This is a genomic window from Vibrio pacinii DSM 19139 (assembly GCF_000711795.1).
In the GTDB taxonomy this organism is placed as follows: domain Bacteria; phylum Pseudomonadota; class Gammaproteobacteria; order Enterobacterales; family Vibrionaceae; genus Vibrio; species Vibrio pacinii.
Map to the genome: position 1 here is coordinate 1 of NZ_JONH01000011.1, position 57,671 is coordinate 57,671.

General features: G+C 46.1%; 50 protein-coding genes and 1 pseudogene (1 of these 51 running past the window's edge). 22 read left to right on the plus strand and 29 right to left on the minus strand.

Going from position 1 to position 57,671, the window contains the following annotated elements:
- Positions 1–1,289: Ig-like domain-containing protein (locus BS19_RS07095; RefSeq protein WP_038174299.1), on the minus strand; the 1,289-nt coding region annotated here is incomplete at its 3' end.
- A 418-nt stretch (positions 1,290–1,707) separates the two neighbouring features.
- Here BS19_RS07095 and BS19_RS07100 point away from each other — a divergent pair.
- The 3 genes from BS19_RS07100 to BS19_RS07110 all read left to right on the plus strand — a co-directional run bounded on the left by BS19_RS07100 (position 1,708) and on the right by BS19_RS07110 (position 4,082).
- Positions 1,708–3,012, plus strand: a complete 1,305-nt coding sequence (locus BS19_RS07100; protein WP_038174300.1) for a TolC family outer membrane protein — start codon at positions 1,708–1,710, stop codon at positions 3,010–3,012.
- A 1-nt stretch (position 3,013) separates the two neighbouring features.
- On the plus strand, positions 3,014–3,625 hold the full coding sequence (locus BS19_RS07105) for an OmpA family protein (RefSeq protein ID WP_038174301.1): 612 nt from the start codon (positions 3,014–3,016) through the stop codon (positions 3,623–3,625).
- A gap of 100 nt (positions 3,626–3,725) precedes the next feature.
- The gene (locus tag BS19_RS07110) at positions 3,726–4,082 is read left to right on the plus strand and encodes a DUF2750 domain-containing protein (RefSeq protein WP_038174302.1); all 357 of its coding nucleotides are present in this window, start codon (positions 3,726–3,728) and stop codon (positions 4,080–4,082) included.
- 55 nt (positions 4,083–4,137) lie between these two features.
- On the opposite strand, the gene queC is transcribed toward BS19_RS07110, so the two are convergent.
- On the minus strand, positions 4,138–4,830 hold the full coding sequence (queC, locus tag BS19_RS07115) for a 7-cyano-7-deazaguanine synthase QueC (protein WP_038174303.1): 693 nt from the start codon (positions 4,828–4,830) through the stop codon (positions 4,138–4,140).
- Positions 4,831–4,841: 11 nt separating this feature from the next.
- Positions 4,842–5,492, minus strand: coding sequence for a 7-carboxy-7-deazaguanine synthase QueE (gene queE, locus BS19_RS07120; RefSeq protein WP_038174304.1), 651 nt, complete (start codon positions 5,490–5,492; stop codon positions 4,842–4,844).
- A gap of 174 nt (positions 5,493–5,666) precedes the next feature.
- Here queE and BS19_RS07125 point away from each other — a divergent pair, with 174 nt between their 5' ends.
- Positions 5,667–6,479: a Cof-type HAD-IIB family hydrolase gene (locus tag BS19_RS07125; RefSeq protein ID WP_038174305.1), complete on the plus strand. Its 813-nt coding sequence runs from the start codon at positions 5,667–5,669 to the stop codon at positions 6,477–6,479.
- A gap of 20 nt (positions 6,480–6,499) precedes the next feature.
- Here BS19_RS07125 and BS19_RS07130 read toward each other — a convergent pair whose 3' ends face one another.
- From BS19_RS07130 to BS19_RS07165, 8 genes and pseudogenes are all read right to left on the minus strand, one after another.
- Entirely contained in the window at positions 6,500–7,927 is a 1,428-nt protein-coding gene (locus tag BS19_RS07130; protein ID WP_038174306.1) for an NUDIX hydrolase, read from the minus strand.
- A 7-nt stretch (positions 7,928–7,934) separates the two neighbouring features.
- Complete coding sequence (locus BS19_RS07135; protein WP_038174307.1) at positions 7,935–8,417, minus strand: GNAT family N-acetyltransferase; 483 nt, start codon at positions 8,415–8,417, stop codon at positions 7,935–7,937.
- Positions 8,418–8,522: 105 nt separating this feature from the next.
- Positions 8,523–10,421, minus strand: a pseudogene (locus tag BS19_RS07140) (propionyl-CoA synthetase); the annotation flags it as partial.
- A 23-nt stretch (positions 10,422–10,444) separates the two neighbouring features.
- Positions 10,445–11,623 (minus strand): 2-methylaconitate cis-trans isomerase PrpF, encoded by a 1,179-nt coding sequence (prpF, locus tag BS19_RS07145; RefSeq protein WP_038174309.1) that lies wholly within the window; start codon positions 11,621–11,623, stop codon positions 10,445–10,447.
- 9 nt (positions 11,624–11,632) lie between these two features.
- Positions 11,633–14,224, minus strand: a complete 2,592-nt coding sequence (acnD, locus tag BS19_RS07150) for a Fe/S-dependent 2-methylisocitrate dehydratase AcnD (RefSeq protein WP_038174310.1) — start codon at positions 14,222–14,224, stop codon at positions 11,633–11,635.
- Between the two features lie 68 nt (positions 14,225–14,292).
- Positions 14,293–15,435: a bifunctional 2-methylcitrate synthase/citrate synthase gene (gene prpC / locus BS19_RS07155; RefSeq protein ID WP_038174311.1), complete on the minus strand. Its 1,143-nt coding sequence runs from the start codon at positions 15,433–15,435 to the stop codon at positions 14,293–14,295.
- A gap of 109 nt (positions 15,436–15,544) precedes the next feature.
- A complete protein-coding gene (prpB, locus tag BS19_RS07160) occupies positions 15,545–16,441 on the minus strand; it encodes a methylisocitrate lyase (RefSeq protein WP_038174313.1) in 897 nt (298 codons plus the stop codon).
- An 11-nt stretch (positions 16,442–16,452) separates the two neighbouring features.
- Positions 16,453–17,148, minus strand: coding sequence for a GntR family transcriptional regulator (locus BS19_RS07165; protein ID WP_038174554.1), 696 nt, complete (start codon positions 17,146–17,148; stop codon positions 16,453–16,455).
- Between the two features lie 271 nt (positions 17,149–17,419).
- Here BS19_RS07165 and BS19_RS07170 point away from each other — a divergent pair, with 271 nt between their 5' ends.
- From BS19_RS07170 to BS19_RS07210, 9 genes are all read left to right on the plus strand, one after another.
- Positions 17,420–18,217, plus strand: a complete 798-nt coding sequence (locus tag BS19_RS07170) for a hypothetical protein (protein WP_038174314.1) — start codon at positions 17,420–17,422, stop codon at positions 18,215–18,217.
- Between the two features lie 236 nt (positions 18,218–18,453).
- On the plus strand, positions 18,454–20,241 hold the full coding sequence (locus BS19_RS07175; protein WP_038174315.1) for a M28 family metallopeptidase: 1,788 nt from the start codon (positions 18,454–18,456) through the stop codon (positions 20,239–20,241).
- 262 nt (positions 20,242–20,503) lie between these two features.
- Entirely contained in the window at positions 20,504–21,475 is a 972-nt protein-coding gene (locus BS19_RS07180) for a tripartite tricarboxylate transporter substrate binding protein (protein WP_038174316.1), read from the plus strand.
- A 205-nt stretch (positions 21,476–21,680) separates the two neighbouring features.
- Positions 21,681–22,199: a tripartite tricarboxylate transporter TctB family protein gene (locus BS19_RS07185; protein WP_038174317.1), complete on the plus strand. Its 519-nt coding sequence runs from the start codon at positions 21,681–21,683 to the stop codon at positions 22,197–22,199.
- 20 nt (positions 22,200–22,219) lie between these two features.
- Positions 22,220–23,746 (plus strand): tripartite tricarboxylate transporter permease, encoded by a 1,527-nt coding sequence (locus BS19_RS07190; RefSeq protein WP_038174318.1) that lies wholly within the window; start codon positions 22,220–22,222, stop codon positions 23,744–23,746.
- 136 nt (positions 23,747–23,882) lie between these two features.
- The gene (locus BS19_RS07195; protein ID WP_038174319.1) at positions 23,883–25,283 is read left to right on the plus strand and encodes a TolC family protein; all 1,401 of its coding nucleotides are present in this window, start codon (positions 23,883–23,885) and stop codon (positions 25,281–25,283) included.
- 9 nt (positions 25,284–25,292) lie between these two features.
- Positions 25,293–26,270 carry an HlyD family secretion protein gene (locus BS19_RS07200; RefSeq protein WP_038174320.1) on the plus strand — a complete coding sequence of 326 codons (978 nt, stop codon included), beginning with the start codon at positions 25,293–25,295 and terminating at the stop codon, positions 26,268–26,270.
- A gap of 13 nt (positions 26,271–26,283) precedes the next feature.
- A complete protein-coding gene (locus BS19_RS07205) occupies positions 26,284–27,447 on the plus strand; it encodes an ABC transporter permease (protein WP_038174322.1) in 1,164 nt (387 codons plus the stop codon).
- Entirely contained in the window at positions 27,444–28,589 is a 1,146-nt protein-coding gene (locus BS19_RS07210) for an ABC transporter permease (protein WP_038174323.1), read from the plus strand. Before BS19_RS07205 ends, BS19_RS07210 begins: the two co-directional genes overlap by 4 nt.
- A gap of 64 nt (positions 28,590–28,653) precedes the next feature.
- Here BS19_RS07210 and BS19_RS07215 read toward each other — a convergent pair whose 3' ends face one another.
- Together BS19_RS07215 and BS19_RS07220 are read right to left on the minus strand one after the other, a co-directional pair.
- Complete coding sequence (locus tag BS19_RS07215; protein WP_038174324.1) at positions 28,654–31,383, minus strand: bifunctional diguanylate cyclase/phosphodiesterase; 2,730 nt, start codon at positions 31,381–31,383, stop codon at positions 28,654–28,656.
- A gap of 131 nt (positions 31,384–31,514) precedes the next feature.
- Positions 31,515–31,910, minus strand: a complete 396-nt coding sequence (locus BS19_RS07220; protein WP_038174325.1) for an ATP-binding protein — start codon at positions 31,908–31,910, stop codon at positions 31,515–31,517.
- Positions 31,911–32,040: 130 nt separating this feature from the next.
- On the opposite strand from BS19_RS07220, the gene metA reads away from it, so the two are divergent.
- On the plus strand, positions 32,041–32,982 hold the full coding sequence (metA, locus tag BS19_RS07225; RefSeq protein ID WP_038174327.1) for a homoserine O-acetyltransferase MetA: 942 nt from the start codon (positions 32,041–32,043) through the stop codon (positions 32,980–32,982).
- A 210-nt stretch (positions 32,983–33,192) separates the two neighbouring features.
- A complete protein-coding gene (locus BS19_RS07230; protein WP_038174328.1) occupies positions 33,193–33,846 on the plus strand; it encodes a tetratricopeptide repeat protein in 654 nt (217 codons plus the stop codon).
- A 32-nt stretch (positions 33,847–33,878) separates the two neighbouring features.
- Here BS19_RS07230 and BS19_RS07235 read toward each other — a convergent pair whose 3' ends face one another.
- From BS19_RS07235 to BS19_RS07245, 3 genes are read right to left on the minus strand one after another with little or no spacing between them, the layout of a single operon-like run.
- On the minus strand, positions 33,879–34,067 hold the full coding sequence (locus BS19_RS07235; RefSeq protein WP_038174329.1) for a hypothetical protein: 189 nt from the start codon (positions 34,065–34,067) through the stop codon (positions 33,879–33,881).
- 22 nt (positions 34,068–34,089) lie between these two features.
- The gene (gene rlmF, locus BS19_RS07240; protein ID WP_038174330.1) at positions 34,090–35,139 is read right to left on the minus strand and encodes a 23S rRNA (adenine(1618)-N(6))-methyltransferase RlmF; all 1,050 of its coding nucleotides are present in this window, start codon (positions 35,137–35,139) and stop codon (positions 34,090–34,092) included.
- A 2-nt stretch (positions 35,140–35,141) separates the two neighbouring features.
- Entirely contained in the window at positions 35,142–35,645 is a 504-nt protein-coding gene (locus tag BS19_RS07245) for a M48 metallopeptidase family protein (RefSeq protein WP_038174332.1), read from the minus strand.
- 113 nt (positions 35,646–35,758) lie between these two features.
- Between BS19_RS07245 and BS19_RS07250 the strand changes: the two genes are divergently transcribed.
- Entirely contained in the window at positions 35,759–35,989 is a 231-nt protein-coding gene (locus BS19_RS07250; RefSeq protein ID WP_038174333.1) for a glutaredoxin family protein, read from the plus strand.
- A 5-nt stretch (positions 35,990–35,994) separates the two neighbouring features.
- Here BS19_RS07250 and BS19_RS07255 read toward each other — a convergent pair whose 3' ends face one another.
- The 4 genes from BS19_RS07255 to BS19_RS07270 all read right to left on the minus strand — a co-directional run bounded on the left by BS19_RS07255 (position 35,995) and on the right by BS19_RS07270 (position 42,237).
- Positions 35,995–38,415, minus strand: a complete 2,421-nt coding sequence (locus BS19_RS07255) for an ATP-binding protein (protein WP_245609260.1) — start codon at positions 38,413–38,415, stop codon at positions 35,995–35,997.
- 36 nt (positions 38,416–38,451) lie between these two features.
- Positions 38,452–39,672 carry an ABC transporter substrate-binding protein gene (locus BS19_RS07260; RefSeq protein ID WP_038174335.1) on the minus strand — a complete coding sequence of 407 codons (1,221 nt, stop codon included), beginning with the start codon at positions 39,670–39,672 and terminating at the stop codon, positions 38,452–38,454.
- A gap of 119 nt (positions 39,673–39,791) precedes the next feature.
- Positions 39,792–41,252, minus strand: a complete 1,461-nt coding sequence (modF, locus tag BS19_RS07265; protein ID WP_038174336.1) for a molybdate ABC transporter ATP-binding protein ModF — start codon at positions 41,250–41,252, stop codon at positions 39,792–39,794.
- Positions 41,253–41,367: 115 nt separating this feature from the next.
- Positions 41,368–42,237 carry a LysR family transcriptional regulator gene (locus BS19_RS07270; RefSeq protein WP_038174337.1) on the minus strand — a complete coding sequence of 290 codons (870 nt, stop codon included), beginning with the start codon at positions 42,235–42,237 and terminating at the stop codon, positions 41,368–41,370.
- 103 nt (positions 42,238–42,340) lie between these two features.
- Here BS19_RS07270 and BS19_RS07275 point away from each other — a divergent pair, with 103 nt between their 5' ends.
- From BS19_RS07275 to BS19_RS07285, 3 genes are all read left to right on the plus strand, one after another.
- Positions 42,341–43,585, plus strand: coding sequence for an MFS transporter (locus BS19_RS07275; protein ID WP_038174338.1), 1,245 nt, complete (start codon positions 42,341–42,343; stop codon positions 43,583–43,585).
- A complete protein-coding gene (locus BS19_RS07280) occupies positions 43,582–44,154 on the plus strand; it encodes a DUF1415 domain-containing protein (RefSeq protein WP_038174339.1) in 573 nt (190 codons plus the stop codon). Before BS19_RS07275 ends, BS19_RS07280 begins: the two co-directional genes overlap by 4 nt.
- Positions 44,155–44,235: 81 nt before the next feature.
- Positions 44,236–44,811, plus strand: coding sequence for a nucleoside triphosphate pyrophosphohydrolase family protein (locus BS19_RS07285; protein WP_038174340.1), 576 nt, complete (start codon positions 44,236–44,238; stop codon positions 44,809–44,811).
- Between the two features lie 345 nt (positions 44,812–45,156).
- Here the strand turns inward: BS19_RS07285 and btuD are convergent, their stop codons facing one another.
- From btuD to BS19_RS07330, 9 genes are all read right to left on the minus strand, one after another.
- Positions 45,157–45,912: a vitamin B12 ABC transporter ATP-binding protein BtuD gene (gene btuD, locus BS19_RS07290; protein WP_038174341.1), complete on the minus strand. Its 756-nt coding sequence runs from the start codon at positions 45,910–45,912 to the stop codon at positions 45,157–45,159.
- Positions 45,905–46,894, minus strand: a complete 990-nt coding sequence (gene btuC, locus BS19_RS07295; protein WP_038174342.1) for a vitamin B12 ABC transporter permease BtuC — start codon at positions 46,892–46,894, stop codon at positions 45,905–45,907. The genes btuD and btuC overlap by 8 nt, the downstream gene beginning before the upstream one ends.
- Positions 46,895–46,985: 91 nt before the next feature.
- Positions 46,986–48,014 (minus strand): succinylglutamate desuccinylase, encoded by a 1,029-nt coding sequence (locus BS19_RS07300; protein WP_038174343.1) that lies wholly within the window; start codon positions 48,012–48,014, stop codon positions 46,986–46,988.
- A gap of 205 nt (positions 48,015–48,219) precedes the next feature.
- On the minus strand, positions 48,220–50,013 hold the full coding sequence (locus BS19_RS07305) for a M3 family oligoendopeptidase (protein WP_038174345.1): 1,794 nt from the start codon (positions 50,011–50,013) through the stop codon (positions 48,220–48,222).
- Positions 50,014–50,023: 10 nt separating this feature from the next.
- A complete protein-coding gene (locus BS19_RS07310) occupies positions 50,024–50,650 on the minus strand; it encodes a histidine phosphatase family protein (RefSeq protein ID WP_038174346.1) in 627 nt (208 codons plus the stop codon).
- Positions 50,651–50,659: 9 nt separating this feature from the next.
- A complete protein-coding gene (cobU, locus tag BS19_RS07315) occupies positions 50,660–51,190 on the minus strand; it encodes a bifunctional adenosylcobinamide kinase/adenosylcobinamide-phosphate guanylyltransferase (RefSeq protein WP_038174348.1) in 531 nt (176 codons plus the stop codon).
- Positions 51,187–51,963 (minus strand): adenosylcobinamide-GDP ribazoletransferase, encoded by a 777-nt coding sequence (locus BS19_RS07320; RefSeq protein ID WP_038174349.1) that lies wholly within the window; start codon positions 51,961–51,963, stop codon positions 51,187–51,189. Before BS19_RS07320 ends, cobU begins: the two co-directional genes overlap by 4 nt.
- Positions 51,963–52,994 (minus strand): nicotinate-nucleotide--dimethylbenzimidazole phosphoribosyltransferase, encoded by a 1,032-nt coding sequence (cobT, locus tag BS19_RS07325; protein WP_038174350.1) that lies wholly within the window; start codon positions 52,992–52,994, stop codon positions 51,963–51,965. Before cobT ends, BS19_RS07320 begins: the two co-directional genes overlap by 1 nt.
- Positions 52,995–52,997: 3 nt before the next feature.
- Positions 52,998–53,609, minus strand: coding sequence for a flavin reductase family protein (locus BS19_RS07330; RefSeq protein ID WP_038174352.1), 612 nt, complete (start codon positions 53,607–53,609; stop codon positions 52,998–53,000).
- A gap of 536 nt (positions 53,610–54,145) precedes the next feature.
- Between BS19_RS07330 and BS19_RS07335 the strand changes: the two genes are divergently transcribed.
- From BS19_RS07335 to sbcB, 3 genes are all read left to right on the plus strand, one after another.
- The gene (locus tag BS19_RS07335; RefSeq protein WP_038174353.1) at positions 54,146–54,832 is read left to right on the plus strand and encodes a Rossmann-fold NAD(P)-binding domain-containing protein; all 687 of its coding nucleotides are present in this window, start codon (positions 54,146–54,148) and stop codon (positions 54,830–54,832) included.
- A 185-nt stretch (positions 54,833–55,017) separates the two neighbouring features.
- Positions 55,018–56,391, plus strand: coding sequence for an L-cystine transporter (locus tag BS19_RS07340; RefSeq protein WP_038174354.1), 1,374 nt, complete (start codon positions 55,018–55,020; stop codon positions 56,389–56,391).
- Positions 56,392–56,531: 140 nt separating this feature from the next.
- A protein-coding gene (gene sbcB, locus BS19_RS07345) for an exodeoxyribonuclease I (RefSeq protein WP_038174355.1) crosses the window boundary here: on the plus strand, positions 56,532–57,671 show its 5' portion. It continues 285 nt past the right edge of the window; the window shows 1,140 of its 1,425 coding nt (coding positions 1–1,140); it begins with the start codon at positions 56,532–56,534; the stop codon falls past the right edge of the window.

Below are 57,671 nucleotides of genomic sequence, written 5' to 3' on the forward strand. Positions count from 1 at the left end.
TCATCACTCATCGTGTACGTCACCACCACTTGCTCTGTCACCCCGTCTGCCAGGTGATCAAAGTCCGTACCTGTTGCTTCGAACACTAGTTTGTTGTCGACGATGGTGACCAAGCCTTTCTCTGACGCCACTTTATCCAATGTAAACTGAGCATCGTCATCCAAGTCCGTGTCGTTCGCCAACACATCCACCGTTACGCTGCTGTTTTCATTCACTGCGCCAGTGTCCACTTTAGCGACTGGAAGGTCGTTGGTGCCCGTGACTGTAATCGTCAAGGTTGTAGTATCCGTCGCACCCAGATCGTCAGTAACAGTAATAGGCACTTCTAGAATAAGCTCTTCGCCTTCGGCTAAGCGGTCATAAGACGATGCATCGAAGGTATAACTGCCGTCTGGGTTAAGCGTTAACCCCTCTACTTCAGAAGTGGTTGTGAACACCAAAGATTCACCTTCCGGAAGATCGACGTCTGTCGCAGTAAGGCTTCCTGTGATTACTTGATCTTCTAATAGCGTGCGTTCTTCAGGCTCGGCCACAGGTGCGTCATTCACTGGCGTAACATCAACATTTACAACCAGCGTATCTGTTCCACCATTGCCATCATCAACGATGACCGTAAAGCTGTCTGGGCCGTTGTAGTTTTCATTCGGCGTATATGTCCAAGTACCGTCTGGGTTTACGACAGCAGTACCGTTGGAAGGCGTTGATGATTGAGAAAAGGTTAGGATGTCTTGAACGTTTTGGTCAGTCGCGGTGAGTGTGCCGCTGATTGGTGTGTCTTCGTCTGTAATAACAGCAAGGCTTTCACCAAGAGGATCATCGTTAAGGTCTATAAATACAGGTTCGAACAAACGGAACTGTTCTAGCAGGCCAAGGCTTTGGGTTTGCGAAAGACCTAACGCTTCGAAGCCTGACGTATCAAAATTGGTATTGGCGATAGTTTCTACACCATCACGGGTAACGGAACCCGATGCTGTCAAGCTTGAGCCAGTTTGTCCACCGGCGGCGGTCGCGAACTCTTCGCCTAGCTGAGTTGGGTCTTGGCCTTCTTCTAAAGCAGCAAAAATGTCTTCTAGCTCGGCGGTAATATCTTGATTTTCACCGTCTTCGGCTACTCGTTCGACTTGTAAAGGCAACGACTGTGATGAAACCTGATCATTACCTTGAACGATAAGTTCACCAGGTTTAGGAAGCTCGCCCTCCGCGAGTACACGCACGTTACCGTTTAAATCGATCACGATAACTTGGTTGGCTGCAAGATTACCCATTGCTACGTAAGTACCAAAACCCATATTTTAAGCCCTTTATCCTTGACTACTTTCTAATTCAAATAGGTCACCGACAAATATTTGGCAACCTAAAGATTCATATACCCTATAAATTAGCATTATTAACAATTCTGCCAAACTCATTTTTTGCATAAATGCCGCGTTAAACACGACACAAGTTGCATTTCTCAACAATGAGAACATGAATCAAGATCTCATTTTTCAGCCACCATTAACAACATGGCGTTTCTTTAATCGCAATTAATTAACATTTGTGGAAACCCTCGACATTTATCATTTTCACACTCAATTTTGCTGTTTTTAATTCGTTATTAACTATTAATGGTGTTATTTTATTGGCGTCGATGATGGATTTATCTCACTAATGAGACAGTAAAGTTGAGTAATATCCTCAATTGAAAGCACTTCGAGGAGAGTCAGAGTGAATTGGAATAAGTTGAAAGTATTAAGTTGCGCGGTCGCACTTAGCTTTCCAGCACACAGTCAAACATTAGAGCAAGCCGTCGCACTTACGATTACGACAAACCCTGAAATCAAAGCATCTTACAATGAGTTTAGAAGTAAATATTTTGATGCTCAAGCTTCAACAGGCGCTTATATGCCTAAGTTAGATTTAGATGCTGGTGTTGGTTACGAAGCTGTGGATCTCGCCTCTGGTACAGAAAACGAGTTAACCCGTAAAGAGGCAACGCTTTCTCTGACACAATTAATCTGGGACGGTTCTGCGACCTTAAATGATATAGATCGTACTGCTGCAGATGCCGAGTCAGTGCGCTTTCAGCTACTATCAGCGGCCCAAGACATCGCGCTTGAAGTGACTAAGATTTATCTCGATGCAACCAAGGCTTACGAAATTCTTGCCCTGTCTGAGAGTAATTTAGCGGTACACAAAGACATCTACCGTGATATTAAAAAACGTGTCGATTCCGGCATTGGTTCAACGGCTGATTTATCACAAGTTGAGGCCCGCTTGGCCAAAGCGCACGGCAACCTGCTCGCTGCACAAAACAACTTATTTGATGTACATACCCAGTTTAAACGTTTTGTCGGCCAATCACCGCAAGGGCTTACCTTCCCACGTGCCGATCAAACCGCAATTCCGTATACTATAGATGAAGCGTTGAATGAGGCATTTAACGCCCATCCGGTGATCAAAATTGCTCAGGCTGATGTCGATTCAGCTCGATTCCAATATGATCAAAGTAAAGGGGTTAACTACCCAACCCTATCTATCGAAGCGAATCAAACCTGGCGCGATGATGCTGGCGGTATCGAAGGCAGTAGCGATGAGTTTTCGGCAATGCTGCGTATGCGATACAACCTCTACAATGGTGGATCTGACTCCGATCGCAGCGAGAGTGCCGCTTACCAACTGAATAAAGCCAAAGATTTCCGCGACCGCACTTTCAGAAGTGTTGAAGAAGGTTTGCGTCTTTCTTGGAGCGCACTGGATTTAACCGTTCAGCAGAAAGAATTTTTGGCTGACCACGTGGATTCTGCCTCAGACACGGTTGTGGCCTATGGTAAGCAATATCGATTAGGTAAACGTACCTTGCTTGACGTACTCAATACCGAAAATGAACTTTTCGAAGCTCGTAAAGGGTATCTCGATGCTAAGTACGATGAGCAATATGCTAAATATCGTGTCATGAATGCGACTGGTAACCTGTTAGCAGCATTAAGAGTAGACACACCTGAAGAGTGGAATGAGGAAGTAGAGTACTAATATGAATAACACACTATTATCACTGCTTATCACAACTGCTTTGATCGCTAGCCCGGTGATGGCTGAAGACTCGTATGACTACATTGAAACTCCGACTCCAAATCAGATTGATGACTTGCTGGATGAAGATAAAGATGGCGTGATCAACGCGCGTGACCTATGCCCTCAGACTCCAACTATGGCTGAAATCGATAATGATGGTTGTGGCACTTACATCAAAACTGAAGAGCAAATGAACCTGCATATTCTGTTTGCCAATGACTCTTCAGATATTCAACCTGCTTTCTTAGCGCAAATACGTGAAATGTCGGCGTTTCTTGATTCTTATCCCTCAACATCGATTGAGTTAAGAGGTTATGCAAGTAAAGTAGGCAATACTCAATATAATCTGGCCCTATCGGAGCGCCGCGCTCAAGCGGTTGAAGACGCTTTATTATCCAATGGCGTGGCTTCAGAGCGAGTACGCATTGTTGGCTTTGGTGATACCGCGCTTGAAGCTTATGGTAATGACGAAGTCAGCCACGCTCGTAACCGTAAGGTGGTTGCTACGGTCGTCGGCCATAAAGGTAACGTTAAAGAAGAGTGGACAATCTTTACCAAGATAGAAAAGTAACTAGATACAAAGATTAAGGGAGCTAATGCTCCCTTTTTTATTGTGGCTTACAGTGTATGAGTGCTACCCTAGCAGCGATTCAATCTAAGAGAGCTATCAAATGAGCAAATTAACTTCTGATATTCAAGCAAACCTAGAACTATTCGTTGCAGAAACCAAGCAAAATAACTTGGTTTGGGGTATGCGCAATGAAGAAGGCTGGCTATCGTGCGATTCTACTGAATTTGAAAACAGTGAAGTAATGCCGTTTTGGTCTTCAAAAGAAGATGCTAAAACGCACAATGTAGAAGAGTGGGCCGATTTTGAAGTCCTTGAAATTCCGCTCGATATCTTTGTTGAGGATTGGTTACTCACACTTGCAGAAGATGGCGTTCTTATCGGTACTAACTGGAACGCTCAGCTAGAAGGTAAAGAAATGGAACCTTCAGATTTAGCCAAGCTGTACATCGCTGAATAAAATATCAGTCGTAAAAAAAGCGTCTTTTCAGACGCTTTTTTTGTCACGGTGCGTATTAATTAATACTTTGCTTATGCTTTAATTGCGCCATGATAGCTTCTCGATTATCAAGGTAGTCGCTCAGACCCGCTTTACGCAAATCACACGACGGGCAATCGCCGCAGCCATCACCAATAATACCGTTATAGCATGTTAGCGTCTTTTCGCGCACCAAGTCTAATGCCTGATATTGATCGGCTAACGCCCACGTTTCGGCTTTATTGAGCCACATCAACGGCGTTGAGATTATCAGCTTTCGATCCATTCCCTGAACCAAAGCATTGTTCATCGCTTTTACAAACTCATCTCGGCAATCTGGATAACCGGAAAAATCCGTTTCACATACACCAGTAATGATCGCCTCTGCACCAATCTGATATGCATAAATGCCCGCTAAGGTCAGAAAGAGAATATTGCGACCAGGAACAAATGAGTTAGGCAAGCCGTTTTCTTGGAGTTCATGTGAAACAGGAATATCGTCGCGCGTTAACGAACTGATCGCGAGCTCGTTTAACAGACCAACATCCATCACTTTATGCGCTTTCACACCAAGTTCATTTGCCAAGCTTTGCGCAACTTCAATTTCCAATTTATGGCGCTGCCCATAGTCAAACGTGATGGCATGGACTTGATCGTACTCTTTCAGCGCTTGCACTAAACAGGTGGTTGAGTCTTGACCACCACTAAATACAACAACGGCTTTTTTCATCTTAGTTTCCTTTACGCAATGCTGAGATATTTGTGAGTCTGAATAGATAAACGCCAGTTCCGTGCGATACACACGTCAATACATAACTGAGTTGCTCGCGGCTTTTGACTGATAGGCTGAAGTGCAATAGTCGTACTGGCACCGACCTCTGCCTGGTTAAGTAACGCATCAAGTTGATCGATATCTTTTTGTGTCGCCACCGGGTGCTTAATTTCGTTTGCGCGCTGCAGAGCCGAATCAATAACTGGCAATTTGCCTTTCATTGCCACTTTAGGTGACACTGTCACCCAAGTATTATCTGAGGCTAACACTGGCGATGTCCCGCTCGTTTCAATTTGACACTGGCAGCCAATCGACTCAAATGCCAATGTCAGCGGAGTTAAGTCGTAAATACAGGGTTCACCACCTGTAATCACGATATGTTTGGCGGAGTAACCTTGTCGATTGTACTCATTAACAATATCTTGCGCCGAGACACTACACCAGGTTGGAGAATCTTCCGTTTTCGCCAAAATATCTTTTAAAGGACGCTCATCTTGAGGAGTCGCATCCCACGTCTGTTTGGTATCACACCAAGCGCAGCCAACTGGGCACTCTTGCAGACGGACAAAAACAGCAGGCACGCCGGTAAACACACCCTCGCCCTGAATTGTCTCGAACATTTCGTTAATCTTGTACAACGTTATCTCAGCCTAAATCATGATCATTTTTTTGCAGGAACGAGACATTAAAGGAGACGCCTTAGAAGGTCAACTAATTCATAAATTGATCATTGTGACGACAGCCTTTATGCTGAGTTGTTTTGTTATTTTTGCAGCCAACTATTTAGGTAAGTTATGTATAAATTAATCGCTCTTGATATGGATGGAACACTCCTCACCAGTGATAAGACCATCAGCGAACCAACCAAAAACGCGATTGCTAAAGCTCGGCAGATGGGAGTTAAGGTAGTACTCGCCTCAGGACGTCCACTCGATGGTATGCAAGCTAAACTAGACGAACTAGGCATCGCTGGCGATAACGAGTTCGTGGTTTACTTTAACGGGTCAATGGTGAAAGAACTTGGCAGCGGAAAGCTTATCCACACCGCGATCATCGATGGTGCTAAAGCAAAGCAAGTTGCTGAATTGGCGCAGCAGCTCGGCTTGGATTGTCATGCTTTTAGCCACCAGCATGGTTTAATTACACCAAAATTGAACGAATATACGCACATTGAAGCGACCATTAATCAGATCCCAGTGACTGAGATGAGCTTTAACCAACTTGAAGACGACCATCCGATCATTAAAGCCATGATTGTCGGTGAACCAGAAAAACTAACGGCATCGATTAGTCATATTCCTTCGATTTTTTACGATCAGTTTACGATTGTTCAAAGCGCGCCGTTTTTCCTTGAGTTCTTGAATCTAGACAGCAATAAAGGTGTCGGTGTCGGCGCGATTGCCGAGTATCTTGGCATCGAGCCCAAAGAGGTAATCTGCGTCGGTGATGCTGAAAATGACCACCATATGCTCGAATACGCAGGGCTTGGTGTAGCGATGGAAAACGCCATGCCACAGACCAAAGCGATTGCCGATCATATCACTGCAAGCAACAACGATCATGGTGTCGCCAAAGTGATAGAGGATTTCATTCTCAATACGCACTAGCCGATTGACCACTGCCAAGATTACTTAGCCTTGGCAGTGGTTCGAACCATTAGTGTAAACAACACAATCAAGAGTGGGTATCTCAGAGCCTCGACGATCAGGCTCGCTAACCCGCTGCTGGAAATTTGTTCAGCAATCGATAACACTACGAAGTTTGTCACTAACAGCAACAAGACGGTGGTGAGCATTGAAACCCATGTCATCTCTGACTCTTGTTTCCATGTCATGATGACAGCCAAAATTGTCGATATTGCCGCCAGCCAGTAGGTAAAGACAGGGATTGGCCACACCAACGTGGTGATTGCACTCACCACCAATAACACCAACCACACGGTTCTTGAAGCGATGAGATTGGATAAATCTATCTCAGGTTTTAGCTCCAAACGAATTAAATGCCATGCGCATAGTGCTCCAAACAAAGCGCCGCTCAACCCATCAATAATGAAACTGGCACCGCTGTAATAATTGGCGATAATACCCCAAACGAGCACCAATCCAAGCAATCCACTAGCTCTATTCAGCGCTAAACCATTTTTAGCCTGCAACACTAAGATGCCAGCACACGCCCACAACGCAGCGGTTAAGCTTGGCAGTCCAAAGCCATAGCTCGCTCGCTTAGCCACCTCTGGCAAATAGGCCTGAGGGCCAGGCAGAGCAAAACCTTGCTGAGCAATTAATACCAATAACGATGTGGTTGTGAGGGCAAAGATCAGTCGATAACCAAATTGTGTACCACAGCGCCAAAAAATGGCAGGCACTAAGATCATCGCGGTAATCGGGTTGGCAAACCATAAACCGAGCAAAATGAAAGATTCAGCAAATAAATGTAATGATTGCGGTAATTTGTGTAACGAGTGTTGAAGTTCGACCAACCATTTTAACTCAAACTTATGCCAAAACGGCGCCGCTTCAATCATATCAGCGATATATAGCGTCGGTTGATCACTCGCTAACAAGACAGCGCCTCTTAGCCACTCAAGCTGACCAGGAAAACGATAGCGTGAAGGCGATACTTGCCTTGGATCTATCAGCATCGCTGACGCGACTTCCACGCCATAATGAGGGGCAAACCAACTTGGTAACACATTGCCATCGAGAGCATTATTATATTGAAAAGCGATAATGTCTGAATCACTGACACAATCGTAAATAATGGCATTATCAACCCGAGCGAGTTCCTTGTTTGCACTGACGACTAAGCCCGTTTCTTCCCAAACCTCACGCTCTGCAGCCATTTTAGGGTTTTCTCCAGCAGTGACACCACCACCAGGTAACGACAGTTTTTTAGTAATGATTTCGTCAATCATTACTACACGTTCACCAGAACGAATAACACAGACTGCGCCTTTAATCTCGCTATCGTCTTGTTGCGCGATAGCAAAGGCCGACAACATAACGGCCAGACAAGATAAAACGACACTACCCCAACGAACTATTGCTTTCATCATTATTCAATTACTGCTTGTTGATTGCTTTTCTTAACCAATGGATATGATGCTCAAAACCTTGTCGCTGATAAAACTCAACCGCTTGTTGGTTAAATTGCCACACCTCAACAAACACTTGCTGCACACCATAGTCATCAAAACGCTGTTCGATTTCGAGACATAGCTGCGAGGCGATACCTGACTTACGTTGCGCCGCAATAACATACAGTTCGTCGATACTGCCCATAGGAACAGGTTTACTGACCGATGAGATGAGCTCACAGAAATGCCCACTCACAAAACCAACGATCTGTTCATCAAGCGTCGCGACCAAAACCAAGCATTCAGGATCATCAAGGTAGCGCGCAATACTCTTTTCTTGCTCAATCTCCTGAGCACTTTTAAAGTGTTCTGGACATCGCTGATGATGTTCATCATGAAGCTGAAACATCAACTGATTGAGTGACTCTAAATCGTCGTGGTTGGCGGCACGTATCGTCGTTGGTTGCATTTGTATTTTTGCGTTAAAAATAAAGCACTAGTTTGGCGCGAACGCTGGTATTTAGCAATAAAAAAGCCCCTCAAATATCGGGGGCTCTTGATTAACTTAGAACTTTTATGAATTCAGCGCTCTTTCTATTTCATCTAGGCTGGTTGGATCATCAATGGTGGATGGCACCGTGTACTGCTCTCCGTCGGCGATTTGGCGGATAGTACGACGCAAAATCTTACCTGAGCGCGTTTTAGGCAAGCGCTCTACCACCAACGCATGCTTAAAACAGGCTACTGCGCCAATCTGATCGCGAACTTTACCAACTAATTCACCTTCAAGCTGCGCATCATCGATTTTAACCCCATCCTTGAGTACCACTAATCCCAGTGGTAACTGACCTTTCAAATCATCATGCACACCAACCACCGCGCACTCGGCAATTGCAGGGTGACCGCCAACAATCTCTTCCATTTCGCCAGTTGAAAGACGATGTCCGGCGACGTTTATCACATCATCAATGCGCCCCATAATGAACAAGTAACCCTGATCATCAAGGTACCCACCATCGCCCGAAACATAGTAACCGGGGAACTGGCTCAAGTAACCAGACTCAAAACGATCGTGATTACGCCACACTGTTGGCAAACAGCTTGGTGGCAACGGACGTTTTAATGCCACAAAACCCTGCTGATTAGGCCCAACTGATTCACCCAATTCATTGAGAATCTCAACTTGATAGCCTGGAATGGGTTTGGTTGCCGAGCCCGCCTTAATCGGCATCAGTTCAATACCGGTTGGATTACCGGCAATCGCCCAGCCTGTTTCGGTTTGCCACCAGTGATCGATGACGGGCTTTTGCGTTTTCTCTTCAACCCATTCAAGAGTCGGCGGGTCAAGGCGTTCTCCTGCCATAAAGATGGTTTTCAGATGAGATAAGTCATACTTTTTCAGCTGCTCACCGTCTGGATCTTCTTTTTTAATCGCACGAAACGCCGTCGGCGCCGAGAATAGTACATCGACCTTGTGCTCTTCACATACACGCCAAAATGCCCCTGGATCTGGAGTGCGTACCGGTTTACCTTCAAACAAAATGGTGGTGCAGCCGTGGATTAATGGCGCATAGACGATATAGGAGTGGCCGACTACCCAGCCAACATCGGAGGCTGCCCAGAACACACCGTCTTGGGCAATGTTATAAATGGAAGTCATCGAGTACTTCATCGCCACAGCATGACCGCCATTGTCTCTTACCACGCCTTTAGGTTTGCCAGTTGTGCCTGAGGTATAAAGAATATACAAAGGATCGGTGGCAAGAACTGGAACACAGGCGTGAGGCAATGCTTGTTGATAGGCTCTCGCCCAGTCAAGATCACGATCTTGAGTCAACTCGGCCGGACATTCGGGGCGCTGCAAGACGACAACGCACTCTGGTTTCCAGCGACTGTCCATAATGGCTTTATCGACTAGGGGTTTATATGGAATGACTTTATTGACCTCAATACCACACGAAGCCGTCATCACCAGTTTTGGCTCCGCATCTTCTAAACGCACAGCCAGTTCATTGGCAGCAAAGCCACCAAATACTACTGAATGAATAGCACCTAGGCGCGCACACGCAAGCATCGCCATAACAGCCTCTGGAATCATCGGCATATAGATGACAACACGATCACCCTTCTCAACCCCCTGCGCTGCCAACATACCGGCAACTTTGGCCACTCGGTCACGCAACTCTTGATAGCTATAGCTTTGCTGGCTGTTGGTCACAGGCGAGTCGTATATCAACGCCGTTTGTGAACCTCGCCCCTGCTCACAATGATAATCAAGGGCTAGCCATGACGTGTTGAGTAACCCGTCGGGAAACCAGCGTTCGATGCCGTTTTCGTCTTCAGCCAACACGGTTTGTGGTGCTTTAAACCAATCGATATTTTTTGCTTGAGCGCCCCAAAAATCTTGTGGATCTTGGGTTGCCCATTGATATTCTTTTTCATATGCAGACATATTGCTTCCTCCAGTATGTCTAAACTTGCGCTTCGATTTGTTATCTACTCAGCAAAGACATTAGAGGGTACACGCACAAATCCCTCCATTAAAATTCGAGCACTTCGGCTCATGACCGCTTTTTCAACTAGCCAACCTTGGTCACTGTGGAGTGCTTTTGCCCCCACTTTCAATGTGCCCGAAGGGTGGCCAAAAGTAACCGATTCCATTTCACCGCCACCGGCAGCTCGATTGACTAACGTACCCGGTACGCAAGACGCAGCAGCGATAGCAACCGCGGCCGTGCCCATCATGGCGTGATGCAGCTTACCCATTGAAAGCGCGCGCACCAGTACGTCGATTTGTTTGGCATCGACCGATTTTCCGCTCGAAGACAGATACGACTTAGGCTTTGCGACAAACGCGACCTTAGGGGTATGTTGACGGCTTTGCGCCTGATCAATGCTATCGATTAAGCCCATTTTCAGCGCGCCATAAGCACGAATTTTTTCAAACCGCGCTAAGGCTTGTTCATCGTTATTGATCTCTTCTTGCAATTCTGTGCCTTGGTAGTCAAGCGCTTGCGCATCAATAAAAATCGTCGGGATTCCTGCATTGATCATCGTGGCTTCAAAACAGCCCACATCCGGCACGTCTAACTTATCGACTAAATTCCCAGTTGGAAACATGACGCCTTCACTTGGCTGCATAAAATCAACCTGAATTTCGGCTGCAGCGAAGGTCACCCCGTCGAGTTCAAAGTGACCCGTTTCTTGAACTTGGCCATGACTGATGGGCACATGAACCACAATCGATTTATTAATGTTCGCTTGCCAAACGCGAACTTGCACAATGCCGTTGTCTGGAATCCGCTCTGCATCAATCAGGCCAGCGTGAATCGCAAAAGGGCCAACTGCAGCTGATAGGTTGCCGCAGTTACCACTCCAGTCAACAAATGGCTTATCAATTGAGATCTGACCAAATAGGTAATCAACATCGTGATCAGCTTGGGTACTCTTTGATACAATCACTGTTTTACTGGTGCTTGAGGTCGCCGCTCCCATACCATCAATCTGTTTGCCGTAAGGATCAGGGCTGCCAATCACACGCATCAGTAATTGGTCACGCGCCTGACCCGGTTTTTGTGCAGCTGGCGGTAAATCGGTGAGCTTAAAAAAGACACCTTTACTTGTTCCACCCCGCATATAAGTTGCGGCCACTTTGATTTGACTTGAAGTTGTCATCTCATCCCCTTATTGAGCCAAGAAATCTTGAGCAAAGCGCTGCAAAACACCACCCGCATTATAGACATTGACTTCGTCCGCAGTATCAAGACGGCAAGTCACTGGCACATCAAATTTTTCACCGTTTGCTCGGGTCACCACCAGCGCTAAATCAGCACCTGGTGTGATATCTCCGAGGACGTCATACAATTCGCTGCCGTCTAGCTCAAGGGTTTTACGATCCGTCCCTGCTTTGAACTGCAGTGGCAATACCCCCATACCGACTAAGTTGGTACGGTGAATGCGCTCAAACCCTTCAGCAACAATCGCCTCAACGCCAGCCAAACGTACCCCTTTTGCCGCCCAGTCTCGCGATGAGCCTTGACCGTAATCCGCTCCTGCGACAATGATCAAGGGTTGCTTACGGTTCATGTAAGTTTCAATCGCCTCCCACATTCGAGTGACTTTGCCTTCAGGCTCAATACGCGCAAGCGAACCCTGCACCACTTGGCCGTTGTCCATTACCATTTCATTAAATAACTTAGGGTTGGCAAACGTCGCACGTTGCGCGGTTAAATGATCGCCACGGTGTGTCGCATAAGAGTTAAAGTCCGCTTCTGGCACGTCCATGGATGCAAGATATTCGCCCGCAGCACTATCGGCCAAGATGGCGTTCGATGGCGATAGATGATCGGTTGTGATGTTGTCACCTAGCACTGCTAATGGACGCATGCCAGACAAACTGCGCTCCCCTGCGAGCGCGCCTTCCCAATACGGCGGGCGGCGAATATAGGTACTTTGTGGTCGCCAATCATAAAGTGGATTGTTATTACGCGCGCCTTCATCCAGTTTAAACATTTGAATGTAGACTTGCTTAAACTGCTCCGGCTTGACATGCTGGCCAACTACCGCGTCGATCTCTTGATCACTTGGCCATAAATCATTGAGGTATATAGGTTTACCACTGCTGTCTGTACCAAGCGCGTCACGTTCTATATCAAAACGAATCGTTCCTGCTAATGCATACGCAACGACCAAAGGTGGCGAGGCAAGAAAAGCCTGTTTCGCATAAGGGTGGATGCGCCCATCAAAGTTACGATTCCCCGATAGAACCGCCGTGGTGTACAGATCTCGGTCGATAATTTCTTGCTGAATGGTCGGGTCAAGTGCACCACTCATGCCATTACAAGTCGTACAAGCGTAAGCAACGATGCCAAAACCCAACTTCTCAAGCTCTGGCAGTAGGCCTGAGTCTTCAAGGTAAAGCTTGGCCACTTTAGAGCCCGGCGCAAACGACGATTTAACCCAAGGCTTTCGCACCAAACCTAGTTGGTTGGCTTTTTTTGCCAGCAGACCTGCAGCAACCACGTTACGAGGGTTACTGGTATTGGTACACGAAGTGATGGCTGCAATAATCACCGCACCATCAGGCAAGTTGTCATCATCTTGCGCAGGTGTTTGTGGAATAGAAATACCGCGCAGAGAAAGTTCAGAGGTGGGCAAACGGCGGTGTGGATTTGATGGACCTGCCATGTTGCGCGTCACTTGCGAAAGATTAAATTCCAACACTCGCTCGTATTCGGCCTCAATTAAGTCATCGGCCCACAATCCAGTTTGTTTCGCATACAATTCAACCAGCGCAACTTGCTCTTCATCACGGCCTGTGAGTTTCAAGTAGGTAATGGTCTGCTCGTCAATGTAGAACATGCCCGCGGTAGCGCCATACTCTGGCGTCATATTTGAAATCGTCGCACGGTCGCCGATGGTAAGATCCTTAGCTCCCTCACCGAAGAACTCTAAGTAACAAGAGACCACTCGTTCGTTTCGCAAGAATTCGGTAATCGCCAACACAATGTCTGTTGCAGTAATGCCCGGCTGACGTTTACCGGTTAACTTAACCCCAACGATGTCTGGTAATCGCATCATAGATGGACGTCCGAGCATCACGGTTTCGGCTTCAAGGCCACCAACCCCAATCGCAATAACCCCTAATGCATCAACGTGAGGTGTATGGCTGTCGGTGCCAACACAGGTATCTGGATAAGCAATGCCCTGCTTTGCCTGCACCACAGGTGACATTTTCTCAAGGTTGATTTGATGCATAATGCCGTTACCAGCGGGAATCACACTTACGTTCTCAAAAGCAGTTTTACACCACTCGATAAAGTGGAAACGGTCTTCATTACGGCGATCTTCAATAGCACGGTTCTTTTCAAACGCATCTGGGTCAAAGCCTGCATGCTCTACCGCCAATGAATGATCGACGATCAATTGCGTTTCAACCACCGGATTGACTTTATCAGGCTCACCGCCTTGCAGAGCAATTGCATCTCGTAGGCCCGCTAAGTCAACCAATGCGGTTTGGCCCAGAATATCGTGGCACACTACTCGGGCAGGATACCAAGGAAAATCGTGGTCACGCTTGCGCTGAATAAGCTGTTGTAAGCTTTGCGTTAATATACTTGGATCGCAGCGTCGAACCAGTTGCTCCGCCAGTACGCGTGAGGTGTATGGCAGTGTTTCATAAGCGCCGGGAGAGAGCGCATTGACAGCTTCACGGGCATCAAAATAATCAAGATGTGTTCCCGGAAGCGGTTTTCGGTATTGGGTATTGACAGTCATAGCAGCTTCCATTCAGGTAAGTCGTTATTATTCGCTCCCTCACTACAGGGAGGGAGCGTGCGTTGGGGTTACCTGTTTTCGATTGGCACCCAGTCTTGATGATCGGGGCCGGTATAGTCCGCGCTTGGACGAATAATACGGTTATTGGCGCGCTGTTCATACACGTGGGCAGCCCAACCAGTTAAGCGGCTCATAACAAAAATCGGCGTAAATAGTTTGGTTGGAATATCCATAAAGTGGTAAGCCGATGCATGGAAGAAATCCGCATTACAGAACAAGCCTTTTTCACGTTTCATTACCGCTTCAACTCGCTCAGACACCGCGTATAAGTGCGTATCGCCCACCGCCTTCGAAAGCTGTTTTGACCACTGTTTGATCAACGCATTACGCGGATCACTTTCGCGGTAAATTGCGTGACCAAAGCCCATAATCTTGTCTTTGTTGGCCAACATTTGCATGATGTTTGCTTCCGCTTCATCTGGTGTTTGCCAATTTTCAATCATCTCCATCGCTGCTTCATTCGCGCCGCCATGCAGTGGGCCACGTAAAGTACCGATTGCAGCCGTCACGCACGAGTGAAGATCAGACAGGGTTGATGCACAGACTCGCGCTGCAAACGTCGACGCATTAAATTCGTGCTCGGCGTACAAAATCAGTGAGCAGTGCATTACTTTCTTGTGCATTTCTGTCGGCTCTTTGCCAGTGAGCAATTTCAAGAAATAACCGCCAATGCAGTTTTGCGATTGATCTTCAGTATCGACTCGCACGCCGTCATGGCTAAATCGATACCAGTAACAGATTATCGCTGGAAACAAGGCTAACATGCGCTCAGTAGCATCTAACTGCTGAGAAAAGTCGTGTTCTTGTTCTAAGTTACCTAATACAGAGCATCCGGTGCGCATAACATCCATTGGATGAGCAGAGGCGGGGATCAATTCAAGTGCTTGTTTTAGCTCCGCGGGAAGACCTCGCAAACTGATCAGACGCGTTTTATACTCATCCAACTCTTGTTGATTCGGTAGATGACCGCGTAATAATAGATGAGCGACCTCTTCAAATTGTGCGTTATTGGCTAAATCAGTGATATCAAAGCCACGATAGGTTAAGCCAGTGCCTGTTTTACCAACGGTACACAGCGCTGTAGTGCCTGCACTTTGACCGCGTAAACCTGCGCCGCCTATTTCTGCACTCTTTTTCGATGCTAGAGACATTTTTTGAACTCCTTTTCTGTTTGATACTGCTCTCTGATGGAGCGTTTTTTACCAAACGATTTCACGTTATTAAATTGATTGAAATGGTTTTCTTGGGCTTGCGCGCTTGTTATTTTCCTTCTGAAAATAGCTGATCGAGCTTATCTTCATAGTCATGGTATTTAAGGTGTGCGTACAATTCTTTGCGCGTCTGCATTGATGCAGTCAGGGCTTCTTGATTACCGACATCAAGCAGATGCTGGTAGACATTTTCTGCCGCTTTGTTCATCGCACGGAAGGCACTCAACGGATAAAGCACCATATCAACTTTTGACTTCGCCAAATCATCGCAACCATAAAGGGGCGTTTGACCAAACTCAGTAATATTGGCCAAGATAGGCACATGCTTACCCGTCGCTTGGTGCAGGGAATCAGAAAACTGCACATACTGTTCAAGCTTTGTCATCGCTTCAGGGAAGATCATATCGGCCCCCGCTTCAATACAAGCAATTGCACGCTCTATCGCACGGTCGATTCCCTCGACTGCCAACGCATCGGTGCGCGCCATAATGACAAAGCTTTCGTCATGGCGAGCATCAACTGCTGCCCTGACACGATCAACCATCTCTTGCTGGCTAACAATGGCTTTATTCGGACGATGTCCACAGCGCTTTTGTGCCACCTGGTCTTCCATATGCACTGCGCCAGCACCTGCTTTCTCCATTGCTTTTATCGTGCGCGCAATGTTAAACGCACCGCCAAACCCAGTATCAATATCAACAAGTAGTGGCAGATCACAGGCATTGGTAATGCGCTCAACGTCAACCAATACATCATTCAGTGTCGTGATACCGAGATCGGGAAGGCCATATGATGCGTTCGCAATACCACCTCCAGAGAGGTAAATCGCTTGATGACCAATGTTTTTCGCCATCATCGCGCAATACGGATTAACCGTGCCGACAATTTGCAGTGGATTGTTTTGTTCAACAGCAAGTCTAAACTTTGCTCCTTGAGATAAACTCATGACTCTTTCCTCTAGTCCTTACGGATTTGTTGTGCAATCAGTGAGCGGCTTCCTGATATGTGACGACGCATAAGCATTTCGGCTAATTCTTCGTCACGATTGCGGATCGCCTGCAAGATATATTTATGTTCATCCAACGCTTCAACCGGACGCGATTGAGAGCGTGGCGACTGATAACGGTACATACGAAGCAAGTGGTACAGCTCGTCGCACAGCAGCGCGATCAACTTACTGTTACGACTGGCTAAAATGATTCGATAGTGAAAGTCGAAATCACCATGCTGGTGAAAGTATGAGGCCCCTTCGACTTGATCAATATGATGTGAATGTGTCAACAATACCGCTTCTAGCCCTGCAAGTTGCTCTTGCGTGATGTGCCGTGCGGCCAAGCGCGCGGCCATGCCCTCTAGCGCCTCTCTCACAGAGTAGAGCTCAACCAATTTTTCTGGCGATAAAGTAATCACTCGCGCACCAACATGCGGAATACGTTCGATTAACCCTAACCCTTCAACGCGCATGATGGCTTCACGCAACGGACCTCGGCTAACCTGATAGCGCTTAGCCAGTTCGGGCTCAGAGATTTTACTTCCAGGCGCTATATCACCATTGACAATCGCTTCAACCAGCGACTCGGTCAAGCTTGCTGATTTGGTATGCTCTTTTTCTACGAGAGCGCCTTTTTGTCGAGTTTTAAGCTCTGTATTCATCTCTATTTTACTCTTGGTAGCAACCGAAGACTGTCTACAATCCTTCTTCATACCAACAAAATAGACCATAACATTGTCGACAATCAAGATCATTGTCGACAATTTAGACTAAGGTATAACTCTTGAGCAACTTAAGCTACGCACAACTGTGTCACATATTAGCAATCGATTACGGTGCCGATTAACACAAATGCCACAAAATCAATGACTCACATTAGGTATGCGTTTAGTATCGTAATTCATTAACACGGATAGTGAATAGATAAGGCTTATGTGGAAGTTAAAGCACAAATTAATGGTTGCCGCGATGCCACTGTTAGGCCTAAATGGCTGCTCTTTATTTGACGCGGATCAGCGTCAGCCCTACTACCCTTTGCTGCGCGACGCCATCTATTCAGAGCAAGAGCTCGCGGTCATTCAATCAGACAATATCCTTACGCAAGCGATTCGAAATAATCATTTTTTAGCCGTCAACGAGACTTCGACACTCAATCAAGCCTTTAACAAACTGTTCGCAGAAGCAACCAACAATCAAGCTGTGTCGATTGATGATCTGATTGAGTCCGAGTTTCACCAAAACTTAGCCTTACTAATCAAACAATTTAGTTGCGAGCTGTTCGCCAGTCAGCAACCCGTCGATTCAATCCAACTTTGCCCACTGAGTAACCAGATTGTCGACAATGGTTTGGATTATCTGCCCTTTCAACAAGGTCGCCGCGTAACCGAACGTTTGAGTGTGGTAAGCAAAAATAGCCAAGACACGTTTCAACTAGAATTGTTCTTAAGAAGTAGCCATGAACGTTCTCTCGATACTTTGTGGGGCGCGGTTCATGAACTGGGCGCATTGAAAGGATCGCAACTAGCACCTGAAAGTATCGTCCTCACAGTCAACCTCAATGCGTACAAAAAAAATCCTGCTATTCAGCGCTGGAAATACCTTAATCCGGAACCTTTACTTTTCTTTGTCGTTTTACCGCCAGTTGACTACATCACCAGTCGCCCTAATGAGATACAGAGCATGGACTTTGCCTATCGCAGTGCGAAACTATTAATCGTTGACAGCCGTTAAGTCATTGATGCGCAAAACAAGGTTACCAACAAAACCCTTTTAACCCCTTACATTTGATAATGTGTTTGTTTTCTGTTGAATTCGTGATGACTTGTCGAAGGATATGTAACTGATAAAATTGATAAATGTACCTTATTTGATATCGATTCATAAATAGCCACACGCCATCAATTTAACATTTTTTTAACGCTAATTTTCAGCAAGTATGTGACTGCTAAATCAACAAGGAGTCACAAATGCAAGTAAGCATCACAACAACAAAAACTATGCTCGCGACCGTTATCAGTACCACCCTACTTTCAGGGTGTTACTGGGACGACCCAGAAAAAGCGGCGAAATACGTCAGTAACAAAATTGATCGTAAAGAGGTGATAAGCCACCTAGTCGAACTTGAAGCGCGCGCATCAAAAACCACTGATGGCAGTTCCGTTACTCGTGCCGCCGGTAGTGACGGTTACCAATATTCTGTCGATTACATCATCGAGACAATGCGTGATCACGGCTATATCGTCTCAACCCAAGAATTTGATTTCCGCGCATGGGAAGAGCTAGCGGGGACCAAACTCAACGTCAACGGTAGCGATTTGATCAGTACTCGCGGTGCAGGTGAAGGGCAAGAGGCCGATTTTGCCGCGATGTCATACTCGGGCAATTCAAATGGTGTGCTTTCGGCACCGGCGGTATTTATCACTCCAGATTTTCGTTTTGATGCCCCAGATTACGACAGTACTGACGGCTGTGAAGCGTCAGACTTCGCAGGTAAAGACGTTGCAGATAAGGTAGCCGTCATTCAACGCGGAGGCTGTAGCTTCAATACAAAAGTCGTTAACGCGCAAAATGCCGGTGCGAAAGGTGTCATTGTCTTTAACCAAGGCAACGCAGAAGGCAGAACCGCGGTTGTGAATGGCACATTAGGCAGCGACAGCCAAGCGACCATCCCTGCACTAGGCGCGCGTTTTGAACTTGGTCAACAATGGTATCAACTGAGTCAAACAACGGATGTTCCTGTCACACTCAATATTAATGTTCAAGACGAAAACGTCATTACTCAAAACGTCATTGCCGAGACTAAAGGCGGCAACCCTGACCAAGTGGTTATGCTTGGCGCACACTTAGATTCAGTGCCAGAAGGACCAGGAATCAACGACAATGGTTCTGGAACCGCCGGTTTACTTGAATACGCGGTAACGCTCGCCGATCTTAATGCTCCTGTGAAAAACAAAGTCCGCTTTGCATGGTGGGCGGCAGAAGAAGCAGGCTTAGTCGGATCGGAATACTACACCAATGAGCTGTTTGGTGCGCTACGCAGTCAGGCAGAGCAAGAGATAGTGGACGAGCTTGGTCTAGAAGATCCGAGTCAACTGACTGAAGAGCAGCTCGATTTAGTTGAAGCGCGTTATTATCAGCTCAACAAAGTCCAGCTCTATCTTAACTTCGATATGATTGGCTCACCGAACTATATTTTCGGTGTTATGGATGGCGACCTGTCTGACACCAAAGACAGCCCAGACAATGCTTATACCGGTGACTTTACGCCGCCTTATGGCACATCGGATATCGAGTCAACATTCAATCGTTTCTTTGCGAGAAAATCGGAAGCAACCGTCCCACAAGCGCTATCAAAACGCTCTGACTACGCTGGCTTTGCCGATTGGGGAATTGCCTTTGGTGGTCTGTTTACTGGTGCAGAAAAAACCAAGTCGGCACAAGAAGTCGAGCAATTTGGCGGCGAAATTGATGTCGCTTATGACAAGTGTTACCACCAAGCATGTGATGACTTGAACAACATCAGTCAAAACGCCTTGTTCGTCAACACTCAGTCGCTTGCTTACGTCACCACCTACTACGCGTTTAGTGAACCCGTATTTCCACAACCGCAACCAACAGCTCAAACTGCACTGCGCAGCTTGAGTGTTGCAGACGCACCGACCACGAAACAACGTATTGGTGAGAAATTGAAAGCAGCGGATAGCGTCTCTGACCACGATCACTTCCACGGTGACTTTGATCAAGACCGTCAATAGCCCCATCCTGTTTAACCCATAACATCAAGCCGCACCTAGTGCGGCTTTTTGTTTATTTGACGCGGAAGAAGTTGCGTGAACTTTATGAACAAAACTCACTTTATGCTCAATATTGTTTTTATCACCGCATTACAGACAGATATTTAACATGCCATTAACCTTAGATACATCTATCAATAAGCATCCTCCTTATTGGTAGATCATTCATAATGATAAGCCTGCTCACAAAGAAGAATAGGCACCGACATAAGGAACGTGAATCATGTTTAAGGCATTTAAACCAACACTGGCCGCTTCGATCATCGCTGCGTCTTTTTCATTCAACGCTTTTGCAGCTGATGTAGAAAAAATCCACTTTCTGATCCCTGGTGGCGCTGGTGGCGGTTGGGATATGACCGCTCGTGGCACCGGAGACGTACTGATTAAATCTGATATCGTTGAAACCGTCTCATTCCAAAACCTTTCTGGCGGCGGTGGCGGTAAAGCGATTGCTCATTTGATTGAAACGGCACAGCGCCAAGAAGACACGCTAATGGTTAACTCCACGCCGATTGTGGTTCGCTCACTTAGCGGTATTTTCCCTCAGTCTTTCCGTGATCTTACCCCAGTTGCCGCCACGATCGCCGATTATGGCGCAATCGTTGCCTCTGTTGATTCACCGTACAATAGTTGGGAAGACGTCGTAAAAGAGTTTGAAGCCAACCCGCGTAAAGTAAAAATTGCTGGTGGATCGGCGCGCGGTAGTATGGATCACCTTGTTGTTGCAGCGGCATTTAAAGGCGAAGGCTTTGATGCCAAGAAAGTTCGTTACATTGCCTACGATGCTGGTGGCAAAGCGATGGCGGCGCTGCTTTCAGGTGAGACTCAACTGCTTTCAACTGGCCTAGGTGAAGTCCTTGAGATGTCGAAATCGGGTCAAGTCAAAATTCTTGCTGTCACGGCGCCTAAACGTCTAGACGCAGCACCAGATATCCCAACGCTGACCGAATACGGTAATGAGACGGTCTTTGCTAACTGGCGTGGTTTCTTTGCAGCACCTGGGGCGAGCCAAGAAAAAATCAATGAATGGAACGCCGCTCTGACTAAAATGTATCAAACAGAACAGTGGCAAGTTGTACGTGACCGTAATGGTTGGATTGACAACTACAAAGCCGATAAAGACTTTTACGCGTTCCTTGAAAATCAAGAAAAACAAATGGGCGACCTAATGCGCGAGCTGGGCTTCCTTAAGTAAATAACAATATTGAGGGCGTAACCCACGCCCTCTTACCTATTCTGCCGTACTCGAGTACTCGCAATACAATCTCCTCTGTTTAGTAATGAACAGTTAAGCCTCGTTGACTAGCAGCAATGGGCTTATTGGTTGGTGAAATATGCTCATTAACCCTCGTGTACGGCTTTTTTATTTGTTACCACCTGTCATGTAAATGGAGTTGGATATGTCGGATTTGCCAACCAATTCATTCAATAAAGACAATTTCTTGCGAAGAGAAAACCTATTATGCCGTGATCGTGTCGGTGCGATGATCTTTCTCATCGTCTGCCTATGTTACGGTTATCAAACTGCTCAAATTGCCCTTTTTCCTGGTGATGAGTATGAACCTTTCACAGCACGTACTCTGCCGACCATACTCACCTATATTGGTATCGCACTGGCTTTAATGCTTCTCGTAACAGGGCAACCTGATGAGAAAAGTGGCGCCGTAGTTGAGTTCAACTGGAAGTTATTAATTGGCTTTTTGGTCTTGATGGCACTTTACGGGGTTGGGCTGACTTACCTTGGATTTGTCCTCGCAACGGGGTTGTTTTTACTCGCGGGTTTTTACTTACTCGGTGAAAGACGGAAAAAAGTGCTGTTTGGCGCTTCATTCCCCTTCGTTATCGCGTTCTATTTACTCCTCACCCAAGGTCTAGAAATCTATTTAGAGCCTGGTGTTATTTTCACCCTCTGGTCTTAATATTTTAAGGAAATGACATTATGTTAGATGGAATCTTACAAGGCCTTTCAACGGCGATAATGCCGATGAACATCATGATGGTGATCGTGGGCTGTTTCGTTGGTACCTTTATCGGCATGCTGCCAGGGTTAGGGCCAATTTCAGCCATCGCGCTGATGATCCCAATCACTTACGGCCTCGACCCATCATCGGGTTTAATTCTTATGGCTGGCGTTTATTATGGTGCCGTTTTTGGCGGTTCAACCTCCTCAATTCTGATTAACGCACCCGGTTGTTCATCGACGGTAGTTACGGCCTTTGATGGCTATCCAATGGCGCAAAAAGGCCAAGCGGGTAAAGCATTGGCTCTAGCGGCCTACTCTTCATTCACTGGCGGAACATTGTCAGCCATCATGCTATTGGTTGCGGCCCCAGCGTTAGCTAACGTCTCGCTCAGTTTTCAATCATCAGACTACTTCGCATTAATGTTACTGGGTTTATCTGCAGTAGCGGCCTTTGCGGGCAAAGGACAAGTGATAAAAGCTTGGATGATGACCATATTAGGTTTGATGTTATCCACGGTCGGTATCGATAAAGGTGTTGGGGTTGAGCGCTTTACTTTTGGTATGACTGACTTAATGGATGGATTTAGTTTCCTACTACTCGCAATGGCAACCTTCGCCTTGGGTGAAACCTTGATGGGCATCTTGAAGCCAGAACAAGACACTCGCACCGATGAACAGAACAAAATGAGCCATATCGGCAGCATGAAGGTGACCAAAGAAGAGTTTAAAGAAGCGGCACCCGTGTCAATTCGCTCGTCCATTCTTGGCTTTTTCACCGGTGTTTTACCCGGTGCAGGCGCGACTATTGCGGCATTTTTAAGCTACGGCATGGAGCGTAACTTAGCGCCAAAAGAGAAAAGAGAAGAATTTGGTAAAGGCAGTATTCGTGGTCTGGTCGCCCCTGAGTCGGCGAACAACGCTGCATCAAGTGGCTCCTTTGTACCTTTATTAACGTTGGGTATTCCTGGTTCAGGCACCACCGCGATCATGCTTGGTGCGCTAATCTCTTATGGCATTCAGCCTGGACCACGCTTGTTCGTTGAACACCCAGATGTATTCTGGTCGGTTATCATTTCAATGTACTTTGGTAATATCGTGCTGGTTATTCTTAACCTGCCACTCATTCCGTACATCTCTAAATTGCTTGCGGTTCCGAGAACCGTTCTATTACCGATGATTTTATTCTTTTCTATTACCGGGGTTTACTTAGTCTCCTTCAACACCATGGATGTCTTTATCATGTTGCTGATTGCGATGGCGGCCATCGCGCTAAGGTTAGCCAATTTCCCACTGGCACCATTGCTTCTCGGGTTCATACTCGGCGGCTTGATGGAAGAAAACTTGCGCCGAGCGTTAATGCTCAGTGATGGCGAGCTAAGTTTCTTGTGGGAGCGACCAATTACAATGAGCTTCACCATTCTGGCGGTTCTCGTTCTGTGTAGTCCATTGCTGGTCAGATTGTTTGAAAAACTCAGACCGTCGGCAAAAAAAGTGACGCAATAACGATACGATCAATTAACAAGGGGAACATTATGTTCCCCTTTTTTAATGGCTGCTCTATAGTTAGGCAGGTAAATTGCCTGAGTCTCATTTAGAGTATATACTCTAATTTCAAAGATAACCCAACTAGAGTGCCACTATGTTACCGCGCCCTATCGCTGCAATGATCGCATGTTTGAGTTTATATTCTCCCGTGTCGCTTTCAGCCGCCATTAGTTTTGAACAAGCTTGGCAGCTATTAAAGCAAGAAAATAATTCATTGGCTGCGCAACGTTCCAACGTTGAACGCTATCAACACCTAGAAAGTGCGACAGATAACCTTAACCTCCCTTCTATCACTTTAGGTGCCAATTACACACGACTCGACAGCGATGTCACTTTATCGGGGCAGCAAATTTTTAATAGTACTGGTCAGCCTCTACCTAACCTCGGCCCGACATTTAATCAGTTGTTTGCCAACTTAGGTAATATCACCTCGACAATCACTGAGCGAGATATTTTCAGTTCATCGTTGCGTGCGATTTGGCCGATTTTTACTGGCGGAAGAATTAACGCGGCTCAATCTGCGGCTGAAGGGAAAAAACAGCAAGCACAAAGCGAACTAGCAATGGAAACGCAAGCGCGTTTCGAAGATTTAAGTAAATACTATTTTTCCGTGCTGCTGGCACAAGACGTGGTCGAAACCCGCCGTTTAGTCGAACAGGGGTTAACTCGCCACCGTGACAATGCGTTAAAGCTAGAGCAACAAGGGCAAATTGCTCGCGTTGAGCGCCTACAAGCACAATCTGCACTCGATAATGCGATCATTGAACGTAAAAAAGCAGATAAAAGCCTCGAAATCGCACAATCTGCTCTCACACAGATCTTAAATCAGTCTGCAGCAGTAACACCTTCAGATTCGCTGTTCATTAACCAAAACCTACCAGCCCAACAGTTGTTTATCGAACGTACGCTGTCGACTTATCCTGGCCTTGCACTATTAGATGCCAAAGAGAAACAAGCCGACAGTTTAATCAAAGCTGAGCGGGGTAAATACTATCCTGAAGTTTACTTATATGGTGATTACAGTTTGTATGAAGATGACTCAATCGCCAGTCAGCTCAAACCCGATTGGTTAGTCGGGGTAGGAGTAAATATTCCGCTCATTGAAAGTTCAGGGCGTAGCGAAAAAGTGAAAGCCGCACATAGCGCTGTGTCGCAAGTTCAATACCTTAAAGCACAGGCCAAGCAAGATCTGTCAGTATTGGTACAAAAGACCTACCTCGAAGCGCAACAGGCACAAGAAGAAGTGATCGGCCTGCAATCCAGTATCGATCTGGCACAGGAAAACCTAAATCTGCGTCAAAAGGCGTTCTCTCAAGGATTATCCACATCAACCGACGTAGTTGATGCCCAACTTTATATCGCAAAGGTGAAGACTCAAAAAGCCGCCGCTAGCTTCAACTACCTCATTTCGCTAGCAAAATTACTGGCACTCTCAAGCGAAATGGATGCATTTAGTCAGTACCAACACAACGCTATTAATACCTCAGGTTTATAAGGTTTACCGATGAAAAACGCCAAATCACTAGTTCTTTCAGCTGTCGCATTAAGTGTTGCATCTTGGGTGGGTTATAGCTTTTACCAAGCCTATCAACCTCAACCTGTTCGCCTGCAAGGTCAAATTGAATCGCAACAGTACAGTATCTCTTCCAAAGTGCCAGGACGCATCGACCAAATTTTGGTGCGCAAAGGTCAAACTATTGAAAAAGGTGACCTCGTTTTCACCCTTCATAGCCCAGAAATTGAAGCAAAATTAGAACAAGCAAAAGCGGGCGAAAAAGCCGCAGATGCACTTGCGATGGAGGCCGAAAAAGGGGCGCGTAGTCAACAGATTCAGGCGGCCAAAGATCAATGGTTAAAAGCCAAAGCGGCGGCGTCACTGATGGAGAAAACCTACCTTCGTGTCAATAACCTTTATAATGAAGGCGTTGTCGCGGAGCAAAAACGTGATGAAGCTAAAACACAGTGGGATGCGGCTAAGTATACCGAAAGCGCGGCTTTTCAGATGTATCAACTCGCCCGTGAAGGTGTGCGCAGCGAAACTAAGTTGGCTGCCGCAGAGAAAGCTCGAATGGCTGCAGGCGCTGTTGCAGAGGTGGAAGCTTACGCTCAAGATACACGCATAGAAAGCTGGTTCGACGGTGAAGTGTCTCAAGTGCTGCTACAAAGTGGTGAACTTGCCCCACAAGGCTTCCCAGTTGTTACTGTGATCGATACCCAAGACGCCTGGGCGGTGTTTAATGTTCGTGAAGATTGGCTCAAACAGTTCGAGAAAGGCGCACTGATAAACGCCTATGTTCCTGCTTTAGATAAGAATATTGAATTGGAAGTGGCGCATATTTCAGTCATGGGTGACTTTGCGACTTGGCGTTCAACCGACGCATCACAGGGCTTTGACTTACGCACCTTTGAAGTTGAAGCTAGACCAACGCAACCTGATCATAAATTGCGTATGGGCATGAGCTTAGTGGTCGAGTTGAATTAATACGGTTGTCATTATGCACGCTAGATCCGTTTCACAAATTACCATTGTCCGGCGCGATAAATGGCTCCTCTCATCCCTCACCTGGATCCCAGTGGTGCTGGTTATCCTCGTTTGGGCTATTTTTTCTCAGGGCATCGTCCGCGATTTGCCTATTGGTGTGGTTGATCTTGACCGAGGCAAATTGTCTGGAGAATTGATTCGTTACTATGACGCAAGCTCGAGTATGGCAGTCAAACAACACTACCCCAGTGTTGCCAGTGCCAAACAAGCCCTGATTTCTGGCGATATTTATGCTTATGCGGTGGTCCCGTACCACTTCGAGCAAGACACTTACAAACATCTCTCGCCACAAGTGAGTGTGTTTTATAACAGCCAAATGATCTTAATTGGTAAGATTCTAAGCTCCGCCTTTCTTCAAGCGCAAGGTACGCTTAACGCTCAACTAAGCACTGTCGAGAATTTGGCCAAGGGCGGGGCAACATTCGCGTCTGCTATGGGTAAAGCCGTACCGATTCGAACGCAGATAACCTCACTGTTTAACAAAAACTCAAATTATGCCCAGTTTTTAGTTTCAGCGATTGTTCCTGCACTGTGGCAAATTGTTATTGTAGTCAGCACCATTTTGATTCTCTCTGCCAATTTACGCGATCGGGGCTTAACACACTGGCTAGGCACTCACGCCACTCGCAACTTAATCATGACATTAGCGCCTTATAGCTGGGTGTTTGCAGTGCAAGGTTTTGCGTTTCTGTGCTGGTTCTATCTTGGTTTTGAATGGCCGATGAATGGCAGCTTTATCACACTAATTATTGCTCAATTTTTCACCATGATTGCATGCATAGTTATGGGGTGCCTGTTTTTCTTCTTAACTTTAGACGCAGCTAGAGCGATGAGCTTTGCTGGCGCATTTACGGCGCCGAGCTTCGCTTTTATGGGCATCACCTTCCCGGTGACTGATATGAACACGCTCGCTCAGATATGGCGAGACCTTTTGCCAATCAGTCACTATATTGAGGTTCAAGTCGGTCAAGTGAGTTACGGTGAAGCGTGGACCCAATCGATGACGCACTTGATACCGATGCTTGGTTATTGCCTTCCTCTCGTTATGGTTATTGGCTTAATGAGCATACATCTCAACGCAATACATTCGAGTCATTCGACTAAGGGCACCCAATGAGATTTGGCCTACTTCTTAAAGCCGAACTTAAAGCACTGCTGAGCAATCCGGTAATCTTGATTACGGTGTTTGGCGGCGTACTGTTTTACTCGTTCCTTTACCCGCTACCCTACAGTCACCAGACCCCGAGAGAACAGCAAATAAGCGTTGTTAACTTAGACAAAAGCCAAACCAGTTACCAGTTAGAGCGTATGGTTGATGCCACCCCTCAAGTTAAAGTCATGCAACGCGACTCAACACTCGCTGATGCGAAGCAAGCTTTTCTCGATGGGAAAGTCAGTGGTATTTTGGTGATTCCTGAACATTTCTACAAAGATTTAATGCTCGGGAAAAGCCCCACACTTGCCTACGCTGGTGACGCTTCTTATTTCTTGGTTTACGGCACCATCGTTGAAGGATTGGCGCAAGCTGGCGGTACACTCGCCGCACAAACGACGGTAGCTAAACTGGTACTCGATGGCGAACCTCTGTCTAAAGCTGCCACGCAATACGCCGCAACTCGCACCAATCTAAAACCGACCTTTAACCCACGCATAGGTTACGTTGACTATGTGGTTCCTGCGGTATTTGTGCTGATTTTACAACAGACCCTTGCCATGGCTGCCGGATTAATGGTCGGCACACAGAAACAAGGACGAGGATATTGGCTAAAAGTGTCGCCAGTGAAGCTATTACTGGCACGTAGTATAGTCCTGACGGTAATTTATTATCTGCTCAGCATGTATTACTTTGGCGCTAGCTTCTCGTTCTATGGGGTTAATCAATTGGCCAGCGCAGTAGACTTACTCACCTTCACCCTGCCTTTCTTGCTTGCAACCATAGCTATCGGTTCTTGGCTCGGTGCCATCACACCAAGACGTGAGTTGGTCACCTTAGTCGTACTGATAAGTTCGATGCCGCTTGTTTTCAGCGCCGGCTTCATTTGGCCTATTGAAGCGATCCCTGCTCCGATTGTTTGGTTATCTGAATTGTTCCCTAGCACGCCGGCCATTCAGGGCTTCCTGAGGCTCAATCAGATGGGAGGCAGTTGGCAAAGTGTCTCTGGTGAATATCTGCAACTTTGGATACAGTCTATTGGGTGGACGTTGCTCAGTTACATCGGCTATCGAAAGTCCATCAGTAAGCTTTCAGCAAAATTATAGAACGAATAATGGCTTAGCTAGGTCGCTAAGCCTTTATCATTGGCCTTAATAAGCAGACCAAAATCTAGCGCTGGAGAAGATTGATTATTTCATCTTCGGGCATTGGTTTATAGAAGTAAAAACCTTGAATCTCTTCGATGTTCCAGTTACACAGTTTACGTACTTGGGATGCATTTTCGACCCCTTCCGCCACCGTTGTTAAACCCAATTCTTGAGCCATATTGGCGATATGTCTAACCAGACTTTTGGCACGATCGTTGGTTTCCAGTTGGTCAATGTAAGACTTATCTAATTTCACAATATCTAACGGATAACTACACAAAGTACTAAACGATGAGTAACCAGTACCGAAATCATCTAAAGCAAATAGAACGCCAAGCGCTTTAATCTCATCCATTAGCGCCACCACTTCACTTTCTGGCCCCATCAACATGCTTTCCGTTAACTCTATGACTAATTGACCCGGACGAATTTGATATTCAGTGATGAGATCAGCTAGAAAAGCAATTAACTGAGAATGATAAAAGTGCGGCGCGCTTAAGTTAACATGGATAGATAAGGGTTTCTTTGCCTGACTTTCCCGAATACCATTAATCTGTTGGATGAACTGGCAAGATTGTCTGAGTACTTGCTCTCCTAACTCAATGATCAGATCGCCCTTTTCTGCCAGTGGTACAAAAACCGCTGGTGAGATAAAACCAAACTCACTATGTTGCCAACGCGCTAGCGCTTCAAAACCATTAATATCACCGCTTTTACTGTCAACGATTGGTTGATAGTGCGCTCTGATAACACCATCACGAATCGCACCGGCAAGATCTCGATTAATCGCCGCAGCAATTTGCGAGCGATCAAACATATCTTGATCAACGCGCGATACAGAGACCGAACTTATATCGGCCTTATTATTCTGCACGGTATAACTGGCGGCCTGAAGTAAGGCATTAAAATCCAGATGACTCATCTCAGGGGGAACAACACTCACTCCACACTTCAAGTCAATCTCGACGCCATTCACTTTTTGCTTTTCCGATAACTCTTCGTGCAGACGCATCGCCCCCCACAAAGCATCTTCAAACTCTACCCGAGTTGCGATCAACGCAATAAATTCATCGGCGCTGATACGGCCAACAGGAAAGCGGGCCAGTTTGTCTTTTAACAACGCCGAGACATATTGAACCGATTCGTCGTATTTTTCATGGCCATACACATCTGCGATAACGTTAAGGTTCGGAATGGAGACATAGATAAAGGTAAGTTCGTGATTTTTTAGCGCGATTACCTGTTCCATGATCGATTTTCTATTCCACAAACCAGACACCGCGTCACGTTCTACTAAACTTTCAATCATCTTAGCTTGTTGTTTTCTCTCTCGTATATCGCTGATTGAAAGCATAACTGCATCTTGGCTCTGATATTTGATTCGACTCACTTCGATATGGCAATCAATTTCAATGTTTTGACTGGTAAGCATTTGTGCTTCAAATTGTGTTTTGCCTTGTGCAAACTGACGGTACATCACGTCGATCTGGCACTCAGGCTGATCAGAATCAGAGCAGAGTACATCGAGTGGCTGATGAATAAGATCATCGTGTTGATATTCAAGTAAAGACAGCGCGGTCTGATTAGTATCGATGATTTCACGCCCTCTCACCAACACCATCGCGATATTTTTACTGTGATAAAGCGCGTCAAACTTACGCTGGGTATCTTGTAAGCGTTCATGAGTTTGCGAGTTATTGGTGGCTAGCGCTTGAACCAAATTGGTTAAATTGTCGAGCTCATCTTTGCTTGGCTGAGTTAAACCGTCCAATTTATAGGATTCAAATAACGCATTAAGATCGCGCTGTAAATCGGAAAAACGAAGAGCGATGCGACGTCTGAAGGTTAAAAAAGTCATCAACGAAATCAATACCGTGACGACGGCAAGTGAGGCCAGCAGGTAATAGAAAATAACGTTACCTTTATTGAAATAAGCACGGCTTATCGTGGTTCGAAGCGTGGCGACCTTCTTCCCTGTCATCCCTACTAAGCTGACCGTCTCAGTCATCGACTGCTGATTTTTTTCGATCAGTCGAGGAGTCACTTGTAGAGCATTAGTCTCTTTACTGTCCAAAGCTGCTGCCTCGTTAAAGGGAACGATCTCATTGTCGGCAATTAAAATAGATCTGAAGTCCCCGGGAAAACGCTGCGTTAAGTTTTGCCCCCATAACAGCCAACCAGATGAGCCAGAGGAACCCTCACTATCACGTACTGGCGTAATACTCAGGTTCCAGATTTGCCCTCCCACGAGCAACAGACCACTATAACTGTCGCGCGCGGCGTCTAGCACCCGGTTCATTGAAACAATATGACGTTGAATAAACTCGTTTTTCGTCATTAAACTGACCAACTGACCTTCTAAATCGTGGCCATCACGCACGATGCTTTCAATGACATTGCCATGTAGGTCACTAAATACCATTAGATCAAGCGTGAGCGCGTCCAATCCGTCTTGAGACAAATTTCGTTCACGAAATGCCTCTGGGTCTCCGCCTTGCAGTAGTTGATGAGTCTCATCCCAATAGGACCAATCATATGAGTGCTCTTCAAGATCATTGGCCATTTTAGTGATCACACTGCGTGCTTGCTCACTCGACTGACGTAACTCACTGTTTTCCAAATCATTAATAGCGACAACAAAAAAGTAGCGAGTAATAAACAAACAGCTCAGGGTGACACTCAACAATCCGACGATGAAGTAAAGCGCCGTTTTGGTTTGGAGAGTAAGGTTCAGAAAGCGGATTCGATTCATTCAATGAATTGCCCAAACAAATATATTAGTGGATACTATAATAGTGTATGGCAATATAACTTGATATCGCTCCAAATTTTAAGTCATAAACCAAACAATCAATTGACCAATCATTGACTAAACAAGGCTATTTACCGCTTAAGGGGTATTTGCCAGCTTTGCCATCGCTGTTTCATTTTCTCAATGGTGTGTTCTTCAACACCGTGAATATTGCCAAAATTGTCGTGACACTCGATCACTTCAAATTTCGCGTTATAACGCTGAGCTAATTTATAGTATGGCGCCATTTCCCATCGACGCACAAAGGTATTGGAAACCACCACATCGTGACCGCGGGCTAGACAGCGCTGGGTGTTGGTTTTACACCAATGATGAGCCTGTGGCAGCTTATTTGGTTGAAAAAGGTAGTCACCGTTATGGTCGACGAAATACATATCAGCCTCAAAGTGATGAGCTGGCAATGTTCTAGCCAAGGTACTTTTGCCCGATCCAGGTAAACCACGTATCAGCGTCAGTTTTAATGTCATAAAGAGATCGTGTGATTGATTTGGGCAACAATATTATTATATCTAGAGGTCAGATTGCTATCGACATCTTCATATGATTGGGTTAAGTTTAGAAGTATAGACGTCCATAACCATGCTTAGGGAGTAAGCTGTGCCGATTAAGATCCCCGATCAATTGCCCGCGTCTGACGTATTGCGTACCGAGAATATATTCGTGATGGCCGAGTCTCGTGCCTCTACTCAGGAAATTCGTCCGCTTAAAGTTTTGATCCTCAATTTGATGCCAAAAAAGATTGAAACGGAAACCCAATTTCTACGTTTGCTATCCAACAGTCCACTTCAAGTTGATATTGAACTGCTGCGGATTGATGATCGCCCAAGTAAAAATACACCGACGGAACATCTCGACAATTTCTACCGCCAATTTGAGATGGTCAAAGGGCGTAATTTCGATGGATTGATCATTACTGGTGCCCCATTAGGATTGGTTCAGTTTGAAGACGTGATTTATTGGGAGCATTTACAAACGATTATGAATTGGGCGAAAGGCCATGTGACCTCGACATTGTATGTCTGTTGGGCTGCGCAAGCTGGGCTAAAGTTGCTCTATAACCTACCCAAACGTACACGTAAAGAAAAGCTATCGGGTGTGTACCAACATAAAGTCCACCAACCTTATCATCCAGTATTACGCGGTTTTGACGATACCTTTTTGGCGCCGCACTCTCGTTATGCTGACTTTTCACCCGAATACCTTGAAGAACATACTGATTTGGATATTCTTGCCACATCAGATATCGCTGGTGTTTATCTTGCCGCAACAAAAGACAAACGCAATGTCTTTGTAACCGGCCATCCGGAATACGATTCACACACTCTGCATCATGAATATGTTCGTGATCTTAGTGAAGGCATGGAGCCTGCGATTCCGGTCAATTACTATCCCAACAACAACCCAGACAACAAGCCCGTTGCAAGCTGGCGTAGTCACGGCCATTTACTGTTTGCCAACTGGCTCAACTATTGTGTTTATCAACAAACGCCATATGACCTCGACCAATTCAGTGAAGCCAATTTCACCATCAATGACTAATTACCATCGTAGGATGAAAGGAGCGCATTGCGTTCCTTTTTATTCGCCAATTCACGGCGCACTTTTTCTGCTCAAAACGACACATTTTGATGTATATCCTGTCTGTACTCAAGGATACTCTCTGCGCCTTCTCGGATTTTGACCACACGATATACTGCGCTTGTGATTTGTTATCTACAGTAAGTCATCGTTTATCATCACTGACTTACTATGCGTATTTTCATCCTACTTTTATTGCAGGTTATTAGCGGTTGCACAACCGTAGCCTCTTCTAATCAAATGACCTTAGGTGGTGACAGTAAACAAAAAGCAGATGCTCGTGTTGCTGTTGGCATGGAGTACCTTCGCCTTGGCCATCTTGATAAAGCGGGACAAAACTTTGAATTAGCTATCGAACATGCACCAGACTATTACCTTAGCCGACTATCACAAGCGCTCTATTATCAGCACGTTGGTTCAACCAGTTCAGCGCAAGCCCTCTACGATCAGTTGATTCAAACCGACCTGACTGAGCCTGCTGTTGTTTCAAGTTACGCCACTTTTCTTTGTCAGCAAAATAAATTTAGTCAAGCTCAGCACTGGTATCGCCAGTCGATACTCAACGCCCATGCACTCCAGCGTGCATCAAACTATCAAAGCGCCGCTTTATGTGCACTTAAAGACAACGATTATCCGCTTGCCGAAACGTATTTGAACCAAGCGCTTGAGCATCAACCCGAACGCAAAGAGTTATGGTTCTACCTAATAGAAATGTATTTAAATACCAACCAAACCGAGAAAGCAAAGAATAGACTGGCTAACTTTGAGCAAAGATTTGGCTCTAACGCAGCAACAAAGAACTTACGGTTAAAGATAAACCAATAAGCACGCTGCAATCATGAGTGTATTGGCTCAATCTAGCGACGTTTGGAGCGAGGGGTTTGGCGACGACGTCGCACACGCGAAGCGCGCTGAATTTTTTTATACTCACGGTAAAGAATATAAATAAAGCCAACTAGCCCCATGATTAGCAGTACCGCAAATAGCGACAAAAAGCTATCGCAGAGCCAAACGGGTTCGCAGGGCATATAAATTTCAATTTCCATCCCCTGCTCCTTGTCAATTTAATTACGGCTGTCGCGCCAACCATTGAGTCCGTTGCGTGTGATTGTGAAAACTCCAAACTATAAAGCGGCTAATTTTTTGCCCTTGGCTCATTTCTACAACATGGATCTCTTTCGCTCCGGCCTTCTCAAGGTTTTTTCGCATCCAACGCACGTTGTCTTTTTTCGAGATCAAGCTACTGAACCACAAGACTTGACTGGCAAAGTCTCGACTTTCAAACGCCATATTTTTGATAAACGCAGCTTCACCGCCAGGGCACCACAACTCGGCTTTCTGCCCACCAAAGTTAAGTATAGATGATGCTTGATTGGCCGCTTTTGGCAAGCTCTGGCCTCGCTTGGCTTTGTTGGCGGTCAGATTATTCACTTTGCGCAGACTGCCTTGCTGCGCGTCTTGCAGAGACTTATGAAATGGTGGATTGCACGTCGTTAAGTGGTAGTACTCACCCGGACGAATAATTCCTTTGAAAAAATGCGCCGAACTGGTTTGTAATCTCGCTTCAATCTTGCCATCGAGTACGGCGTTTTGCTTAGCAATCCAATTGGCGTTTTTTACTGACACCGGGTCGACATCACTGCCCACACAGTGCCAATCGTACGCGGTAACACCCACAATAGGATAAATACAATTAGCCCCAACGCCGACATCTAGGGCGTACAATTTGGTCTGATTGAGCTTGGGTAAATCTTTGGTCACTAGGTCATGCAAACGGTGGATGTAATCAGCGCGCCCCGGAATCGGTGGACACAAAAACCCTTGAGGAATATCCCAATTCGTCACTTGATAATGATAAGCCAGCAGTGCCTTGTTGAGCAGCTTTACAGCCACCGGATCAGAGAACGAAATGCTCATCTCCCCTTTCGGGTTGCGAATGACATATTGTTTAAGTTCAGGCAGCGCCGCGATAAGTTTAGGAAAATCATATCGGCCTTGATGAACGTTGTGTTTGTGCAGCCCTGATTTAACTTTATCAACAACCATTTTAGGGACTGACACTTTGGCGTCATGACGGTTGTTTTCAATAGCTAGCTGTTTTTTGGTGCGCGTATTCATAGTCACTTCTGTTTGACAGTTTCAAGGTAAATCATAAACAGTCGGGCATCGAGCTCAAGTTGGTGATAATCCGGCTGCATATGGCAACAGAGTTGATAAAAAGCCTTATTGTGCGCTTTCTCTTTAAGATGGGCTAACTCATGAACCACTAACATTCTCAGCAGTGGCTCAGGCGCTTGCTTAAAAATACTGGCAATACGGATCTCGTTTTTGGTTTTTATCTTACCGCCATGAACCTTGGCTACATAAGTGTGCAACCCTAGCGCATGGTTAATGAGATGAATCTTATTGTCGTACACCACTTTACTCAGTGGCGCAGTCTTCTTCATGTAACGGTTTTTAATTGCTATCGCGTAGTCAAACAGCGCTTTCTCACTTTTAATGTTGTGATGTTGCGGGTAACGCTGTTCGAACCATTGGACCAAATTACCTGATTCGACCAGTTGCGTGACTGGTTCAATAATATGTTGAGGGTAACCTTGAATGTATCTTAGGCTCGGATTCATCGCTATATGTGCCAGTCATCTCAAATAAAGGGGCGTAAGTTTACCCCATTCCGACTTGCCATTCACCGCCTTTTCATTAAACTCTGCGACTAATAATCGCCAAGGAAATTCTCATGAAACGACTTGTCTTGTACGTCAAAGATAAATGCCCACACTGTAAAGATGCACAGCGCTACTTAGATTCAAAGGGTTATAAGTACCGTTTAACTAATGCAAAAATGCAGCGTGGACGCAAAGAGTTGGATGCCATTGGTGCACGTTCTTTACCCGTACTTAAGATTGGAGACCGCTATCTGATTGGCTGGAACCCTAGCAACTTCGAGAAAATGTATCACTCCAACTAAGCCTATCAGCCCAATGCGCCTCGTTCCGAATTGGGCTGTTGACCTGATTGTGACCAAGTGAGCGAAAATACTTCGTCAAGTTTAGCTGAGCTTATTGGCTTGGTGATCACTTCGCTGCAACCCACTGCCATCATATTTTGTCGAGTCTCTTCAAAGGCATCTGCGGTACATCCGATAATAATAGGCTGAGACGCAAGAGTGAGTTTGGCAATCGCTTTTGTGGCTTGAATTCCATCCATAATTGGCATGTGATTGTCCATTAGCACAAAGTCATAAGTGTGTTTTTGTATCTGTTCTAGTGCTTGTAAGCCATTTTCTGCCACGTCATACTCGAAGCCTTTCTTCGTTAAGAATCGGCCAAGTACAATCGCATTGACGCGTGTATCTTCAACGATCAACACTGACATTCCCGTGCCATCAAACGTTTGCTGGATAAGATTGGGCGTTTCAGCTGTACTGTCTGAAATAGAGACAGGAATGCTAACGACAAAAGTGCTGCCTAATGTCAGCATGCTATCGACTTTCACCTCACCTTGCATCGCTTTGACTAACTCAGAAATGATCGCCAAACCGAGCCCCGTGCCACCAAAGCGACGGGTGGTATCCGTCTCGGCTTGGCTGAAAGGGTCAAAAATCAGTGATTGTTTCTCTTGGCTAATCCCGATACCAGTATCTTGCACTGTCATCTCTAACCACACTCCATCGGCTTTCTTCTTGACCCGTAGATTGAGCGTAATTCCACCTTTGATGGTGAACTTCCATGCATTATTAAGTAGATTTTGCAAGATTTGCATAACGCGCGTCTCATCGGCCAACAAACGAGTGTGGCTTTCAAAATCGCATTGGCAATCAAAGCTCAGCCCCTTCTCGGCGCACAAGGGCTTATACATTTGAGTCAGTTTGGTGGCAATCGCTTGCAGCGAAAAATGGCTTTGTTCAAGCTTGAGCTTTCCCGACTCTATTTTAGAAAAGTCGAGAATATCATTGAGTACCGTTAGCATATGCCGACCGGAGCTAAGGAAGGTTTCCACATATTCTTGTTGCTCATCATCAATAGCGGTATGTTGCAGCAACTCTCCAACGCCTAAAATACCGTTCATCGGTGTACGCAATTCGTGGCTCATTGCCGCAAGAAATTTTGACTTCGCGATATTCGCTGCATTTGCCTCGATGGCTTTTTGCTCCAATGATTCTTGTAATTCAATACGTTGACTAATATCACGTTCAACCGCCATAAAACCTTCCAGCTCTCCTTCTTTGTCATAAAGCGGCGTTAAGGCAAGCTCTATCCAATAAATTTCGCCCGACTTCTTATAGTTCATCAGCTCAAAGAATCCATACTGGCGTTGATCAATCGCACGACGAATTTGTTTGGTGACCTCTTTGTCGGTTCGTTCACCTTGGAGAAAATCGCTGGGTTTACGCCCGATGGCCTCACTTTCTTTAAAACCAGTCAATTGTTCGAACGCGCGATTGACCCACACAATGTTAACTTCAAGATCAGTAAATACCACGGCATCGCGCATATACTTCACGACTCGCGCTAGACGTGCCGATTCGGCTTCTTTACGTTTGAGCTCGGCCGACTGCATTATCAGTTGTTGCTCAGAGTGATAAAGGGCCTGAAATGGCGAGACCAACACTTTGCGGCCAAAGACAAACAGCACGACTAAGGCAAATAACGTAGACAACACCATGCCGAAGAAAAGACTTTCGATAAAGTCACGTTTGGTATCTGCAACTAAGACCGGAGAATATGAATAGAGCAAGGTAAAGTCGTTACCTTCAATTGGGAACTGCTCAACTGGCCACGAATGAGGTGACGTCATGGCCCATGAAAAACGCGACTGCTGCAAGCCAAACCAATACGATGAGTCACTACCGAACCCCTGAAAAAAATCACTTCTATCAAGAGGAGTGATATAGGCCGCAATCCCTTCTGATAACCCATTATATTTGACCGGTAAGGTAACAATAAGGTAATCACTTTGCTGTTGATTAAACATCGAGCATGACACGCTTTCGAGCAAGCGTTCACTCTCTGCGCCACTAACGATAAATTGAGTGACTCTTTGTGGCAGCGCGACTTCGGAGTAGACTTTTTCACCTGCAAAATCATACACATTAACGAAAGATTGAGCCCCTACAGGCTTAAAACGTGCTAGCTGATCATAAAAAGCCAGCGAATTATCAACACCTTCTAAGACAGCACCTAGTAACAACGGATGTTCAACAATATTGGCTAAACGTTCTTTACGCGCATCAAAGTACTCTTTGACATAACGTTCAACCGTTGTGAGCTTACTCTTTAAACTTTCATTAATGACCAACTCAGCGGTTTGTTGAGCCTGATGCTGAACAAATAGAAGACTGGTCGCTAAAAACACCCCCGCACCAACAACGATGAATAGAGTAAATAAATGCATGGCGTTTTTTCTATCAAATTTGATCATCGTGCAGCCTTATTGTACATCCGCCAAATTAGACATCAGTTTTACCGCATTGTTTTCATCGTAGGAGGCCATGCAATAGTCGGCGGTATTTAGTGCTTCATGAGCATCATAATTATCACGACTGAATAATGAGAATGGCTGACGATACTGCTTGATTAACCCTTGTACTGGCGTATCGATGTTTTCCAACGCCTGCTTTAGTGAGCGTCGGTTAACTGCCATATCATCCGTTAACTCAACCTGTTGCGCTGCTTGGATGAATATTTTGGTTAAATCATAACCATGAACAAACCCCGCTGGGGCATCAATATTGGGCTCAGCGAACTGTTCTGCAAACAGGCTACTCGCATGAGCAAAGACTTGACGACGGAAATCATTCATTTCAGAGCTGTAAAAATTAAAACACGATTGAACAAATCTAAGCCGTGCTTTTTCTCTGATTGGGTAAGGCACATTGGTCGCAAATTGTCCGCCCGTGATCCCCCAATGACTATAAATAGGTAAAGTGGCACCGAGTTCTGATACCGCTTCAATAATTACTTTTCCTTCACGAGCATTCGAAACCAGCAATATGCATTCTGCGCCTTCAAGTTGGGCCTCACGAACAATAATCCGCGCGTCTGAAGTCTGAATCCCCCAGTCAAACCACGACGTTTTGACCACAGAGTCTATCTCGGGCAGTAAAGCCGTCATGATCGCTTTGTAATTCGATTTTCCCCATCCGGTATTTTCAAGCACTAGATGGGGTTGTTGGCATTGCTGGTCTAACGCAAAATCAACCAACAGCTTACCGACTTTTGAGTCATCTACAGAGAGGCGAAAAACAAAGTTGTTTTCACCATCAGGGTAGCGCGTGATTGGCGTGCCGGCCGCCCAAGGTACTAACGTTAAGATCTCTGATTGGTTGATATAGTCGCGATACTTAATTAAAGGTGGAGAGTGTATGCCAGCAACAAAAGCGATTGCGTTAGGGTCATCGAGAAAGCGCTGCATATTTTTTTTACTGCGCTTGACGTTGCCTCGATGGTCGGTAGTAACAAATTCGACCGCAATACCGTTAAGCTTGTTGTCTACTTCAGAGAAGGCGACCTTGACACCTTGCTCGATAGCCCGAGCCGATGCAAAATGTCCAGTACGATCCGCATCGAGATAAATTTTTAACACCTCAGGGGTCGCCATCGCACTGTGACCAAACGACATCAGCAACAACACAAGCGCGTATCGAATCATGTTTATACCTAACCTTTGAATAATAGCTATATCATTAGCTTAGGAGAGTAAGGGCGAATTTCCAGTTTACTCGCGATTGGTTGCATTTCGTCAAACAAGACGCCAGTGCTGTTTTCACTTTACTCAACCTCACTCACCACCTTAGGGATGTAACACTGATGCTGCTCGGAATAGACAAACTGCAATGCATTTTTGATCGCTGTTATCTTGTCGTTATCATAGTGGGAGACATAAAGCAGTTGAGATAGATTCTCACGTGCCACCAGCTCTAAGGTATTTTTTACCAATCGGCGACCAAGATAATCAAGCCCTTGATATGGCTCATCCACAATCAACAATGCAGGTTGTTTAACAATAGCTCGAGCAATCAGTAATAGCCTTTGCTGGCCATATTCTAAGCTTTTAAAAGGCCTCTTGGCGTAATCAGACATGTGCAAAATCGCTAACCACTCCTGCGCTATCTGAATCTGTTTTTTACTCGGTTGTTGATACAAACCAATTGAGTCATAAAAACCTGATAAGATCACCTCTATGGCACGACAACTGACCCGATATTGTAAATGGAGCGCCGAAGAGACCATGCCAATGTGCTTTTTGATCTCCCAAATCGACTCACCTGAGCCGCGCTTGTTACCAAAGATATCAATGTCGTTGGAGTAACACTGCGGATGGTCACCAAAGATCATGCCAAGTAAGGTACTTTTCCCGCAACCGTTCGGTCCTTTCACCTGCCAGTGTTGACCGTTATCGATACGCCAATTTAGGCCAGTAAAAACGGTTTTATCACTATAGACAACCTGACCTTGACGTATTTCGAACAGCGGATCAGCAAAGTGCTGCGCATGTTGATAACGCTGAATAAGCGCCAGCATTTGTTCACTTTGTTGTTGCGACTGCGCCTTAATTTGAGAAATGATCGGATGAGATTGCCAACTTTGCTTATCCATGATGCTTTCAAGTTTGCCATGATTAAACAGCGCAATTTTCTCAATCCAGTCGGGAAAGTCCTCTTCGCGGTTAAAGGTGACAATCATTTGCGTGGTTTTCGCCAGTGCAGTCAGGTAGCGAGCAAGTGCAGCGCGGTGCTCAACATCAAGACCGCTAAAAGGGTTATCTAAAACAATCAATTCTGGTTGAGTGGCCAGTGCACGTGCGAGCATCACTCTGCGTGTTTCACCTGTCGATAGCACCCGAAAACCACTGTCAGCCAGATGGGTTAAGTCAAGATCGATGATTAACTGCTCGGTCAATGCCGATGAGTCACATTGGGCCAGAATCAATTGATAAACCGACGTTCCAGTATCAATTTTGTCGATAAAGTCAGTATCGTCATGAGCAATTTCATCATCGAGCAAGCGCTGCTGTTCGACGAGTGAGACTTGAGCAACCTTGTTTGTCGCCAAGGTTAACTGCGGGCTCGACTCGTTGATCTCACCACAAAGCAGTGAGCCCAATAGCGATCCAATATCACCTTCGGTGCTAAAAACTGCCCACGACTCCCCTTTGGCAATATCCCATTGTTCGATGTTAAGCTGATTGGCGCTCAACTCAATGTTCAGTTGTTGAATACTGATTTGCATAGCTAGATTTGCCTACCTTGTCGTCATTAATGGTCGATTAATCAAGTTACTGCAAAGCGAGGCTCGGTGCGATCAACAAATAACAAACTGTGAACTTTAACGTGACAACGCTCTCTTAGGCATACTGCTTAACAAAATCAATAAACGTCTTATCTGCAATCGATAAATATCCATCCCGTCGCCATGCTAAAGCCAAGTCAATTTTTACCGCGGGCGAAAAAGGAATGCCAACGACGTCTTTCTCATGCTGAGTCACTAACTCTAGTAGCGCGGTAATCGCGAATTCATGCTTAACAATACTCAAAATCATCGGCAATAAGTTGGTTTCGAAAGAGAACTGCATCTCTTTGCCGCATAACTTGGCCTGATTCTCGATAAAATTGCGATGGAAATAGCCGGGTTTGAACATCACTAACTCGTGGTCGAAGAAGTCATCAAACGTCACCGTGTCTTGTTGGCAAAACGGGTGCTCTTTGGCGACAACCGCCACCATCTCCGCTTGGAATAAATGATCGGTTTCTAGATCCACAGGTACATTTTCATCATCGATCACCCCAATATCGAGCTCACCATTAAGTAACATTTGGCGAATATCTCGCGTCCCGGCATCGACTAATGTTAAGCGTAAGTTGGGATAACGGCTTTTAAACGCCATTAATACCTCTGGAAAAAAATAAGAACCCATCATGCTTGGAGCGCCCAGTCTCACTTCTCCTTTTTCCAGCCCTTTCAACTCATCAATCGCCAACTGGGCGTCTTCAAGCTGCTGCACCACTCGTTTAGCATGTTCAAACAGCACCAGCCCTTCACGGGTCAGTGACACTTTGCGATCTTCACGTCGAAATAGCGCAACACCCAAGTTTTGCTCCAACTTCTTAATTGAAATGCTTAAAGCCGGTTGGGCGATATGCAACGCTTTCGCCGCTTGAGTAAAATGTTGTAACTCAGCAACAGCAACGAAATGGCGTAATTGTTTTGAATCCATTATCTTAATAACAAATATATATCGGTATGATATTTTTAATATATTTTATATATCATCATAAAATTGATAATTTGCTCACATAACCTACAAACCGTGCAGTTTTATGATTGAACTCGCTAGCCCTCAATATCGACGCGTGACTTACAGCCTAGCGCTAGGATCGTTTATTGTTTTCTGTAATCTCTATCTTTTTCAACCGATGTTGCCCTACATGGCGGTCCATTTTTCGGTTTCAGAAACTCAAGTAAACTGGATTTTTGCGGCAAGTACGCTGGCTTTATCGGTTTGTTTAGTGCCTTGGGCGGTCGCCTCTGAATCCATTGGACGACGCCGCGTCATGCTGTTGGGTTTAATCGCTATGCCGCTGATAGGGTTGGCAATGCTGGTAAGTGACTCACTGGTAGCAATGGTCATGCTGCGTGCGCTTATGGGAGTCGCTCTTGCCGCATTTGCCTCCGTTGCCGTCGCTTACATGGTCGAAGAGCTGTCAGAAAAAGCCTTTAGCCAAGCGATCGGTGGTTACATTGCCGCCAACTCACTTGGCGGGATCACCGGGCGAATTGTTGGTGGCTCACTGACTGATGCTTTGGGCTGGCAACAAGCCGTCATCAGCATGGCGATATTCTCTTTTGTCGCCACGTTGGTGGTGATGGTTAGCCTGCCCAAGCAAAAAAACTTTACCCCGCAACGAGGGATGCTGCGCTACCACAACCGCGCATTAGTCAAACATCTACAAAACCGTACTATCTGGCTGGCGATGCTGTTAGGCGGGGTCAACTTTGCGCTATTTGTTAACCTTTATTCGGTGATGGGATTTCGCTTGGTCGCGGATCCGCACAACCTTCCTATTGGTTTAGCCTCGCTGATTTTCTTGTGCTATTTAGCCGGTACGCTCAGTTCGAAACTCACCTCAGTGTGGCGTAAAAGTCATAACAGCGTATCAGGCATGGCCACTGGTAGCGTGATAAGTTTGCTCGGTATGGTTATCGCTTATATCGATTCACTCGCGTTTATGATGTTAGGCTTGTTGCTGATTAGTTTTGGCGCTTTCTTCACTCATACCCTCGCTTACGCATGGGTAAGTCAGAAGGCAACCCACGCCAAAGCCACCGCAACTGCGCTCTATCTGGTTCACTATTATATCGGCGGCAGTATCGGAGGGTTTTTCCTGCTTTACTGCTGGCAACACGGAGGATGGGGCTACGTGATACTTGGCGGCAGCGCTCTATACGCGATGATATTCATCTTGTGCCGCTTGCTAAAAAATTGCGAAAATCGCTCTTTGCTAACACCGCAACAACCAGATTCTGCTATTCTTGCGCCAAATACTAATTGGGAAGCAAAATGACAGACCCACGCTCAATTCAAGATGATCATCAGCACGTTGAAGCGGCTGTATCTCAGTGGCTAAACGACGTCGTGATCGGACTCAACCTGTGCCCTTTTGCGGCCAAACCGCAACGAAACAAGCAGATTAAAATTTTTGTCAGTGAGGCCTGCGACGAGGAGACGTTACTCAACGATATCTTGACTCAGCTATTAGAGCTTGAATCGAGCTCAGCGCAGCAATTAGAAACCACTTTAGTTGCTGTACCGAATATGCTCAGTGACTTCTATGACTACAATCTGTTTATTGACTGGATTGAGGCATTAATCCGCCAACAAGAGTGGGACGGTATTTTCCAACTTGCGACTTTTCACCCTGATTATTGCTTTGGCGGCGCCCAGCCCGAAGACGATGAAAATCTAACCAATCGCTCACCTTACCCGGTGTTTCATTTGATTCGCGAAGAGAGTATGGAGCGAGTCCTCAAGCACTACCCAAACCCTGAGGCGATTCCTGACACCAATATCGCAAGAGTCGAATCACTGACTGCACAAGAGCGCCGCAAGCTGTTTCCGTATCTATTTAGTTAATATTCTCATCGGCCAATAGCGAGAGCAGTGATGCTTTGGTAATATTGGCCCACTCTATTTTGTTACCCAGGTTAATTGGATATGCACCTTTCAAAACTGACCACCAATATTTTTAATCATCTTTATCGCGACATTACTGAATTCCGGAGTACGTTTGATCTCCCTGTCGCGTCACCTGAAAGCTTGGATGACAAAGCAGACACTCTGCACACCTCTCTTGCGATTGAAGAACTTACCGAACTGGCCGAAGCTGACTGTAAATCAGAGCAAGCGGATGCTATCGTCGATAGCGTGTATGTGTTGATGGGCCGTCTGGTTCACCTCGGTAACGACAAAATCGAAGACAACGAGGCGATCAACTACTTAATCGATCTGTTACTCAACGTTGCAGCCAATCGTGAGATTGATTTTATTTCGTGTTGGGATGAAGTACATTCGAGCAATATGAGTAAAGTATGCCGTAACGAGCAAGAGTATGCCGATACCGAAGCACATTATGCCCAGCAAGGTATTAAGTTGATGGCAGTACAAAAAGGCGATTACATCATTGCTAAATGTGCTGAGGATTTTGTCTCTGAAGGCAAAACCATTCGTCAGGGCAAAGTGTTAAAATCGGTTTACTACCGCCCGGCAGACCTTGCGCCACTAACAAAATAAGTAAATCTTAGATAAAAAGACGCCACCTTTGGTTACCCTCAGGTGGCGTAAGCTGCCATAGTCAAAACATAAACATGACTTCATCAATCTTTCACTGACTGCCCACCTAAATTAGCAGCAGCTAAGACCAAATCCGCCTAACAAGAACGAGAATGTATCCCTTATACTATTGCCAATTACGTGCCAGTTTTTAAAATAATTTAAATCGTTGATTTTAAAGTAACTTTATCTTTTTCCCTTCACTACCTGCCGCTATACGTGATCGATAAAAGTGCAGCGCGCACCAATATAATCCCTATCATGTAATCCTTACAGAGATGCTAAGTAACGGCTTAGCAGCAAGATCTAATCAAACAACAGTACTTCAACACCATCAAAGCTCGCTTTGGTGACTTGAGTATTGAATACGTCAGAAAGTTGCACGGGGTCGAGCACGTGATCGACATCGCCAAACTGCTGTAAGACACCTTTATCAAGCAGCAGCGCCTGATCAGCATGTTTCAGTGTTCGGTTCAGATCATGATTCGACATGATGACGGTGATCCCCATCTTGGCCACACGTTGAATCAATTTATACAATAAGCTCTCTTGGCCAATATCAAGCGGCGCTGCGGGTTCATCTAGAATCAACACGTTAGCATCGGGGTTTAATGTCGGCCATACCTGCAAACAGATGGCACAAAGGCGAACGCGCTGCCACTCTCCTCCAGAAAGGCGGTGAATAGAGCGATGTAATTTGTCATCGATGTCTAATAACTGTGCTAATTCATTCACCACTGACTCAAGCTGTTGTGGGTGAACATCAAGCCATGAAGGCAGCGACAATGAAAGGTAGTGAACCACATCTAGATTGAACGCTGGTCGATCATTTTGACTTAAGAACGCGCGCGAATGGGCCAGCGACTCGATAGAGCTAGAAGCAACATCCACATCACCGAGACGCACTTGCCCGTCAAAATCGAGCAAACCTGCAAGTGCTGACAACAAGGTACTTTTCCCACTGCCGTTAGGGCCGATAACGTGCACAACTTCGCCTCGTTTAACCTTGAACGAGAGGGGTAGCAGTCGCGAGCCAACGCACAAACTATTAACGTCAATCATGATTACTCACCAACATCCAAATGAAGATTGGCGCACCAATCGACGTGGTCACAACACCTAGCGGCAACTCAGCGGAATTTAACGCCGTACGCGCCACTAAATCAGCAAACACCACTAAGCTTGCGCCAGCCAAAGCCGACATCGGCAGTAAATAACGATTCTCACTGCCAAACGCGAGTCGTAAAAGATGGGGCACCACTAATCCAACAAAACCAATCACACCGCCAAGCGCCACCGCGCCACCCACTAGCACAGAAACCGCTAAAATGAGTTTCCAACGCACTTTATCAATGTCGATACCTAATTGCTTGGCATGCACTTCACCCATCATTAACCTGTCAAGCAGCGCACCGCGGCAACAGATCCAAACCAACACAGGCAACAGAACTAACGTCAATAAATGGTGATACCAACTGGCGGAGCCGATGCTGCCCATCAACCAATACATCAATTGGCGTAAGCTTAAATCATCACTAAAGTAAAATGCCCACGTGACAACCGCTCCAGACAAAATACCGAGTGCCACTCCAACCAATAACAGCTTTGTCGTTGTTAAGCGCATGTTTTGCGCGATAGAGACCAACAAAAGAGTAAAGATCAAAGATCCTATGACTGCGGCGAGCATAAAACCTAGCGGCGTGGCCAACAGGGGGAAAAAGAACAGCACGATCACCATCATCACACTAGCGCCGCCGGAAATACCGATCACGCCCGGCTCGGCTAATACGTTCCCCAGTAGTACTTGCAGCACCGCGCCAGAGACCGCAAGCGAAGCGCCAACCGCAATCGCCGCAAGCAAACGAGGAAGCCGTAATTGCAGTACAAGTTGTTCTTGCAGTGTGGTTAACGGCTGAAAAGGATGAATGAACAATTCACCCACCATGAGGTAGACCGTGCTTGTTAGTAGCAGCAATAGACTAAATAGCAATGCGACACGGGTCCAACGACGACGGCGACGGTTAAGTAACTGAGTAAATTCCATTGAAAATGGTCGGGCTTAGGGTAAACGAATAGTGGCTTAACGATACCGTTAAGCCACTAAAATAGAAAGTGATTCGATAACAATAACGTCATCAGTCGTAAACGACTTGACCCTCTTCGTAACGAGTCTTGACTGGGCAAACCATTAATGCGGCTCGCTGACCTATCTCGACTCGACGATTCGGAAAGACAATCGCCTCGCCTTCATTCTTGGCCATCAACGGTTTATCACCATCATGACCGAACACTTCACCGTGCTTGAACGCGGTAAAATTCTCGACGTTATCGTCAAATAAGAAGTCGAAATCGTCATGAATACGCACAATAGTACGACTGACTCGATACATGGTCGGCTGGCGTGGCAAGTGTTCTGGTTTACTTTCAGCAATTAAGTCACGTAAAGCCAAATCAAAGGCAACCAATTTTTCAAGCTCATTCTCGCCGATCTTTGCGACCCGCCCCAGTTCGATAGTCAACGCTTGGGCGGCGAAATTTTCTGCGCTAAACCAGCTAAACGTACTCGAAGGGGCATTAGAGAACATCACCGCTTCAAGATGGGCGCTCGCGACGAATTCCATCAACGCTTGGCTGCGAACAGGATGTCTGACCCTAGGACTAACCACAAACGAATAGTGCTTAGATAAGCGAATCGCGCAATGCAAATCAAGATGCCAGCGCTGCTCTACCGGTGTTCCTTGATAGAAATCCCTAACCACCTGTTTAAGGTTGTTAGCAATGTTAAGCTCTTTCGAAGGTGGGTACGCTTTGTCGTCAAACAAACGATTCAGATTGGTTTCGATAAATCGCGTGTGCGCATTAGTTGCTTCTGGGTGAGCATTAATAAATAGCAGTCGATGCTTTAACGGTTGAAAGCCTGACTGAATGTCGTGAATGATCTTATCGACAATTTCCATCGGTGCGGTTTCATCGCCATGAATACCACACGAAATAATGATGTGCTTGCTATCTGGTGATAGTTGCTTTGGAATAACCTCAAGCACGCCACGTTGATGTGATTTAAAGACAGAACCACCTGCAACCACAATTTGGCCTGTCGGCACTGCTTGTTGTAGGTCTAAGCTGTCAAAAAGAAAAGATTGGCGAAACAGGGTTTTCGTCATGCGCTACTCCTTTATTGCACAGCGGGTATGTTAATGAATTGTTCAGACAAATTATGTAGATGGGATCGCACTTATCGACACGAACCGTGTGCTTCATTGTAATTTATCACGTTGTCAAAAAATGACGATGACTTCGAAGTCTCTCACTGCGCAAATAAGCCGAGCTTTTGCTCGGCCAACTGATAATACCATGATTTAATGTTAGTTATTCTTGATCTAGCAACAATTCGAACTGATCAATTTTCGCTTTCACGTGTTGAATGCTCTGCTGCCAGAAATCAGGTAAGGTTAAATCCATACCAAGATGCTTTTGCACGACATCTTCCGCCATCATTGTACCGGTATCTCTTAGCAAGCTGACATAATCTGGGTAAAACTGCTCACCCTTACTCTCTCGCTGTGCATAGACACCAATACTAAACAGATAACCAAATAGGTATGGGTAGTTGTAAAAGCTCACTTCAGAGATAGAAAAATGCAGTTTGCTTGCCCAAAAATAGGGATCAGGCTCTGTCATCGAGTCGCCATACCACTCTTGCCAAGTTTCACTCATTAATTGACACAGCTCGGCAGGAGTGAGTTCTCCGTCACGGCGCAGGTGATAGAAACGCTGCTCAAACTCAAAGCGAACTGGAATATTGATCATCAACGCGTAGCAGCTTGATAGCTCTTCCCACAGCATTTCAAGCTTTTCCGTGCGGCTTTCAACTTGCTCAAGCAGATAATCACGCACAACGTTTTCAGCAAAAATGGACGCCGTTTCCGCCAAAGTCATCGGATAACGGGTTTGACACAGCGGCATATCGCGCATGATCCAGTTATGGAAAGCGTGCCCTAACTCGTGTGCCAGAGTCAGTAAATCAGAACGGCTACCACCCCAAGTCATGAATACTAAGGGGGTTCTTGTCGCAGCGAATTTAGTGCAATAAGCTCCCAGGCGTCGATGCTCACTTGGTTGAGCATCTATCCAACCGTTTTCAACCATCAAGTCGACAAAATCGGCCATTTCAGGATGGACTTGAGCAAATGCCGCGCGAATGATCTCAATCGCTTCGTCAAAATCATAAAGCTTGGGTTCGGCTTCGGTTAAGCTCGGCATACCTGCCAAATAGTTCCATGGACGCATTTTATCTAGACCATGCACTCGCGCCATGAGATGGCCAGCTTTTTGACCAATGACACGATTAGATTTAGCCACCAATATCATGGTTTCGAGAGTGGCACTCTCAATACGGCTTTGATGCAAACTCGGATCAAGAAAATGGACATCGTTTAGCTTTGAGCGCTTTTGGCACTCAGTTAAACGCCAACCCGCTAGCGCATTTAAAATCGCGGCAAAGGACTCTTGATGAGTTTGCATCGCCTGTTGAATGCCTCGCCAAGCTAGCTCTTGTTTTGAAAAATCACTGCCATAAAGAAGGCTTGCAGCTTGCGACAAACCGATCTTGGTTTCCTGCTCGCCCTCATTAAACACGACTTGCATTGAACCTGTGATGTTGTCGTACAGACGCCCCCACGCATCTCGCCCGTCGACCTGCATCGCGGTCAGAAGTTGTTCTTCAGCTACCGACAACTTAGTTGTTGCCTGTTTTCTTGTACATTCAATTTGAAACGCCTGACCTGCAACATCAGCGCTGGGGTGATCTAAAACATCTGCAATGAAGCTCTCTGGGGCAACTGTTAAGGTATTCTCATAGGGTGCAAACGCTTGTGACAGCTCAGAATGGAGTTTAGCAACACGCCCAATCAGCCCTTTGGCCTGGCTGTTGATGGCATCAACCGAGGCATAACATTGTGCAAAGGTATTGATAGTGGCCAACAACTGCCCTGCCGCTTCGCTGGTTTGTATCGCATTCTGGGTCACTGATGGTGTATCACGATTGTCAACATGTACGCCTAAAGCTTGAATACATTGTTTGATAAGATCGATATCTTGCTCGATTCTTGGATCGTTGAGATCTTGATACGCGATCGATAAGTTCCAACTTGGTGCGGTCATGATACTTCCTTTACTGTCCCGTCAACGGTGCGCCGATAGAGCATACGCGTGTGTGTAGCTGTTCGGCCCGAGTAATTTGAATATGTGTCAGTGTCTGGTGGCCAATTGATAGCGCAGAATAGAGCGTAGGATTACGCCAATCTAACTGTAATACGTTCGCTATTATCATTCTGATCGTGCCACCATGACAAATAATCAGCGTGTCTTGTTGCGCAGCTTCGCAAAACTCCTGCCATTGCAAGCTCACTCTATGGTGAAACTCTTGCAAGCTTTCCGCTCCCGGTAAAGGGTTATTGGCAGGATCTTGCCAAAACGCCTCTAGTAATGGCCAAGCATGCTCTGCCTGCTCAAATGGCACACCATCAAGATCGCCAAATGAGATTTCGCGCCACTGTGAATTGATCTGATAACTTAGCCCAGTTTGATTGCTAACAAGCCGTTTAGCCAAATCTTGGCAGCGTTTTAAAGGCGATGTTTGTAGCGCACTAAAAGAACGAGATTGTGCCAACAGGTTTTGACAAATCGCCGCTTGAATCTCATCATCAACGCCAATATCGGTATGACCATACAACGCAGGTAATCCAGCCGTTTTACCATGACGCAACAGATAGACGTTAATGGTTGTTACTTGCTTCATCAATCACACTCACTGTTTTAAAACCAATGACAGCCCGGCGGCGACCAAGGTCACTTTGTCGGCAATGTTAGCAATGGCTTGATTCATCCACCCGGCGTGATCAACGAACAGTCTTGATATTTCACCGAGTGGCACAACGCCTAGGCCAACTTCATTCGAGACCAAAACAATATCTGCGCGAGTCGCACTCAACGCTTCAACCAAACCGGCAACATTACGTTCTATATCGGGTGCGCTTAATGTTTGGCCTTGATTGTAAATGACGTTGTTGAGCCATAATGTCAGACAATCAACTAGAACGACTTGGTCGGATTGAAATTGAGCAACAAGCGTGGCCAGATCCACTGGGCATTCATGTTCGACCCAACCTTGCCCACGAGATTGTTGATGCTGTTCAATCCGCTGTTGCATCTCTTGATCAAAAGCGATGGCGGTCGCGACATAATGTTTAGTACGATTTTGGCTCAGTGCTATCACCTTAGATTCCGCAAGGCTCGATTTACCCGAGCGAGCACCACCTAAAATTAACTCGATACTCATAGCGTCCTCATCTGAAATGCAATCAGAGTTAGGTAGATCAAAAGTTCAGTAACTTGCTGCGCAGCGCCTAAACAATCACCGGTAAAACCGCCGATACGTTTAATCAACCACGCTTTAAATAGCCATCGAAAGGCGGCCATTACTAGAACCAACGCTACAATATGCTCAAGAGGTAAAAACAGACACGGCGCTATTCCAGTCAATAGCAAGAATATGACTTCACGGCGAGATTGGCGCTCAGCTAAAGGCTTACTTTTACTGGCATCGGTGTCGCTGACATAAGGCATATCAAAAATAAGCGAAGCTGCAATCGCGCGGCTTAGCGTATAACCGCAAATCACGATCAACGCAAAGTCATCAAGGCGAACCAGTTCACTTAGAAACAGGAACTTACCTAACAGCGCCATGATCAATGCGCTTGCGCCATACGTCCCTATCCGGCTGTCTTTCATGATGGATAAGCGCTTTTCTACGCTCATACCACCGCCAATGCCATCGGCCATGTCGGTTAGGCCATCTTCATGAAAAGCCCCCGTCAATAATAGGCTAAACACCATCATCAAAAACAGCGCAATCGTATCAGGAAATAACCATTGCGCCGCGGTAAAAAATGCCACGCACAAGCTACCTAGCAGAGCGCCGACTAGGGCAAAATAACGCCCAGCTTGATTCATTCGCTCGCGACTATACGGTATTGAAGCGAGTATTGGCAGGCGTGAGAAAAAGCTTAACGCCAACATAAACAGCTGGATTTGGTATTTCAACGCTGCCATTAGTCAACCACAACGCCAGCTTGTTCAAAACTGGCCATATTGCTGTAAAATTCAGCCGCTGCGCGCACTAAAGGCAACGCCAACACCGCGCCCGTCCCTTCACCCAAGCGTAGTGACAGGTCAAGCAAAGGCTCAGCGTGCAATTCAGCCAATAAATATTGATGGCCGATTTCATGAGACTGATGCGCAAAAATCATCACCTCACGGCAACTAGGTTCGATAAGCGTTGCCACGTAAGCGGCGGCGCTAACAATGAAGCCATCAACCAATACCGGCACTTTGTTTTCTCCTGCGGCAAGAAAGCCACCGACCATTTGCACAATTTCGTAGCCGCCAACTTCAGCGAGGATCTCGCTGACTTTTTTTCCTTGGCAACGAGCGACGCCTTGTGCAACCAGCGCGATTTTTTTCTCTAGCTGCTTATCACTAATTCCGGTGCCTCTGCCCACACAGGCGCTGGCATCTCGCCCAGAAAGTGCCGCCAGCAATGCCGCGGCACTGCTGGTATTACCGATGCCCATTTCACCAAACATCACAATGTTTGAACCCGACGCAATAATGTCAGTCACTAACTGTTTGCCCAGTTCAATACCGCGCTCAACCTGAAGCAGAGACATCGCAGGTTGCTCGGCAAAGTTGGCGGTTCTTTCACCAAGTCGTTGGATCAAAAAGTGTTCATGGTCCGATTCAATCGGTACAAGAATGCCGCAGTCGACGACTTTGAGCGCGACGTCATTAACAGAGCAAAAGCAATTAATCGCCGCACCACCTGCTAAAAAGTTTAATACCATCTGCTGAGTTACCGCACTTGGCGCAATACTGACGCCTTGATCGGCAATACCATGATCAGCGGCAAACACAATAGCTGTCGGTTGATGAATTGAGATATTAGTGACAACGTCACCATGACGATTACTAGCAATCAAGGCTAATTGATGTGCTAGCGATTCAAGCTGACCGAGCGAACCTTGTGGTTTGGTTTTTTGATGAATACGATGCCAAATGGCATCTGAATAACGTTGATCTAACATAATTTATTTCGGCCTTGCGACTGAGAAAACTTTATCAAGAGTGGCATATTGACTACCACCGAGACGAGAGAGAGGGTCTACGCTTAACGCATCGACGACCAAGCGGTCACTGCGTTCGCCAACCACTTGTGGATCGATATAAATCTTTTCAATCTCAGCAAAAATCAGGCTCTGCGGCGTTGCACCGATTTCCTTTACTTCATGAAGTTTACAGGCGAACGCAATTGGACAGCCTTTAACTCGTGGCAATTCAAAACCATCGAAATCGACTAACTCTAGGCCAGACGCTTCTACTTCAGACTCGCCGTGCTCAAGCGTCGCCGCGGTTTGAGTGACAGCATCCGCCATCTGTTGCGAGGCAATGTGCACCACTAAACGCCTAGTTTCCAACACATTGCGCGTGGTGTCTTTGACATCACCTGACGGTTTTTTACCGACAGAAAACATCAACAATGGCGGGTTACTTGCAACGGGTGTGAAATAGGAAAATGGCGCAAGATTATAATTGCCGTGTTCTGAGTCAGTGAGTACCCAGGCGATTGGGCGTGGAATCATCGTCTGCGTCATCAGATGATAGATCTGGGTCGGTGCAAGTGTGCTCAGCTCAATATTCATGGCTCATCCTTTATCTCGAATCCTTTACTCGAGTGTATCGTGAAATCAGCGGCTTAGCATCCCTTATCCCGATTCACTGGCGACAATTATTGACCTAATTAAAGATTAAACTGACAGGAAAAGTGACCGTTTTATCAAATTTGACGTATGCTTACTACTAGGGAGAAGTTTTACAACGGCACAAACTGTGCATTCTTTTTTGTCGTGACATCGTGTTCTCCCATTTGATAGTGCAAGGAGGTTGTATGTTTGCCAATCAAAAGTCGAAACAACAAAAACAGACCAAACCACAACAGAGAAAGAACAATAAAGTTCCACTCTCGTTAACCTAGTGAAGGATCAGACCTCGCCGACGCGCGAGGTCTAGCGTATCTACCCGCCGACTTACCACCGTTAGTTTGAGCTTTCTCAAGTTCCGCTTTGATTGCCTCTGCTATGCTCACTAGCCATACAACAATCGCATAGTTGTCATATCACTGAGATTGCAGTGACATGGCTAAGCTTCAATCAGGCTTGCGCTAATAAAGGACAGACCATTGAACTCATCAAAAGACATCTGCGTGATTACCGCGGGTTGCACGGGTTTGATCGGCAACGAGCTAATAAAACAGATGCTCGAACAGCAGCCTATTGCTCGAATTTATGCCTTAAGCCGCCGTCCTTTACCCTTCTTCCACTCCAAATTAAACGTCATCGAGCATCCACAGCTGCGCGTCCAACAATGGCAAGATGAAGATCCTCGCCCTGAGTATGGTTTTATTTGTCTTGGCACGACGCTCAAGCAAGCCGGCTCAAAACAGGCCTTAGAAAGCGTCGATTACCAATTGGTTTGCGATGTCGCCCAAGAGATGAAACTGCTGGGGGTGACTAAACTTGCCGTCGTCTCAAGCTATGGTGCGTCGATACGTTCATTGTCGCATTACTTGAGATGTAAAGGCCGTATGGAACTCACCATTGAACGTATGGGGTTCGATCGTGTGGTGTTTGTTCGGCCCGGTCCTCTCAAAGGACTAAGAGAGCAGCCGCGCAAAGATGAAATGATCGTACAGGCCATTGCGAGGATGTTGAAACCGATAATGTTTGGCCGCTTAGCGAACTTCCAACCTATAGACGCTTCTGACGTTGCTCAAGCGATGCAGTATGGTCTGTTTGCCCATTCAAACAAAAAACTTGAAATACTCGACAGTGTCAAGATGAGAAATGAGCTCAATCGATACCGATAGCTCAAGAGTTAGCCGACTCTTGTTCACGTATTCAGCAAGACACCGCATGCATAACTGATGGCTATATTTAATAGCCATTTATCATTTTGTTTAGTTACGTCAAACCTTTACCCTGCCAGCCGAATCTAATTTCGAATAAATACAATTAACTAATATTTAACACTATATAAATAAGGTTGGCTCATATGTCAGTGGCAGTTATCGCTTCACTTGCGATATTTCTTGGCATTCTGGTGTTTCTTTACACACAGCAGAATAAAGAGAACTCTTTATCACGTCTCGTTTTACTCGGTTTAGTTTTCGGCAGCTCATTTGGCTTGGCGCTTCAGCTGGTGTTGGGCGAAGGTCATCCAGCGATTAGCCAAACCTTAGACTGGGTGAATGTGGTTGGCCGTGGCTATGTCGGCTTATTAAAAATGGTGATCATGCCTTTAGTGCTGGTCTCAATGATTGCGGCTGTGGTTAAACTCGAAAAAGGTGGTGCACTGGGTAAGATATCTGGACTGACCATTTCAGTATTATTGGCAACAACAGCCATTTCAGCTCTGATTGGTATTGTCATTACTCAAGCCTTTGGTCTCAGCGCAGAAGGTTTAACGGAAGGCGCACGTGAGACAGCACGCATGGCTGCACTTGAGAGCCGCGCTGACAAAGTGAGCGATCTTAGTATTCCACAGATGTTAGTCAGCTTTATTCCTACTAATCCATTTGCCGATCTCACAGGCGCTCGCTCAACATCGATTATTGCGGTCGTTATCTTTGGTGTGCTAACTGGCATTGCGGCGCGCAAAGTGATGGCAGAGAAGCAAGAGCTAGAGTCACCTATCCGCACCTTCGTTGACGCGGCGCAATCTATCGTTATGCGCTTAGTTAAGATGATCATGGCACTGACGCCTTATGGTATTGCCGCACTAATGGCGAAAGTGGTCGCGACCTCAAGTGCTGCTGATATTCTCAATCTTCTCGGCTTTATCATTGCGTCTTACGTTGCTATTGCGCTTATGTTTGTTGTGCACGGTATTTTAGTCTCTTTCGTTGGTGTAAGCCCAAAAGAGTATTTCCAGAAGATTTGGCCCGTGCTGACGTTTGCGTTCACCTCTCGCAGTTCAGCGGCGACCATTCCATTGAATGTCGAGGCACAAATCAATCAGTTGCGAGTACCACCGGCGATTGCTAATTTGTCGGCCTCATTTGGTGCCACCATAGGTCAAAATGGTTGTGCGGGTATCTATCCGGCGATGTTGGCCGTAATGGTTGCACCATCAGTTGGCATTGATCCTATGGATATCAACTTTATTGTTTCTTTGATTGCCATCATTGTTGTCAGCTCATTTGGTATTGCGGGGGTTGGTGGTGGCGCGACGTTTGCCGCGCTGATCGTACTGCCTGCGATGGGCTTACCCGTCACCATTGCCGCGCTGCTTATTTCTATCGAGCCACTGATCGATATGGCGCGCACCGCACTTAATGTATCCGGTGCAATGACCGCTGGTACGATTACGAGTCGCTTGATGGGGCAAAAACTCAGCGACGAACAACTCGAAACACAGCAAGCTTAAATCACAAACACATTGTTCAATGGCCGACTTACGTTGGCCATTTTTTTATCTAACTTCCGCCTAAACCGCGAACAGGTTTGCCTTGTCGAAACAGCAATGGTCTAATACCCAAGTGAATTTCAACCGTTGGTAAAATGATAATGCAACAAGAGCAACAACCTACGTTCTTCTTTTTTGATTACGAAACGTGGGGAACAAGCCCTGCCAAAGATCGTCCTTGTCAATTTGCTGGCGTGCGCACCGATATGGACTTTAATATCATTGGCGAGCCTCTTGTTATCTATTGCCAGCCGCCTGCAGACTACTTACCGTCCCCAGAAGCGGCTTTGATTACCGGCATTACACCACAAACGGCAGAGACCCAAGGCCTTATCGAGCCAGAATTTATCGCCAAAATCCATGAACAACTTGCCACGCCTAACACCATTAGCCTTGGTTACAATAGTATTCGTTTTGATGATGAAGTAACACGCTATACCTGCTATCGCAATTTTATCGACCCATACGCATGGAGTTGGAAAAATGGCAATTCACGCTGGGATTTACTTGATGTGATGCGTGCTTGTTACGCACTGCGGCCTGAAGGCATTAATTGGCCAGAAAACGACGAGGGATTTATTAGCTTCAAGCTTGAGCATCTCTCGGTTGCCAACGGCATTGAACACGCCAACGCTCACGACGCGATGGCCGATGTGATCGCCACGATTGAAATGGCTAAAAAAGTGAAAGCCGCACAACCTAAACTGTTCGACTATTTCTTGAGCATGCGTCACAAGCGTAAACTCAACGAGCTTATCGATATCGTTAATATGACCCCATTAATGCACGTATCAGGCATGCTGGGGAAAGAGTGTCGTTACACCAGTTGGATCGTTCCTGTTGCTTGGCATCCAACCAACCAAAACGCCGTCATTTGTGTTGACCTAGCCAAAGATCCGCAAGCCTTGCTCGATCTAGACGTCGAATCGCTCAATCAACGCTTATATACCAAGCGCTCTGAACTTGGTCCCGATGAATTGCCGGTTCCTGTCAAGCTAGTGCATTTAAATAAATGCCCGATTTTAGCACCCGCCAAAACATTAACCGCTGAAAATGCCGCAGCCATTGGCATTGATCGAGAAAAATGTTTAGAGAATCTCGCTCGTTTACGTCAACATCCAGAAATTCGTGAAAAACTCATCGGTGTTTACACGATTGAGCGTGAATACGAGAAAAGTACTGATGTCGATACTCAACTTTATGACGGTTTCTTCTCTCCGGCTGATAAAGCGGCAATGGAT

What these genes read in the sequence shown, in the direction of transcription:
- BS19_RS07105 (WP_038174301.1), top strand. Translation starts at nt 3,014, where the DNA reads ATGAATAACACACTATTATCACTGCTTATCACAACTGCTTTGATCGCT.
- BS19_RS07110 (WP_038174302.1), top strand. Translation starts at nt 3,726, where the DNA reads ATGAGCAAATTAACTTCTGATATTCAAGCAAACCTAGAACTATTCGTT.
- queC (WP_038174303.1), bottom strand. Translation starts at nt 4,830, where the DNA reads ATGAAAAAAGCCGTTGTTGTATTTAGTGGTGGTCAAGACTCAACCACC.
- queE (WP_038174304.1), bottom strand. Translation starts at nt 5,492, where the DNA reads ATGTTCGAGACAATTCAGGGCGAGGGTGTGTTTACCGGCGTGCCTGCT.
- BS19_RS07125 (WP_038174305.1), top strand. Translation starts at nt 5,667, where the DNA reads ATGTATAAATTAATCGCTCTTGATATGGATGGAACACTCCTCACCAGT.
- BS19_RS07130 (WP_038174306.1), bottom strand. Translation starts at nt 7,927, where the DNA reads ATGATGAAAGCAATAGTTCGTTGGGGTAGTGTCGTTTTATCTTGTCTG.
- BS19_RS07135 (WP_038174307.1), bottom strand. Translation starts at nt 8,417, where the DNA reads ATGCAACCAACGACGATACGTGCCGCCAACCACGACGATTTAGAGTCA.
- prpF (WP_038174309.1), bottom strand. Translation starts at nt 11,623, where the DNA reads ATGACAACTTCAAGTCAAATCAAAGTGGCCGCAACTTATATGCGGGGT.
- acnD (WP_038174310.1), bottom strand. Translation starts at nt 14,224, where the DNA reads ATGACTGTCAATACCCAATACCGAAAACCGCTTCCGGGAACACATCTT.
- prpC (WP_038174311.1), bottom strand. Translation starts at nt 15,435, where the DNA reads ATGTCTCTAGCATCGAAAAAGAGTGCAGAAATAGGCGGCGCAGGTTTA.
- prpB (WP_038174313.1), bottom strand. Translation starts at nt 16,441, where the DNA reads ATGAGTTTATCTCAAGGAGCAAAGTTTAGACTTGCTGTTGAACAAAAC.
- BS19_RS07165 (WP_038174554.1), bottom strand. Translation starts at nt 17,148, where the DNA reads ATGAATACAGAGCTTAAAACTCGACAAAAAGGCGCTCTCGTAGAAAAA.
- BS19_RS07170 (WP_038174314.1), top strand. Translation starts at nt 17,420, where the DNA reads ATGTGGAAGTTAAAGCACAAATTAATGGTTGCCGCGATGCCACTGTTA.
- BS19_RS07175 (WP_038174315.1), top strand. Translation starts at nt 18,454, where the DNA reads ATGCAAGTAAGCATCACAACAACAAAAACTATGCTCGCGACCGTTATC.
- BS19_RS07180 (WP_038174316.1), top strand. Translation starts at nt 20,504, where the DNA reads ATGTTTAAGGCATTTAAACCAACACTGGCCGCTTCGATCATCGCTGCG.
- BS19_RS07185 (WP_038174317.1), top strand. Translation starts at nt 21,681, where the DNA reads ATGTCGGATTTGCCAACCAATTCATTCAATAAAGACAATTTCTTGCGA.
- BS19_RS07190 (WP_038174318.1), top strand. Translation starts at nt 22,220, where the DNA reads ATGTTAGATGGAATCTTACAAGGCCTTTCAACGGCGATAATGCCGATG.
- BS19_RS07195 (WP_038174319.1), top strand. Translation starts at nt 23,883, where the DNA reads ATGTTACCGCGCCCTATCGCTGCAATGATCGCATGTTTGAGTTTATAT.
- BS19_RS07200 (WP_038174320.1), top strand. Translation starts at nt 25,293, where the DNA reads ATGAAAAACGCCAAATCACTAGTTCTTTCAGCTGTCGCATTAAGTGTT.
- BS19_RS07205 (WP_038174322.1), top strand. Translation starts at nt 26,284, where the DNA reads ATGCACGCTAGATCCGTTTCACAAATTACCATTGTCCGGCGCGATAAA.
- BS19_RS07210 (WP_038174323.1), top strand. Translation starts at nt 27,444, where the DNA reads ATGAGATTTGGCCTACTTCTTAAAGCCGAACTTAAAGCACTGCTGAGC.
- BS19_RS07215 (WP_038174324.1), bottom strand. Translation starts at nt 31,383, where the DNA reads ATGAATCGAATCCGCTTTCTGAACCTTACTCTCCAAACCAAAACGGCG.
- BS19_RS07220 (WP_038174325.1), bottom strand. Translation starts at nt 31,910, where the DNA reads ATGACATTAAAACTGACGCTGATACGTGGTTTACCTGGATCGGGCAAA.
- BS19_RS07230 (WP_038174328.1), top strand. Translation starts at nt 33,193, where the DNA reads ATGCGTATTTTCATCCTACTTTTATTGCAGGTTATTAGCGGTTGCACA.
- BS19_RS07235 (WP_038174329.1), bottom strand. Translation starts at nt 34,067, where the DNA reads ATGGAAATTGAAATTTATATGCCCTGCGAACCCGTTTGGCTCTGCGAT.
- rlmF (WP_038174330.1), bottom strand. Translation starts at nt 35,139, where the DNA reads ATGAATACGCGCACCAAAAAACAGCTAGCTATTGAAAACAACCGTCAT.
- BS19_RS07245 (WP_038174332.1), bottom strand. Translation starts at nt 35,645, where the DNA reads ATGAATCCGAGCCTAAGATACATTCAAGGTTACCCTCAACATATTATT.
- BS19_RS07250 (WP_038174333.1), top strand. Translation starts at nt 35,759, where the DNA reads ATGAAACGACTTGTCTTGTACGTCAAAGATAAATGCCCACACTGTAAA.
- BS19_RS07255 (WP_245609260.1), bottom strand. Translation starts at nt 38,415, where the DNA reads ATGCATTTATTTACTCTATTCATCGTTGTTGGTGCGGGGGTGTTTTTA.
- BS19_RS07260 (WP_038174335.1), bottom strand. Translation starts at nt 39,672, where the DNA reads ATGATTCGATACGCGCTTGTGTTGTTGCTGATGTCGTTTGGTCACAGT.
- modF (WP_038174336.1), bottom strand. Translation starts at nt 41,252, where the DNA reads ATGCAAATCAGTATTCAACAACTGAACATTGAGTTGAGCGCCAATCAG.
- BS19_RS07270 (WP_038174337.1), bottom strand. Translation starts at nt 42,237, where the DNA reads ATGGATTCAAAACAATTACGCCATTTCGTTGCTGTTGCTGAGTTACAA.
- BS19_RS07275 (WP_038174338.1), top strand. Translation starts at nt 42,341, where the DNA reads ATGATTGAACTCGCTAGCCCTCAATATCGACGCGTGACTTACAGCCTA.
- BS19_RS07280 (WP_038174339.1), top strand. Translation starts at nt 43,582, where the DNA reads ATGACAGACCCACGCTCAATTCAAGATGATCATCAGCACGTTGAAGCG.
- BS19_RS07285 (WP_038174340.1), top strand. Translation starts at nt 44,236, where the DNA reads ATGCACCTTTCAAAACTGACCACCAATATTTTTAATCATCTTTATCGC.
- btuD (WP_038174341.1), bottom strand. Translation starts at nt 45,912, where the DNA reads ATGATTGACGTTAATAGTTTGTGCGTTGGCTCGCGACTGCTACCCCTC.
- btuC (WP_038174342.1), bottom strand. Translation starts at nt 46,894, where the DNA reads ATGGAATTTACTCAGTTACTTAACCGTCGCCGTCGTCGTTGGACCCGT.
- BS19_RS07300 (WP_038174343.1), bottom strand. Translation starts at nt 48,014, where the DNA reads ATGACGAAAACCCTGTTTCGCCAATCTTTTCTTTTTGACAGCTTAGAC.
- BS19_RS07305 (WP_038174345.1), bottom strand. Translation starts at nt 50,013, where the DNA reads ATGACCGCACCAAGTTGGAACTTATCGATCGCGTATCAAGATCTCAAC.
- BS19_RS07310 (WP_038174346.1), bottom strand. Translation starts at nt 50,650, where the DNA reads ATGAAGCAAGTAACAACCATTAACGTCTATCTGTTGCGTCATGGTAAA.
- cobU (WP_038174348.1), bottom strand. Translation starts at nt 51,190, where the DNA reads ATGAGTATCGAGTTAATTTTAGGTGGTGCTCGCTCGGGTAAATCGAGC.
- BS19_RS07320 (WP_038174349.1), bottom strand. Translation starts at nt 51,963, where the DNA reads ATGGCAGCGTTGAAATACCAAATCCAGCTGTTTATGTTGGCGTTAAGC.
- cobT (WP_038174350.1), bottom strand. Translation starts at nt 52,994, where the DNA reads ATGTTAGATCAACGTTATTCAGATGCCATTTGGCATCGTATTCATCAA.
- BS19_RS07330 (WP_038174352.1), bottom strand. Translation starts at nt 53,609, where the DNA reads ATGAATATTGAGCTGAGCACACTTGCACCGACCCAGATCTATCATCTG.
- BS19_RS07340 (WP_038174354.1), top strand. Translation starts at nt 55,018, where the DNA reads ATGTCAGTGGCAGTTATCGCTTCACTTGCGATATTTCTTGGCATTCTG.